The sequence below is a fragment of the Acidovorax sp. NCPPB 3576 genome (assembly GCF_028473605.1).
GTDB lineage: Bacteria > Pseudomonadota > Gammaproteobacteria > Burkholderiales > Burkholderiaceae_C > Paracidovorax.
In genome coordinates, this window is record NZ_CP097267.1 from 5,054,891 (window position 1) to 5,112,139 (window position 57,249).

47 protein-coding genes and 2 pseudogenes (2 of these 49 only partly in view) are annotated in these 57,249 nt (G+C 66.5%); 31 read left to right on the plus strand and 18 right to left on the minus strand.

Translation table 11 applies throughout. The features are described from left to right. The 3 genes from M5C98_RS23035 to M5C98_RS23045 form a co-directional block, all read left to right on the plus strand. Positions 1-112, plus strand: the 3' end of a protein-coding gene (locus M5C98_RS23035; protein WP_272549831.1) for a DoxX family protein. 332 nt of this gene lie to the left of the window's left edge; the window shows 112 of its 444 coding nt (coding positions 333-444); the start codon falls outside the window, past its left edge; its stop codon occupies positions 110-112. Positions 113-193: 81 nt separating this feature from the next. Then, positions 194-1,000, plus strand: coding sequence for a DODA-type extradiol aromatic ring-opening family dioxygenase (locus M5C98_RS23040; RefSeq protein WP_272549832.1), 807 nt, complete (start codon positions 194-196; stop codon positions 998-1,000). An 85-nt stretch (positions 1,001-1,085) separates the two neighbouring features. After that, the gene (locus tag M5C98_RS23045; RefSeq protein ID WP_272549833.1) at positions 1,086-1,772 is read left to right on the plus strand and encodes a hypothetical protein; all 687 of its coding nucleotides are present in this window, start codon (positions 1,086-1,088) and stop codon (positions 1,770-1,772) included. A 29-nt stretch (positions 1,773-1,801) separates the two neighbouring features. On the opposite strand, the gene M5C98_RS23050 is transcribed toward M5C98_RS23045, so the two are convergent. Beyond that, positions 1,802-2,263 (minus strand): PACE efflux transporter, encoded by a 462-nt coding sequence (locus M5C98_RS23050; protein WP_272553378.1) that lies wholly within the window; start codon positions 2,261-2,263, stop codon positions 1,802-1,804. Between the two features lie 147 nt (positions 2,264-2,410). On the opposite strand from M5C98_RS23050, the gene M5C98_RS23055 reads away from it, so the two are divergent. Next, the gene (locus M5C98_RS23055) at positions 2,411-3,358 is read left to right on the plus strand and encodes a LysR family transcriptional regulator (RefSeq protein WP_272549835.1); all 948 of its coding nucleotides are present in this window, start codon (positions 2,411-2,413) and stop codon (positions 3,356-3,358) included. 158 nt (positions 3,359-3,516) lie between these two features. Here the strand turns inward: M5C98_RS23055 and M5C98_RS23060 are convergent, their stop codons facing one another. Further along, positions 3,517-4,692, minus strand: coding sequence for an IS5 family transposase (locus tag M5C98_RS23060; RefSeq protein WP_272548362.1), 1,176 nt, complete (start codon positions 4,690-4,692; stop codon positions 3,517-3,519). Between the two features lie 137 nt (positions 4,693-4,829). Then, positions 4,830-5,648, minus strand: coding sequence for a fumarylacetoacetate hydrolase family protein (locus M5C98_RS23065; protein ID WP_272549836.1), 819 nt, complete (start codon positions 5,646-5,648; stop codon positions 4,830-4,832). A 121-nt stretch (positions 5,649-5,769) separates the two neighbouring features. On the opposite strand from M5C98_RS23065, the gene M5C98_RS23070 reads away from it, so the two are divergent. Then, complete coding sequence (locus M5C98_RS23070) at positions 5,770-6,666, plus strand: PPK2 family polyphosphate kinase (RefSeq protein ID WP_272549837.1); 897 nt, start codon at positions 5,770-5,772, stop codon at positions 6,664-6,666. 170 nt (positions 6,667-6,836) lie between these two features. Then, positions 6,837-8,138 carry a Glu/Leu/Phe/Val family dehydrogenase gene (locus M5C98_RS23075; protein WP_272549838.1) on the plus strand — a complete coding sequence of 434 codons (1,302 nt, stop codon included), beginning with the start codon at positions 6,837-6,839 and terminating at the stop codon, positions 8,136-8,138. A gap of 111 nt (positions 8,139-8,249) precedes the next feature. Here M5C98_RS23075 and M5C98_RS23080 read toward each other — a convergent pair whose 3' ends face one another. Next, complete coding sequence (locus M5C98_RS23080; protein WP_272549839.1) at positions 8,250-9,386, minus strand: hypothetical protein; 1,137 nt, start codon at positions 9,384-9,386, stop codon at positions 8,250-8,252. 255 nt (positions 9,387-9,641) lie between these two features. On the opposite strand from M5C98_RS23080, the gene M5C98_RS23085 reads away from it, so the two are divergent. Further along, positions 9,642-10,181: a GNAT family N-acetyltransferase gene (locus tag M5C98_RS23085; RefSeq protein ID WP_272549840.1), complete on the plus strand. Its 540-nt coding sequence runs from the start codon at positions 9,642-9,644 to the stop codon at positions 10,179-10,181. Positions 10,182-10,250: 69 nt separating this feature from the next. Here M5C98_RS23085 and M5C98_RS23090 read toward each other — a convergent pair whose 3' ends face one another. Next, positions 10,251-11,261 (minus strand): LysR family transcriptional regulator, encoded by a 1,011-nt coding sequence (locus M5C98_RS23090; RefSeq protein WP_272549842.1) that lies wholly within the window; start codon positions 11,259-11,261, stop codon positions 10,251-10,253. Between the two features lie 158 nt (positions 11,262-11,419). On the opposite strand from M5C98_RS23090, the pseudogene M5C98_RS23095 reads away from it, so the two are divergent. Beyond that, a pseudogene (locus M5C98_RS23095) lies at positions 11,420-12,351 on the plus strand (oxidoreductase). Between the two features lie 125 nt (positions 12,352-12,476). Here M5C98_RS23095 and M5C98_RS23100 read toward each other — a convergent pair. Further along, positions 12,477-12,623, minus strand: a pseudogene (locus M5C98_RS23100) (helicase C-terminal domain-containing protein); the annotation flags it as partial. Positions 12,624-13,137: 514 nt separating this feature from the next. On the opposite strand from M5C98_RS23100, the gene M5C98_RS23105 reads away from it, so the two are divergent. From M5C98_RS23105 to M5C98_RS23115, 3 genes are read left to right on the plus strand one after another with little or no spacing between them, the layout of a single operon-like run. Continuing rightward, positions 13,138-14,199: a SagB/ThcOx family dehydrogenase gene (locus M5C98_RS23105; protein WP_272549845.1), complete on the plus strand. Its 1,062-nt coding sequence runs from the start codon at positions 13,138-13,140 to the stop codon at positions 14,197-14,199. Positions 14,200-14,202: 3 nt separating this feature from the next. Continuing rightward, positions 14,203-15,804, plus strand: a complete 1,602-nt coding sequence (locus M5C98_RS23110; protein WP_272549847.1) for a carbamoyltransferase C-terminal domain-containing protein — start codon at positions 14,203-14,205, stop codon at positions 15,802-15,804. Next, positions 15,791-17,023, plus strand: coding sequence for an MFS transporter (locus M5C98_RS23115; RefSeq protein WP_272549848.1), 1,233 nt, complete (start codon positions 15,791-15,793; stop codon positions 17,021-17,023). Before M5C98_RS23110 ends, M5C98_RS23115 begins: the two co-directional genes overlap by 14 nt. Positions 17,024-17,213: 190 nt before the next feature. Here the strand turns inward: M5C98_RS23115 and M5C98_RS23120 are convergent, their stop codons facing one another. Both M5C98_RS23120 and M5C98_RS23125 read right to left on the minus strand, forming a co-directional pair. Continuing rightward, positions 17,214-19,580 carry an ATP-dependent DNA helicase gene (locus M5C98_RS23120; protein WP_272549849.1) on the minus strand — a complete coding sequence of 789 codons (2,367 nt, stop codon included), beginning with the start codon at positions 19,578-19,580 and terminating at the stop codon, positions 17,214-17,216. Next, positions 19,580-20,482 (minus strand): hypothetical protein, encoded by a 903-nt coding sequence (locus tag M5C98_RS23125; protein ID WP_272549850.1) that lies wholly within the window; start codon positions 20,480-20,482, stop codon positions 19,580-19,582. The genes M5C98_RS23120 and M5C98_RS23125 overlap by 1 nt, the downstream gene beginning before the upstream one ends. A gap of 193 nt (positions 20,483-20,675) precedes the next feature. Between M5C98_RS23125 and M5C98_RS23130 the strand changes: the two genes are divergently transcribed. After that, positions 20,676-21,908 carry a serine hydrolase gene (locus tag M5C98_RS23130; RefSeq protein ID WP_272549852.1) on the plus strand — a complete coding sequence of 411 codons (1,233 nt, stop codon included), beginning with the start codon at positions 20,676-20,678 and terminating at the stop codon, positions 21,906-21,908. Next, positions 21,790-22,980: a serine hydrolase gene (locus M5C98_RS23135; RefSeq protein ID WP_272549853.1), complete on the plus strand. Its 1,191-nt coding sequence runs from the start codon at positions 21,790-21,792 to the stop codon at positions 22,978-22,980. The genes M5C98_RS23130 and M5C98_RS23135 overlap by 119 nt, the downstream gene beginning before the upstream one ends. 100 nt (positions 22,981-23,080) lie before the next feature. Here M5C98_RS23135 and M5C98_RS23140 read toward each other — a convergent pair whose 3' ends face one another. Continuing rightward, positions 23,081-24,124: a hypothetical protein gene (locus M5C98_RS23140; protein ID WP_272549854.1), complete on the minus strand. Its 1,044-nt coding sequence runs from the start codon at positions 24,122-24,124 to the stop codon at positions 23,081-23,083. Between the two features lie 16 nt (positions 24,125-24,140). Continuing rightward, on the minus strand, positions 24,141-26,099 hold the full coding sequence (locus M5C98_RS23145; protein WP_272549856.1) for a RecQ family ATP-dependent DNA helicase: 1,959 nt from the start codon (positions 26,097-26,099) through the stop codon (positions 24,141-24,143). A gap of 280 nt (positions 26,100-26,379) precedes the next feature. On the opposite strand from M5C98_RS23145, the gene M5C98_RS23150 reads away from it, so the two are divergent. The 5 genes from M5C98_RS23150 to M5C98_RS23170 all read left to right on the plus strand — a co-directional run bounded on the left by M5C98_RS23150 (position 26,380) and on the right by M5C98_RS23170 (position 31,282). Then, positions 26,380-27,351: a Bug family tripartite tricarboxylate transporter substrate binding protein gene (locus M5C98_RS23150; RefSeq protein WP_272549857.1), complete on the plus strand. Its 972-nt coding sequence runs from the start codon at positions 26,380-26,382 to the stop codon at positions 27,349-27,351. A 171-nt stretch (positions 27,352-27,522) separates the two neighbouring features. Further along, on the plus strand, positions 27,523-28,776 hold the full coding sequence (locus M5C98_RS23155; protein WP_272549858.1) for a CaiB/BaiF CoA transferase family protein: 1,254 nt from the start codon (positions 27,523-27,525) through the stop codon (positions 28,774-28,776). Next, on the plus strand, positions 28,773-29,177 hold the full coding sequence (locus M5C98_RS23160; protein WP_272549859.1) for a cupin domain-containing protein: 405 nt from the start codon (positions 28,773-28,775) through the stop codon (positions 29,175-29,177). The genes M5C98_RS23155 and M5C98_RS23160 overlap by 4 nt, the downstream gene beginning before the upstream one ends. Next, positions 29,174-30,337, plus strand: coding sequence for an acyl-CoA dehydrogenase family protein (locus M5C98_RS23165; protein ID WP_272549860.1), 1,164 nt, complete (start codon positions 29,174-29,176; stop codon positions 30,335-30,337). Before M5C98_RS23160 ends, M5C98_RS23165 begins: the two co-directional genes overlap by 4 nt. Positions 30,338-30,388: 51 nt before the next feature. Continuing rightward, on the plus strand, positions 30,389-31,282 hold the full coding sequence (locus M5C98_RS23170) for a LysR family transcriptional regulator (protein ID WP_272549861.1): 894 nt from the start codon (positions 30,389-30,391) through the stop codon (positions 31,280-31,282). Between the two features lie 75 nt (positions 31,283-31,357). Here the strand turns inward: M5C98_RS23170 and M5C98_RS23175 are convergent, their stop codons facing one another. After that, on the minus strand, positions 31,358-32,194 hold the full coding sequence (locus M5C98_RS23175; protein WP_272549862.1) for a carbonic anhydrase: 837 nt from the start codon (positions 32,192-32,194) through the stop codon (positions 31,358-31,360). 156 nt (positions 32,195-32,350) lie between these two features. On the opposite strand from M5C98_RS23175, the gene M5C98_RS23180 reads away from it, so the two are divergent. The 7 genes from M5C98_RS23180 (at position 32,351) to M5C98_RS23210 (ending at position 40,849) form a co-directional block, all read left to right on the plus strand. Continuing rightward, on the plus strand, positions 32,351-33,415 hold the full coding sequence (locus tag M5C98_RS23180) for a homocysteine S-methyltransferase family protein (RefSeq protein ID WP_272549863.1): 1,065 nt from the start codon (positions 32,351-32,353) through the stop codon (positions 33,413-33,415). A 146-nt stretch (positions 33,416-33,561) separates the two neighbouring features. Then, positions 33,562-35,019, plus strand: coding sequence for a sensor histidine kinase (locus M5C98_RS23185; RefSeq protein WP_272549864.1), 1,458 nt, complete (start codon positions 33,562-33,564; stop codon positions 35,017-35,019). Next, entirely contained in the window at positions 35,004-36,392 is a 1,389-nt protein-coding gene (locus M5C98_RS23190) for a sigma-54-dependent transcriptional regulator (protein ID WP_272549865.1), read from the plus strand. Before M5C98_RS23185 ends, M5C98_RS23190 begins: the two co-directional genes overlap by 16 nt. A 151-nt stretch (positions 36,393-36,543) precedes the next feature. Continuing rightward, positions 36,544-37,239, plus strand: a complete 696-nt coding sequence (locus M5C98_RS23195; RefSeq protein ID WP_272549866.1) for a hypothetical protein — start codon at positions 36,544-36,546, stop codon at positions 37,237-37,239. Positions 37,240-37,303: 64 nt separating this feature from the next. Continuing rightward, positions 37,304-37,861, plus strand: coding sequence for a hypothetical protein (locus tag M5C98_RS23200; protein WP_272549867.1), 558 nt, complete (start codon positions 37,304-37,306; stop codon positions 37,859-37,861). 4 nt (positions 37,862-37,865) lie between these two features. Continuing rightward, positions 37,866-39,197 (plus strand): MFS transporter, encoded by a 1,332-nt coding sequence (locus M5C98_RS23205; RefSeq protein ID WP_272549868.1) that lies wholly within the window; start codon positions 37,866-37,868, stop codon positions 39,195-39,197. 182 nt (positions 39,198-39,379) lie between these two features. Then, the gene (locus M5C98_RS23210) at positions 39,380-40,849 is read left to right on the plus strand and encodes a methyl-accepting chemotaxis protein (protein ID WP_272549869.1); all 1,470 of its coding nucleotides are present in this window, start codon (positions 39,380-39,382) and stop codon (positions 40,847-40,849) included. Positions 40,850-40,891: 42 nt separating this feature from the next. Here M5C98_RS23210 and M5C98_RS23215 read toward each other — a convergent pair whose 3' ends face one another. The 4 genes from M5C98_RS23215 to M5C98_RS23230 form a co-directional block, all read right to left on the minus strand. Continuing rightward, entirely contained in the window at positions 40,892-41,215 is a 324-nt protein-coding gene (locus M5C98_RS23215; RefSeq protein WP_272549870.1) for a non-heme iron oxygenase ferredoxin subunit, read from the minus strand. 11 nt (positions 41,216-41,226) lie between these two features. Further along, positions 41,227-41,718: an aromatic-ring-hydroxylating dioxygenase subunit beta gene (locus M5C98_RS23220; RefSeq protein ID WP_272549872.1), complete on the minus strand. Its 492-nt coding sequence runs from the start codon at positions 41,716-41,718 to the stop codon at positions 41,227-41,229. 3 nt (positions 41,719-41,721) lie between these two features. Next, entirely contained in the window at positions 41,722-42,987 is a 1,266-nt protein-coding gene (locus M5C98_RS23225) for an aromatic ring-hydroxylating dioxygenase subunit alpha (protein ID WP_272549873.1), read from the minus strand. A gap of 83 nt (positions 42,988-43,070) precedes the next feature. Continuing rightward, the gene (locus M5C98_RS23230; RefSeq protein WP_272549876.1) at positions 43,071-44,063 is read right to left on the minus strand and encodes a 2Fe-2S iron-sulfur cluster-binding protein; all 993 of its coding nucleotides are present in this window, start codon (positions 44,061-44,063) and stop codon (positions 43,071-43,073) included. A gap of 113 nt (positions 44,064-44,176) precedes the next feature. Here M5C98_RS23230 and M5C98_RS23235 point away from each other — a divergent pair, with 113 nt between their 5' ends. The 6 genes from M5C98_RS23235 to M5C98_RS23260 all read left to right on the plus strand — a co-directional run bounded on the left by M5C98_RS23235 (position 44,177) and on the right by M5C98_RS23260 (position 54,342). After that, positions 44,177-45,088 carry a LysR family transcriptional regulator gene (locus M5C98_RS23235; protein ID WP_272549877.1) on the plus strand — a complete coding sequence of 304 codons (912 nt, stop codon included), beginning with the start codon at positions 44,177-44,179 and terminating at the stop codon, positions 45,086-45,088. A gap of 290 nt (positions 45,089-45,378) precedes the next feature. Further along, positions 45,379-46,764, plus strand: coding sequence for a DNA cytosine methyltransferase (locus M5C98_RS23240; protein ID WP_272549878.1), 1,386 nt, complete (start codon positions 45,379-45,381; stop codon positions 46,762-46,764). Continuing rightward, positions 46,761-48,695 carry a DUF262 domain-containing protein gene (locus tag M5C98_RS23245; RefSeq protein WP_272549879.1) on the plus strand — a complete coding sequence of 645 codons (1,935 nt, stop codon included), beginning with the start codon at positions 46,761-46,763 and terminating at the stop codon, positions 48,693-48,695. Before M5C98_RS23240 ends, M5C98_RS23245 begins: the two co-directional genes overlap by 4 nt. A gap of 266 nt (positions 48,696-48,961) precedes the next feature. Beyond that, the gene (locus tag M5C98_RS23250) at positions 48,962-51,514 is read left to right on the plus strand and encodes a Z1 domain-containing protein (protein WP_272549880.1); all 2,553 of its coding nucleotides are present in this window, start codon (positions 48,962-48,964) and stop codon (positions 51,512-51,514) included. After that, entirely contained in the window at positions 51,511-52,572 is a 1,062-nt protein-coding gene (locus M5C98_RS23255) for a PD-(D/E)XK motif protein (protein ID WP_272549881.1), read from the plus strand. The genes M5C98_RS23250 and M5C98_RS23255 overlap by 4 nt, the downstream gene beginning before the upstream one ends. 321 nt (positions 52,573-52,893) lie before the next feature. Next, positions 52,894-54,342 (plus strand): IS1182 family transposase, encoded by a 1,449-nt coding sequence (locus tag M5C98_RS23260; RefSeq protein ID WP_272549882.1) that lies wholly within the window; start codon positions 52,894-52,896, stop codon positions 54,340-54,342. Positions 54,343-54,931: 589 nt separating this feature from the next. On the opposite strand, the gene M5C98_RS23265 is transcribed toward M5C98_RS23260, so the two are convergent. The 3 genes from M5C98_RS23265 to M5C98_RS23275 form a co-directional block, all read right to left on the minus strand. Continuing rightward, positions 54,932-56,257 (minus strand): MFS transporter, encoded by a 1,326-nt coding sequence (locus M5C98_RS23265; protein ID WP_272549883.1) that lies wholly within the window; start codon positions 56,255-56,257, stop codon positions 54,932-54,934. 61 nt (positions 56,258-56,318) lie between these two features. Then, positions 56,319-56,963: a maleylacetoacetate isomerase gene (maiA, locus tag M5C98_RS23270; RefSeq protein ID WP_272553379.1), complete on the minus strand. Its 645-nt coding sequence runs from the start codon at positions 56,961-56,963 to the stop codon at positions 56,319-56,321. 16 nt (positions 56,964-56,979) lie between these two features. Continuing rightward, positions 56,980-57,249 carry the 3' portion of a fumarylacetoacetate hydrolase family protein gene (locus tag M5C98_RS23275; protein WP_272549884.1) on the minus strand. It continues 429 nt past the right edge of the window, so only the last 270 of its 699 coding nucleotides appear in the window; its start codon lies beyond the right edge, outside the window — the gene reads right to left on this strand; the stop codon is at positions 56,980-56,982.

The following is a 57,249-nucleotide window of genomic DNA, read 5'->3' on the forward strand; positions in this document are numbered from 1 at the left end:
CCGTGGCGAGGCCATGGTGGTGCCGCTCAACCTCTTGCTGCTGGCGCTGTGCGCCTTCGTGCTGTGGGGCCGCGCCCGGCGCGCGCCGGTCCGCCCGCGCGGTTCGGCTTGAAACCCCGCATGCCTTAGCCTTGGCAGACCTGCCTGTGCGCCCTCTGCCCGATCCGTGCCCCCTTTTTCACAAGGCCAGACCATGACTTCCTTGCCCACTTATTTCCTGTCCCACGGCGGCGGCCCCTGGCCCTATGTGCCCGAGATGCGCCGTGCGATGCAGGCGCTGGAGCGATCGCTCGAAGACATTCCGCGCCAGATCGAAACCCGCCCGCAGGCGGTGCTGGTGGTGTCCGGCCATTGGGAGGACGACGCCTTCGCGGTGATGTCGAACCCCCAGCCGCCCATGGTGTACGACTACTCCGGCTTTCCGCCCCACACGTACGAGGTGCAATACCGCGCCCCGGGTGCGCCGGCCCTGGCCGAGCGCATCGCCGGGCTCATCGAGGCTGCGGGGCTGCCGAGCCGGCTCGACGCCGAGCGGGGCTTCGACCACGGCACCTTTTCGCCGCTGGAGGTGATGTACCCGGCTGCCGACGTGCCGGTGCTGCAGGTGTCGCTGCAACGCGATCTGGACCCGGCCCAGCATCTGGCGCTCGGCCGTGCGCTGGCGCCGCTGCGCCATGAGAACGTGCTGATCGTCGGCAGCGGGCTGAGCTATCACAACCTGCGCCGCTTCGGCCAGGCCGGGCTGGCGCCATCGATGGCCTTCGACCGCTGGCTGCAGGACACGCTGGCGTACTCCGACCCGGCCACGCGGGTCGAGCGGCTGATCGCGTGGGAAGACGCGCCCTTCGCCCGCACCGCCCACCCGCGCGAAGACCACCTGATTCCGCTGATGGTGGCCGTGGGAGCCGCCGAGACCGAGCCTGCCCTGTGCGTGTACAACGAAGAGGGCGTGTACGGCGGGGTGACGGTATCGAGCTACCGGTTCGGCTCGGCGGTGTGAGGCAGCGCAGGGGCGGCGCGGCCACGGCCCACGGCTTTCAGCCGCTTCGGGCATCATGGTTTCTCCTCCACTGCCGGCCTGTCCCATGACGCTGTCCCACCGCCCCGCGTTTCTGCCTCCGCGCCCCAAGCGCGCCCCGGTTTCCCGGCTATCGCTCTTCGTGGCGGCCACGCTGCTGGTGGGCGCCGGCGCCGCCACCGCGCAGGCCCCCGCTTCGCCTTCGCCGACGGTGCGCCTGCGCGGCACGGTCGAGGCGGCCACCGCCACCACGCTCACCGTGAAAGAACGCGGCGGGCAGACGGTCGCGCTGGCCCTGCCGCCCACGCTGGTGGTGCAGGAGGTCTACCCGATCGCGCTGAAAGACATCCGGCCCGGCAGCTTCATCGGCACGGCCGCCCTGCCCCAGGCGGACGGCACGCAGCGCGCCATCGCGGTCACGGTGTTTCCCGAATCCGCCCGCGGCACCGGCGAGGGCCACCGTCCATTCGACCTGCAGCCGCAAAGCACCATGACCAACGCCACCGTGGCCGATGTGGCGGACGTGACCGATGCGGCCGACGCCGGCAAGGGCCGCACGCTGCGGCTCAAATACCAGGGTGGAGAGAAGACCGTCACCGTGCCGCCCGGCGCCCCGGTAGTGACCTTCCGCGCGGGCGACCGCAGCCTGCTGGTGCCCGGCGCCAGCGTGTCGCTCACCGCGCAGGAGGTGAACGGCCAGCCCACGGCGACGCGCATCAACGCCGGGCGCAACGGGTTCGCGCTGCCCTACTGACGCAACGAGCGAACGTTACTGACCAGACGCTACCGAGGGGTCTGCGCCGCGTTGCCGGCCGCGGCCCCGCCCGCCTGGGCCGAGGCCGGCAGGCCGAAGATGCGGTCGAAGCCCCAGTTGAAGACGAAGGTGTAGCAAAGGAAGAAGGCGATCAGCCCCAGGTCCATCACGAAGGCCTGCCACAGGCTGACCTCGAACCACCAGGCGAACAGCGGCACCAGCGTGAAGACCAGGCCGCCCTCGAACCCGATCGCGTGGGCGATGCGGCGCGCCGTGCTGCGCCCGCGCACGGGCTGGCGAGCCTCCCAGCGCTCGAACGCCCAGTTGAACACCAGGTTCCACACCACCGCGATGGCCGAGGCCGCCACGGCCACCACGCTGGAATGCCCCGGTCCCTGCCCGGTGAGCCAGGCCAGCGCCACCGTGGCGGCCGCGATGGCAATGAGTTCGTACAGCGTGACATACAGCACGCGGCGCGCAACGCCCTGCAAGCCCGTGGGGCGATGGGTGGAGGGCGCGCAAGCGGAAGAAGAACCGGCGATGGAAGCGTTGGGCAGTGACATGGCCGCGACTTTATGTGCACTGAGCTGATACATAAAGTCAGCTTGTTTCAGTTTTACTGATAGATACTGGCGCCCATGGCTTTTTCTTCCGACAGCGTGCAGGTCTTTCTGGCCGTGCTGGACCAGGGTTCTTTCTCGGCCGCGGCGCGGGCGCTGTCGCGCGTTCCCTCGGCCGTGAGCATGACCATCGCCCACCTCGAAGCCGAGCTGGCCGTGCCGCTGTTCGACCGCACCGGACGCGAGCCCCGCCCCACCGCCGCCGCCCGCGCGCTGGAGCCCCAGGCGCGGCTGCTGGCGGCGCAGCTCAAGCAGCTGAACGCGCAGGCGCTCGCACTCACCCAGGGGCTGGAGGAGCGCCTGACCCTGGCCATCGCCCCCGAGCTGCTGGCCGCCCATTGGCGCAGCCCACTGGCGGCGCTGGCCGAGGAGCACCCGCTGCTGCAGGTCGAGGTGCTGGCCGCGCCGCAGGCCGATGCGCTGGCGCTGCTGCACGCCGGGCGCGCGCAGCTGGCGCTGGTGTTCGAGCGGCCCAGCATGGACGGGCGCGAGGGCTTCCAGGAGGTGGGCAGCGAAACCCTGGTCGCCGTGATGGCGCCGGGCCACCCCGTGCTGGCCGCCGCGCAGGCCGCAGCCGCAGAGCGCGGCGCCCCCCCCGCCGCCGCCCTGCTGCGCGAGGAGCACCTGACCACCACGCGCCAGATCGTCGTGGCCAGCCGCGACCTGGCGCAGACCGATCCGCGCTTCGTGTTCGCGCGCCACCACTGGCGCACCGACAACCACCTGGCCGCGCTGGGCCTGATCGAGGCCGGCCTGGGCTGGGGCTGGCAGCCGCGCGCGCTGGTGCAGCCGCGCATCGCGGCGGGCTCGCTGGTGGAGATGCCGTTCGAGAACCTGAGCAACGGCGTCGCGCTGTGGGTGGACGTGGTGTGGTCCAAGGAGCGCCCGCTGGGCCTGGGCGCGCGGCGCTTCGTGGAGCTGATCGACGGGCAGGCCGCGCGGCCTTTGAACCAAAACAGGCCCTAGCGCATATTCCACTAGCAGGCTGAAGAAATACTCCCCAGATTCCAAGCCAGTCCTGGCCTGCGGTCGTCGGCGGGCTCGCTGGCTTTCACATCCCGGGATCCGAGCGGCCAATCAGGCGTTCTTGCGCATGTTGGGGCCACCTTTGCACCCGTTTTCCCTCAATGCACTGCCTGCGCACGCACCTGTCCCCATTGCCCCAGCGTGCGCATGCGCACCAGGTTGTAGCCCGCCATCGTCAGCACGAACATCTGGTCCACGCGCTTGATTCCTCGCACCATCACCTGCCTCATGCCGCCCACGGTCTTGGCCCAGCCAAAGCCTTGCTCGATGAGCTTTCTCTTTTGTTGCGATACCGCGTAGCCTTCGCTTTGCGCAATGGCTTCGGGCACGGCCGAGTTTCTGCCTGACTTGTTCTGGGCCACGTGGGGCGTGACGTTCATGGCCTGGCACGCTTCAATGAATTCGCATGCGTCATAGCCTTTGTCTGCCCCCAGCGTGATGGTTCGCATGGGATCGGCCTGCGCCTGCCTGGCGTCGTTGATCATGGCCTTGGCTGCTTCCCGTTCTGCGTAGCCATCGGCCAGCGTGACTACCGCATTGGCCACCAGCCCGTGGCGGTTGTCGCTCAGGGTGTGCCCCATGTAGCGCAGTTCGCTGGCGGTATTGCCTTTGCGGTACAGCCGGGCATCGGCATCGGTTGTGGATTCGTGGGTGTCGTTGCTGCGCCGCTGGCCCTTGAAGTTGCCGCCATCGCTGTTGGCTTTGGCATCTGCACCATGGCCATCATCTGTGTTGTCACTATTGCCATCACGACCATCACCGCTCGCGTCATCGTCGCCTTTGCGCGCGAAGCTCTTGTGGCCCGCCCAGGCCTGGATGAGCGTGCCGTCCACACTGAAGTGCTCGCCCGAGAGCCAGTGCTTCTTGTCGGCGATCTTGAGCACTTCGTTGAAGAACTCGATCACGGCGTCGTGCTCGATCAGGCGCTCACGATTCTTGGTGAACACGCTGGGTACCCAGACCTCGTCGTCCATGGACAGGCCTATGAACCAGCGAAACAAGAGGTTGTACTGCACCTGCTCCATCAACTGGCGCTCCGAGCGCACGCTGTACAGCACTTGCAGCAGCATGGCGCGCAGCAGCTTCTCGGGGGCGATGCTGGGGCGCCCGCCTTTGATGTCTGCTTCGTACATGCGCGAGAACAGGGCATCCATCTTGGCCAAGGCTGCGTTGACCATCTTGCGGATGGGACGCAGGGGATGCGAGGCTGGGACAAAGTCGTCGAGCTTGCGAACGGAAAACAGGCTCTCGGTGAAGGTGTCGGCGCCGCGCATGGGGTCAGGCAATGGAGATGGGAGGGACTGGTGAGCTTACCGGGGTTGGGTTGCCGGGCTGGCTGAGCGGGGGTATTTCTTCAGCCTGCTAGGGCGTATTGCTATTTATTTAATAGCGCTACACTCCGAGGCGCCGGCTACAGCTGCACGCTCGCGGCGCCGATGCCGTCGAACGCCACTTCCACCGCATCGCCCAGGCGGGCGTTCAGCCGGCCGGCCCAGTTGCCGGTGCTGACCACGGTGCCGGCCGGCAGGGTGCCGAAGTGCTGCGTGGCATGGCGCAGCCACGCGGCCAGCAGCCACGCGGGGTCGCCCAGCGAATGCGTGCCCTGGCGCTCCACCGCGTCCTGGCCCGTGATGCGCACTGTGAAGCGCTGCTGCGCCCAGTCGGGCGGCGCGCCGGCATCGAACGCCACCCAGTCGCCCAGCACCAGGGCGCCGTGCGACTGCTGGTCGGCCAGCGTGAGCAGCCCGGCCACCGCGCCGTCCTGGGCCCAGCGCGTTTCCACGATCTCGATCGACACGGCCATCGCATCGATCAGGTGCGCGCCCTCGCCGTCGGCCAATGCGGCAGCGGTGTCCGCATCCACTTCCTGGCCCAGCCGCAGGGCGATTTCCGCCTCGATGCCGCGCTGCGCCAGCGGCCAGGCCTGCGCGTGGGCCGGGTGCGTCCACACGCCGGCCTCGGGCAGCGGCGCGTGGGTGAGCACGGTGGCCCGGTCCGCGCCGCCGGACTTCCAGTACCGGGGCACCCCGGTGGACCACCAGCCCAGCGCATGCGCCACGGCGTTCTGCACGGCGTAGGCGGCGCCGGCATCCGGCAGGGCCGCCGCCAGCGGCTGCGCGTCGGCGGGCACGGCGGTGGCGCGGGCCTGCAGCAGGGCCTGGGCGACCGCGGCAATCCCGGCGACCGGGGTGGAGGAATCGGCGGAATTCACGGCGGGGTCAACGGGCATGGCTGGGCTTTCTCGTTCAGGGGGCAGGGCCGGATTGTGCGGCCCGGCGTCCGGCTGGGCAGCCGGGGCCGGCCCGCGCGACACTAGGGCCTTCGTCACCCCCACCCGACCAGGACACGCCATGGCAGCCAAAGCCCCCGCCGCTCTTACGCCCAACGAGATCACCCAGCGCCTGACGCAGTGGCAGCCGTCGCCCGCCGGCGCGGACAAGGCCGGCAAGGCCCAGGACGGCGGCCGGGCCGGCGCCGTGGACCTGGCCCGCTTCGACCCCGCGGCCAAGCCCTTCTCGCAGGGCGACAAGGCCAGCGACAAGGCGCGGGTCGAGGCCCTGGCCCTCGAACTCGATACCCTGCAGGACCTGCTGTACGCCGACAAGCGCTACAAGCTCCTGGTGGTCCTGCAAGGCACCGACACCTCCGGCAAGGACGGCACGGTGCGCGGGGTGTTCGGCCGCATGAGCGCCCTGGGCGTGCACGCCGTGGGCTGGAAGGCCCCCACCGACACCGAACGCGCCCACGACTACCTCTGGCGCATCCACCAGCAGGTGCCCGGCGCGGGCGAGCTGACCGTGTTCAACCGCAGCCACTACGAAGACGTGCTGGTGCCCGTGGTGAACGGCTGGATCACGCCCGAGCAGCACCGTCAGCGGCTGGCGCACATCAACGATTTCGAGCGCCTGCTGGCCGAAACCGGCACCGTGGTGGTGAAGTTCATGCTGCACATCAGCCGGGACGAGCAGCGCAAGCGCCTGCAGGAGCGCCTGGACGACCCCGCCAAGCACTGGAAGTTCGACATGGGCGACATCGCCGCGCGCAAGCAGTGGGACGACTACCAGCGCGCCTACGCCACCCTGCTGGGCGCCACGCACACGCCGTGGGCCCCGTGGACCATCGTGCCGGCCGACTCCAAGACCCACCGCAACCTGATGATCGCCACCGTGCTGCGCGAGGTGCTGGGCCGGCTGGACCTGCGCTACCCCGACGGCGATCCCGCGCTGGCGGGCTTCAAGGTGGAGTGAGCCGGTTTTTGCGTGCAATCCATCGGCCGGCCCTTGAAAAAAGGCGCCGCGACCCATTGCCAAAGTTATGCATAAGGCGCATAAACCCGTAACACTCCGGCCTTGGACAGTTGCCGGGGGCAGGCATAAGCTCCGGCGTCTGAACTGATCTCCTTCAAGGAAACCCCCTCATGTCGAACACCAACGACAACCGCACCCAGCACCAGCTGCCTTCCTACCTCCAGGCCGACGACCTCGGCCCGTGGGGCAACTACCTGCGGCAGGTGGACCGCGTCACCCCTTACCTGGGCAGCCTGGCGCGTTGGGTGGAAACGCTCAAGCGCCCCAAGCGCATCCTGATCGTGGACGTGCCGATCGAGCTGGACAACGGCACCATCGCCCACTTCGAGGGCTACCGCGTTCAGCACAACCTGAGCCGCGGTCCCGGCAAGGGCGGCGTGCGCTTCCACCAGGACGTCACGCTGTCCGAAGTGATGGCCCTGTCGGCCTGGATGTCGGTCAAGAACGCGGCGGTGAACGTGCCCTACGGCGGTGCCAAGGGCGGCATCCGCGTCGATCCCAAGAAGCTGTCGCGCGGCGAGCTGGAGCGCCTGACGCGCCGCTACACCAGCGAGATCGGCCTGCTCATCGGCCCCTCCAAGGACATCCCCGCCCCTGACGTGAACACCAACGGCCAGGTCATGGCCTGGATGATGGACACGTACTCCATGAACACCGGCGCCACCGCCACCGGCGTGGTCACCGGCAAGCCCGTGGACCTGGGCGGCTCGCTCGGCCGCGTCGAGGCCACCGGCCGCGGCGTGTACACCGTGGGCGTGGAAGCCGCCAAGCTGACGGGCCTGCCGCTGGAAGGCGCGCGCATCGCGGTGCAGGGCTTCGGCAACGTGGGCGGCATCGCCGGCAAGCTGTTCGCCGAAGCGGGCGCCAAGGTCGTGGCCGTGCAGGACCACACCGGCACCATCTTCCACCAGGGTGGCCTGGACGTGCCCGCCCTGCTGGAGCACGTCAAGAAGACGGGCGGCGTGGGCGGCTTCGCCGGCGCTGAAAACATGGCCAAGGAAGACTTCTGGGGCGTGGACTGCGAGATCCTCATCCCCGCCGCGCTGGAAGGCCAGATCACCAAGGACAACGCCGGCCAGATCAAGGCCAAGCTCGTGATCGAGGGCGCCAACGGCCCCACGACCACCGAGGCCGACGACATCCTGCACGACAAGGGCGTGCTGGTGCTGCCCGACGTGATCGCCAACGCCGGCGGCGTGACGGTGAGCTACTTCGAATGGGTGCAGGATTTCTCCAGCTTCTTCTGGAGCGAAGACGAGATCAACGCCCGCCTCGTGCGCATCATGCAAGAGGCCTTCGCCGGCATCTGGCACGTGGCGCAAGAACACAAAGTGAGCCTGCGCACGGCCACCTTCATCGTGGCGTGCCAGCGCATCCTGCACGCCCGCGAAATGCGCGGTCTGTACCCCTGACCCGCCCTTGCCCGCGGAGGGTCCGCCCGGCCTACCCGGCCGGCGCCCTTCCCTGGAATGGACCGCCAGCGCCCCACCGGGCCTGGCGGTTTTTTTATGCCCGTACGCCGGTCAGGGCGGCGGGCCGGAGCCCTGCGGCGCATCGCCCGCCGGTCGCGCCGCACCGGCCTCGAACACCCGCAGCGCCACGCAAAAGGGCTGCACGCAGGGCGCCCGGCCCGCATAGGGGCAGCCCGCCGTATCGCACGCCTCGCCCTGCCCGCTGCGCCCGGCCTCGTCGTCCTCGGGGCGCCAGCCGCTGGCCTGCAGCGCGGCCATCTGCAGCCAGGGGTCGGAGCGCTGCAGGGCCAGCATGTCGCGCCCATAGACCACGGCCGCCGCCTGGGCAAGCGGTGCAAAGTCCAGCGCCAGCAGCGCGCTGGTGCGGCTGGCCGCCGCGCCCTCGCCCGACTGCAGCACCAGCGCGAACAGCCCCGACTGCAGTGCCTGCGGGCGGCCAGCGAACACGAGCGGCGGCGAGGCTTCGCCGGGCACCGCCGGGCCGGCCCCTGCCGACGCTGGCGCCCCGCCTGCCGCGGCCGCCGACGGCTGTTGCTGCTGCAGCCACGCCGCCGGCACCCGCAGCGTGAGGGCATAGCCGCGCGGGCCATCGGCCGTTTCCACCACGCCCTGGCGCGCCAGCCAGGTCTGCAGGGGCGGCAGATCGTCCGCGGCGCCCTGCGCCAGGGCCGCGGGCCACGGCTGCGCCACGGCGACCTGCTGGGGCCGTCCCGTGGGCGCCGTGAGTTGCTGCAGCAGCGCGCCGAGCATCTGGCGCAGCGGGGCGCCGACGCCGCTGGTGGGCCAGGGCAGGCCCTGCACGGGGGCCGCACCGGAATTCGATGCGAGTGCCGGCGCACCCGAAAGCCCAGCGGCCGGGGCTGCCGTGGCGGGAGCGCCCGGCCCCGGAACGGCCACGCGGCCGGCGGATGCCGAGCCCGCCGGCCCGGTCGCCGCGCCCTCCAGGCTCTGGCGGGCCTGCGGAGAAATGCTGACGCGGTCGGCCGGCGCGGGCAGGGGCGGGCGCTGCGCCGTGGGGGGCAGGGGCAACGCGCCGGGCACCGGGGTGCCGCCATCGGCACCGCCCGCAGCGGGCACCCCCGAGGCATCGACGCCGAGCAGGGTGTTCTGCCGCTGCAGCGCCGCTTCGGCCAGCACGCGCGCCACCGGGGCGAGCGGAGCGCGGGGCGGATCGATGGAGGCGGACATGGCGTGGGGCGGGGTCAGGGTTGGGGGGTCGGTCGGCGGTGGGGCGGTGGGGCGGTGGGGCGGTGGGGCGGTGGGGCGGTGGGGCGGTGGGGCGATGCTTCGCGGAACTGTGCACCGATTCTGGCGGTTAGCCAACCCGCCGCCACCGCGCAGGTTGGTATAACGGAACGCATCCCCGCACCGGATCGTTCGCCCGCACTCGGAAGCCGCCGCGACAGCCCGGATCCATGCCATCCCCGGCCACCCGCTTGACCCATGCCCTCCTTGCCCCCCGACCTTGACGCCCTGCAGTTGCGCCCCCTCACCCCCGACGACGCCGCGCCGTTCGCCGCCCTGCGACTGCGCGGGCTTCGCGAATGCCCGCAGGCCTTCTCGTCCAGCTACGAGGAAGAGGCCGCCACGCCCCTGGCCGACTTCGAACGCCGCCTGCAGCCCGAGCCCGGCCGGGCCGTGCTGGGCGCGTTCGATGGCGGCACGCTCGTCGCCACCGTGGGCATCAAGCGCGAAGACATGCGCCAGCTCTCGCACAAGGCGTTCCTCTGGGGCATGTACGTGGCGCCCGAAGCGCGGCGCCGGTCCGTGGGGCGGCGCCTGCTGCGCCATGCCCTGGAATACGCCGCCGAGCCGCTGGGCGTGCGCCAGGTCAACCTGGGGGTGACCGCGTCGAACACGGCGGCGGTGGCGCTGTACCGGGCGCTGGGCTTCGTGGCATACGGCGTCGAGCGGGAGTACCTTTGCGTCGATGGCCAATACCACGACGAAACCCTGATGGCGTGCCGGCTGCGCCGCGGCTGACACGGGCGCTGCACGGACACACGCCGCGGCGATTCGCCGGCACCGTGGGTTCAGGGCCCGCCTTGCGCGTCACACCGAGCGGGCCGGCGCCCGGGCGGCGTCGGCTTTCCGGCTTTTCTTCAGCGTCTTCGCGTGCGCCGCGCTGGCCCCCGCCAACTCCTGCGGGCTCAGGCCGAGGGCGGGGTTGTCCGCCAGCATGTCCACCGCCAGGTCGATGAAGGCGCGCACCCGCGCCGGCTGGGCCGCGCGGCTGCCGTAATACACATACAGGCCCAGGTGGTGCGGGACCACATCGGTCAGCACCGGCACCAATTGGCCGCTGCGCACCAGCGGCGCGGCGGTGGTGCCCACCAACTGGCCGATCGCGTGGCCGCCCAGCACGGCGCGCGCCTCCAGCTCGATGTCGTTGACGCAGAACGCCGGCGCGATGGCATGGGCCACGATCTCGTCGCCCACACGAAACTCCCACGGCATGGGCTTGCCCGTGGCGGGATGGCGAAAACCGCTGCAGCGGTGCCCGGCCAGGTCTTCGATGCGCTGCGGCACACCATGGCGCGCCAGGTATTGCGGCGTGGCGCACACCACCAGTTGCAGCGCCATGAGGCGCCGCGCGACGACCCCGCCCTCGGGCGGGTAGCCGGAGCGAAAGCCCACATCCACCCGGTCCTCCACCCAGTTGCCGATGCGGTCGTCCAGCTGCACGTCGGGCTCCACTTGGGGATAGCGGCGGCAGAACGCGTCCACCACGGGCCAGATGACCTCCAGCATCATCGAACGCGGCGCGGTGATGCGCAGCGGCCCAGCGATCTCCTCGCGCCCGCGCCGCGCGCCATGCACCGCCCGCTGCAGGGTGGCAAGCCCCGGCTGCGCAGCCTCGAGAAACCGGCGGCCCTCCTCCGTCAGGCTGAGGCTGCGCGTGGTGCGGTGGAACAGCCGCACGCCCAGGTGCGCCTCCAGCTGTGCCAGCGCGAGGCTGGCCGCCTGCGGCGTGACGCCCTGCGCCGAGGCGGCCTGGCGCAGGCTGCCGAGTTCGGCGGCTTTCGCGAAGGTGGCGATTGCCCGCAGTTCGTTGATGGCCATGGCATTTTCCCCGTCGATTGGCAAGCATTGCTTGCGTATGAAGCGATCGATTATGGGCTAGTGCAATGGCAATGGCGTGCCTAAAGTTCCCTCCATGGCAGCCGGATCGCCCGGCCAGCCTGACCGCACAGCCCCCCATCGACCCCGAGGACCTTTCCATGACCGCCACCGCTTCCATTGCCCCTTCCATTGCCGCTTCCACGGCGTCTTCCACTTCCGCCGCGTCTTCTTCCCATCCCCGCGTCTGGCTGATCACCGGCGCCTCGCGTGGCATTGGCGCCCGCATCGCAGAGGCCGCGCTGGCCCGGGGCGATGCGGTGGTGGCCACCTCGCGCAGCGCGCAGTCCGTCAGCGAACGGCTGGGCCCCCACGACGGCCTGCTGGCCGTGGCCCTGGACTGGCCCTGGACGTGACCGACGAGGCGCAGGCCCGCCAGGCGGTGGGCGCCGCGCTGGAGCGCTTCGGCCGGATCGACGTGCTGGTAAACAACGCGGGCTACGGCCTGCTGGGCGCGGTGGAAGAGGCCACCGCCGACGAGGTGCGCAGCCTCTACGAAACCAACGTGTTCGGCTTGCTGAACGTGACCCGTGCCGTGCTGCCCACCCTGCGCGCGCAACGCGCCGGCCACGTGATCAACATCTCGTCGCTGGGTGGGGTGCAGTCGAGCGCGGGCTTCGGCGTGTATTGCTCGACCAAGTTCGCGGTCGAAGGCCTGACCGAAGCCCTGCACGCCGAACTGGCGCCGCTGGGCATCCACGCCACGGTGGTGGAGCCGGGCTACTTTCGCACCGAATTCCTCGACACGGCGTCGCTGGCGGTGTCGCCCCGCACCGTGGACGACTACGCCGCCAGCGCCGGCGCCGTGCGCGAGGCGGCGCGCCGCATCCACCGGAACCAGCCCGGCGACCCCGTGCGCCTGGCCCAGGCCATCCTGCAACTGGTGGACAGCCCCGCGCCGCCCCTGCGCCTGCCGCTGGGCACCGACACGCTGCAGACCATCGCCGACAAGCACGCGTTCGTACAGGCCGAAACCGAACAATGGCGCGCGCTGGCCGCGTCCACGGATTTTCCGAAGGACGGGGCGGCATGACCTCGCAGGCGCTGTCAAGGCGGGCAACTGCACGCCGGGCAGGGCTCGCTGATTGCTATTTATTTGATAGCAATACGCCCTAGATGAATATGCGGCGGATGCCGATTTGACTCCTATTTCTGTCCCTACCCCTGCACCGCCCACCACGCCGGCAGCAGGCGCTGCACCTCGGCCCGCGCGAAGCGGTCGTCGATGAGATGCACCACGCCCTCGTCGCTCGGCGAGCGGATCACGCGGCCGGCAGCCTGCCCCACCTTCTGCAGGCCGGGGGGCGTAGGGGACGTCTCAAAACCGGGATTCCAGCCACTCAGCGCTCTTATAAATCAAAGAATTACGACGCTCAAACTTGCAGATTTAACGTTTTGAAAGGCTCCCTAGCGATTTTTGAAAAGCGTGCAAGGCCATATCGCGCCCGATCATTCTCACGAAATGGTCAAGACCGCCGCTTAATTCTCAGTTTTATTCAAATATTAAAATATTTATCCACTCAACCACGCAAAAATAAGCAATATTAATCCCTTGAATTAATATTTATTATAAATCCACCGTTTCTGCCGTTACCATTTTTCACAGCAAATCGATGGCAATATTCACAGGTCGTAATAACGCGACGCAAGCAAGAAAGGTTCAATAGCATGAAGAAAATTCAAATCGAATCGCCACTCAAATGCCAATCCAATGATGCATACCGAGATCACGCGATCAAAAAGTAGATAGCCATTAAGGCTTGAGGCGAACCTACGGGTTCGCCTTTTTATTTTTTGCGTTATAGGAGGGAGTCATAACATGAAGTGGTTGCAACCATCTCATTTTCTAAAAATAGAAAGCGGAAAACTGATCTTCTGGGACTATGAAAAACATCAACAATTTGAATTGTCAATCGAACATCTTCAACGCTTAATTGAATTTTCAAAAGGCACGCAGCCACAAAAAACGCCCATAGACAAAGAAATCTCTGAAGCAGAAGTGTTAGTTAATTCTGAGCCTCACAAAAAATGGGCTTGGGACTGGCTATCCCATATTTTTCACTATGGCACTCAGCATCCACTGCCCCCTGACTCCGATGCATCAACAGAAAAATCCGATGAATATGCAGCCTCTTATCTGGAGTTCTGTGCATCTATTCGTCACTCGATGCCTGAAGTAGAAATCATAAAAGGCGGTAAAAGAATACCTTTGCCCGATTTTGACTCGGAAGAATTAGAAAATACAAGCTTATGGTCATCTTTGTCCAGCAGGCGCACCTGCAGAGATTTCGATGGGAAACCAGTTCCGATAAAAAAGATCGCAACCTTGCTCTACTGCGCTTTCGCCGAAGTTAACACCAAAACAGATCTGCCAGATTTATCGGTCTATGGCTACAAGCGAACCTCTCCCTCAGCAGGTGGCCTGCAATCCACTGAGCCATATTTATGGGCCATAAATATTGAGGGCCTTGCCCCGGGCATATATCACTATCTTTCGCAAAGACATGAACTGGAGTACATCGACGAGCTACCAAAAAAAAGCTTGGGCGCCTATTTATGCAATCAAAACTGGGCCAATGAAATGGCATTTGCCATCGTCATGACCTCCCGATTCGACAAAATGTGGTGGAAATATCCGCATTCGCGCGCCTACCGCCCGATGCTGATGGAAATAGGTCATTTTTCTCAAACACTTAATTTGGGAATCACCGCTCTAGGATTGAAGCCTTGGCTCACTGGTTATTTCCACGATAGAGAACTGGGGGAGGCCTTGGCTTGCTCGCCAGAGATAGAACATCCTATTTTGGTAGTAGGGGGAGGAACGGGAAGCGGAAATAGTGTGGACACGGCGACTCAGAAAATAATAAAGAAGGAGAGATAAAAAATGACTGCCAGCGACCTATGCATATTGGGGATCAAAACAGGGCACGATGGCTCAGTCGCGCTGATCCAAAATGGTGAACTGATATTTTCATTGGAATCCGAAAAAGACAATGGCCGCCGATACAGCGAGTTGATGGGCGATACTTTGCTAAAAATAATGTCGATGGGAAAAGCACTTCCTAACGTATTGGCCTACGGTGGATGGAGTGATGGCGCTGATCCAGAAGGGTCCGCCATTGAATCAGGATATACGGACACCAACGGTGTGATATCCAGACCGATGCAAATATGGGGTGAGAAAGCCACCTATTTCAGTTCAAGCCACGCTCGCTCACATTTAATGTGCGGCTACGGGCTATCCCCTTGGGAGCAGGGACGGGCATGCTACGTTCTGCTTTGGGAAGGCTACTTGGGCGCCTGGTACTTCATCAATGAAAAAGTCGAGATTAAAAAGATCTGCGATGTCATGACATATCCTGGGGTTAGATATGCATTTCTTTTCGGGCTAGCCGATCCTGATTTCAATCTGAAGCCTGGCTCAGTGAGACTCAGCGATGCAGGAAAACTGATGGCAATTGCCTCCTACGCTACGTCCGGGGACACGGACGAAGACGGAAAACAAGTCATCCGCCAAATTCTGTCGAGCGGCAATATCAAAGATATTATTAATAAAAATTCACTTAAAACAAGCAAATATTACAACTGCGGAGTAATGAACCCTGAGTTCGCAAACTTAGCGAAGACCATGTCAGACTCGATATATTCAAGATTCGAGGATTGTGCAAAATCTTTGATCCACCAATACGGCAGGCATCCATTAATTATTGTAGGCGGATGCGGATTGAACTGCGAATGGAACTCAAAATGGTCAGAAAGCCATCTATTCGAAGATGTTTTTATTCCTCCCTGTGCAAATGACAGCGGATCAGCAATCGGAACAGCGATTGACGCTCAATACTTTTTAACCGGCCATGCAAAACTAAAATGGAAAGTTTATTCAGGAGATTTACCGAATGAAGACACGAACGACTTTTCAGATTGGGACGTACAATCTTATTCCGCAAAGGAGGTAGCAAAATTTCTGGCCGAAGGGCTGATATTAGGATGGATGCGAGGTCAGTATGAAATGGGTCCAAGAGCACTGGGCGCACGATCCATCCTCGCATCCCCTTTAACTTCAGAGATGCTGAAAAAATTGAACGAAATAAAAAGAAGAGAAAATTACCGGCCAATTGCACCAATATGCTTAGATACAGAAATGGAGGAGCTTTTTGGATCAAGCCTCCCCAGTCCATATATGCTGCTCTTCAAAACGGTTAATTCCCGGAAGATTCCAGCAGTCACCCACGTCGACAACTCGGCCAGGCCCCAGTCGGTTTCCCAAGAGGGCAACCCTGAACTATTCCAACTGCTTGTAGAATTCAAGAAAAATACCGGGGTAGGCGCCTTATGCAACACTTCGCTGAATTTCAATGGCAGTGGCTTTCTGAATCGCTTAAGTGACTTAATGAAATTCTCGATAGAACACGGGTTAGATGGTTTTGTTTTCGAGGATCGTGTTTTCATGAAAAAGACGATTAAACACCAACATGGAAAAATATAAAAAAACCAATTTTTTGTCCATGCTGTGCATTCAGACACTTGCGGGCTTTTCCTCTTGGATAGATATTTTTCTGATATTTTCCGTTCCCGCATTTATTTGGAAATCATCTCCGTCTGAAATTGCTTTAGTAGCTGCTCTTTATGGTTTACCCAGTTTAGTCATAGGCCCTATTTTTGGAGCTTTTCTTGACCGAAATGATCCGCGGAAATTAATGCTACTGGGGGCGTTTTTACGCACCTTGCTAACTATTCTTATTGCATTTTCTTCATCATACGAAATATTTGCCATTCTCGTATTCCTGAAGGGCTTGGCCAATCTCATATATTGGCCATCAAGCACCATTTTCACAAACCAAGCAATTCAGAAGGGTTTGAGAGTCAGCTATTTTTCAACTTTAAGTGCACTTGACCAATTCGCTAAAGTCGTTACACCTATGTTGGCAGGCATTCTGGCGCTGAAGTTTCCGTCGCAGTTAATTTTCCTCGTCTCTGCTGCCTTAACAGGGTGCTGTTTCTTTCTTGTACTTAATTTCGCTCATGACTTGGATCTTCAAGGGAAGAAAGATGTTCGCGACGTAAAAAGCCTTATCGCCAATCTCATTGAAGGATTCAGATCGTTCAGCAAACTCCCTAACGCTTTACTGATGAGCATGAGCATGACGATCGGAATTTCGTTGAGCTTAGCCATCTATGATCCCCATTTGGCGTCTTTCATCAGTTCAAAAGGATTTGATGCAACTATTTTCTCAATAGTTGTGTCATCTACCGCTGCCGGTGCCATCGCGGCTGCTATAGCAGTGCGCTTGTTATTTAAAGACAAAACCGCCGGATTTCTAATGCGCTCTGGAGTTGTCATCTTCAATGTGGCAATATTTTCCTCCGCATCAATTATTGCCATTGCACCTATTTATCTAAATAAAGCAACATTCATCTGCCTGTGGTTTATCAACGGATTTGGTTATGAACTATTTACGATCGGCGCAAGTGTGAATATCCAAAATCTTTGTCCACAACATCTGCTGGGTCGCGTAAGCACGTCATTGAGGAGTGCATCAACTGCTGCCATCGTATTAGCCCCCTCTTTTGGAGCATTGCTTATTGCAGAAGGTGGACGCTCAATGCCATTCATTGCGTCGGCGGTTCTGTCTTTGCTGATATTAGGAATGGCGCTTCTTTGGCGAAAAGCTTCGACAGATGTGATTAGTGAATCCAATGTATGAGTGTTTTCCGCCTGACTCCTTGCGCCAAAGAACTTGCAGCCTGAGCCCCGGCTCAAATGAACTGACTAGCGTCAAATTCAAAATTTAAGCCAATACGGGGAAACCGGGACGGTAAAGGCCCCACTCATATTGCTATCAATTAAATAGCAATGCGCGCTAGATGAATATGCGGTGGAGCCCGATTTGACACCTACCCCTCCACCGCCCACCAAGCCGGCAGCAGCCGCTGCACCTCGGCCCGCGCGAAGCGGTCGTCGATGAGATGCACCACACCTTCGTCGCTGGGCGAACGGATCACGCGGCCGGCGGCCTGCACCACCTTCTGCAGGCCCGGGTAGAGGTAGGTGTAGTCGTAGCCCGCGCCGAACAGGGCATGCATGCGCTGGCGGATCTGCTCGTTCACCGGGTTCATCTGCGGCAGCCCGAGGGTGGACAGGAACGCGCCGATCAGGCGCCGCCCCGGCAGGTCGATGCCCTCGGAGAACGCGCCGCCCAGCACGGCGAAGCCGATGCCCTCGCCGCCCTCGGTGAAGCGCGCGAGAAAGTCGCGCTGCCCGGCCTCCTGCATGCGGCGCGACTGCAGCCAGTGCGGCACTTGCGGGTGGCGCAGCGCGAACGCCTCGGCCACCTGCTGCAGGTATTCGTAGCTGCTGAAGAACGCCAGGTAGTTGCCCGGCCGCTCGCCGAACTGCCGGGCCATCAGGTCGGCGATCGGCACGAGCGAGGCGGCCCGGTCCGGGTAGCGCGTGGAGATGTGCCGGGCCACGGCCACGCGCAGTTGCGCGGCCTGAAAGGGCGAGGCCACGTCCACGCCGGCATGGCCGGTCGGCAGGCCGAGCAGGTCGGTGTAGTAGCGGGCCGGCTGCAGCGTGGCGGAAAACAGCGTGCTGGTGTGCGCCGCCGCGAAGCGCGGCGCCAGGAACGGCGCCGGCACCACGTTGCGCAGGCAGACCACCGAGCTGCCGGGCACGCCGCCGGGGGCGCGGGTGACGTCCACCATCGAATGCGTGTCCAGGCACTCGGCCAGCCGCTGGGTGTGCAGCAGCTCCAGGTAGAAGGCCTGCAGGGCCGGGTCCATCTGCTCGGGGTGCTCCGCGAAATGGTCGGCCAGGGCGCTGCTGCATTGCTGCAGGGCGGCCAGCAGCGCGGCCGGGAAGGCCTCGTGCACGGCGTAGGCCTCAGGCTGCGCCTTGTCCAGCGCCACCCAGGCGCGGCGCACCTTGTCGAGCGCCTTCTTCACCGCCGGCACGCGGGCGGCGGTGTCCGAATGCCGCGCCTGGTAGAGCGAATCGGGCAGCAGCTCGGCCGTGTACATGCGGCGGCCGCGCTCCACGAGGTTGTGCGCCTCGTCCACCAGCACCGCCACGCGCCACTGGTTGGCCTGCGCCAGGCCGTGCAGCAGCGCGCCGGCATCGAAGTAGTAGTGGTAGTCGCCCACGACCACGTCGGCCCAGCGGGCGAGCTCCTGGCCCAGGTAGTAGGGGCACACCCCGTGGGCCAGGGCGGCATCGCGCACGTGGGCCTGGTCCAGCAGGGGCCGGTCGCCGCCGCCCGGGGGCGCCAGCGCCGCCGCGCGCGCGGCCGGCAGGCGGTCGTAGAAGCCCCGGGCCAGCGGGCACGACTCGCCGTGGCAGGCCTGCCCGGGATGCTCGCAGGCCTTGTCGCGCGCGATCAGCTCCAGCACGCGCAGCGGCAGGCGGCCGGCAGGCGCCGGGGCCTGGGCGCCATCGCCCCCCGGCGCAGCGGCCGGGTCCGCCAGCGGCTGCGCCGCGGCGATGCGGGCCAGCGCATCCAGCGCCACCTGCCGGCCCGAGGTCTTGGCGGTGAGGAAGAACACCTTGTCCAGCCGCTCGCCGGGCGCCGCCTTGAGCAGCGGGAACAGCGTGCCCACCGTCTTGCCGATGCCGGTGGGCGCCTGCGCCAGCAGGCAGCGTCCGGCAGTGGCGCTGCGGTACACGGCCTCGGCCAGGGGCCGCTGCCCGGTGCGAAAGCCTCCGAACGGAAACACCGCCGCGCGCAGCGCCGCATCGCGCGTGGCGCGGTGGGCCGCCTCCTGCTCGGCCCAGCCGAGAAAGCGCTCGCACTGCGCCTCGAAGTGGGCGCGCAGGGCGTCGGCCGTGCAGGGCTCGACCAGCACCGTCTCCTGCTGGCTGCCGATGTCGAAGTACACCAGGGCCACGTCAATCCGCGCGAGCTGCCGCGCCTGGCACAGCAGCCACCCATAGACCTTGGCCTGCGCCCAGTGCAGCGCGCGGTGCGACGCGGGCTGCCGGTCCAGCCGGCCCTTGAACGTCTTGACCTCGTCCAGCCGGCCCGCGGCGGGATCGAACCCGTCGGCCCGGCCCCGCACATGCAGGTGGCGGTGGTGGCCCTCCAGCGTGACCTCGCTCTCGTAGCCGGGGCCTGCGTCCATGCCCCGCCCGGCCATGCGCCGCTGGGCCACGGTGGCGTGGCCGGCGATGCCTTCGAGCGCGGTGGGCGCGGGGGTGAAGCGCAGGTCCAGATCGCCCTGCTTGGCCGTGAACTCGCACAGCTCGCGCACGGCCACGGTGTACATCAGGCCGCGCCCTCGCAGGGGTTCGGCGCCGGGCCAGGCAGGGGCATGTCGTCCGCCAGGCCGGCTGGGCCGGCCAGCCCCTCGCCCAGCAGCCCCTGCGCCGGCTCGCCCTCGCTGCGCAGCGGCGTGGCCTTGCACAGCGCCATCCACACGGCGAACGGCAGGCTGCAGCGCGCGTGGCGGGCGGGGCGCAGCAGCTCGAACCGGCCGTGGTCGATCTCGCCGTGCAGCACCCACACGCCGAACTGCTCGGGAATCTCCTCGGGCGCGGCCACGCCGGCCGGGAACACGTAGTAGCACTCCTCGCACAGCCACTGGTAGGCCTGCCGCTTGGCGCCGTGCCGCAGGTCGGACAGCAGGTCGGCGCGGCTGGCCTTCACCTCGTGCACCATGGGCTGCAGGTAGGCGGGCACGGTGGTGTTGCGCACCGAAAACAGATCGGGCCGCGCCATGCGCCAGACCTGGGGGGCGGCACGGGCCGGGGGCGCATCGGCCTCGTCGGCCCAGAGCCGCCCCGGTGCCGCAGCACGGCCCGCCACCGGCGCTGCGGCGGGCCCTTCGGCGACCAGGGCCACCTCCGGGGGCGCCGGCTCGATGGCGGCGCGCAGCGACAGCTCGCGCCAGACGATGCGGCCGGCGCCCAGCAGGTGTTCGGCAAAGCGCTGGGCCAGCCGGTCGTGCGCGCTCAGGGCCCGCAGGCCGCGCTGGCGGGCCTCGGCCAGCCACTGGATGCCCGCGTCCGTCAGGCGCAGCACCGCGTGGCCCTCGGGCGCGGTGTGCAGCGCGACCATGCGTGCGGCCAGCAGGTCGATCTCCAGCGCGTCCTGGCAGGGCCAGCCGGCCGAACGCCAGATATGCATCAGGCGGGTGCGGTGGGAACGGGTGAGCGTGGGCTCGGGCATGGTTGGGGGAGGGGGGTTGGGGGCTGGAGCGCAGCGTGAGGCGCCCGAAGGCACTGATTATAAAAACAGTGCCTCCGCCATGCCATGCGCTTGTGTCCCACACCCACGCCGCACGGGGTGTTACGCCGCCAGTCCAGGCGCCGGTGTACCTTGGCGGCTTCGCATTCCTTCCGGTTGTCCTCACAAGCCACGCATGCCCTCTACCGCCTTCGCACGCTTGCGCCCCATCGCCCTGGCCTGGGCCGCAGGGGCGGCACTGACCCTGCCGCCGCCCGCGCTCGCCACGCCGCCCGAGCCCTCGCCCCCGGCGACAACCCCTGCGCCGCCCTGGGCCAAGGCCCTGCAGCGCGAGCTGGACCGCGTCGCCGCGCACAGCAGCGCGGCCTTCGGCGTGCACGTGCGCGACCTGGACACGGGACAGGCGTTTTCCTTTCACGGCGACGAGCGCTGGTACCTGGCCTCGTCCATCAAGGTGCCGGTGGCCATCGCCGTGCTGCGCGGCGTGGAGCGCGGCGACTACACGCTGGACACGCCGCTCACCCTGCGCGCCACCGATTACGTGGACGGCGCCGGGCCCGCCAAGAACCAGCCGGTGGGCGCGGCGCTGAGCCTGCGCTGGCTGCTGGAGCAGATGATCGTGTACAGCGACAACACCGCCAGCGACATGCTGATCGACCTCGTCGGCCTGCGCGAGGTGAACGCGCTGGTGCAGTCGGTGGTGCCCGGCGGCTTCGAGCGCATCACGCACCTGGCGGACGTGCGCCGCCAGGCCTACGCCCAGCTCACGCCCGAGGCCGTGCACCTGTCGGGGCGCGACTTCATCGCGCTGCACCAGCAGCGCACCGATGCCGATGTGAAGGCCACCCTCGCCCGCCTGCTGCGGCTGCCGGCCGATGGCCTGCGGCCGCTGTCGGTGGGCGAGGCCTACGAGGCCTACTACGCCAGCGGGCTCAACTCCGGGCGGCTCGATTCGTACGCCGAACTGCTGGCGCAGCTGGTGGAAGGCAAGCTCCTGGAGCCGCGCCACACGGCCTACCTGCTGGGCGTCATGGAGCGCGTGAAGACGGGCCCGAACCGCATCAAGGCCGGACTACCCAGCCGTGCGCGCTTCGCCCACAAGACCGGCACGCAGCGCGCACGAACATGCGACTCGGGCCTCGTGACGGTGCCGCGCCTGCCGAAAGACAAGCGCATCATCGTGGTGGCCTGCACGCGCGGCGAACTGTCCACGGCCCGGTCCGACCGCACGCTCCGGCAGGTCGGCATTGCCCTCTGCCAGTCGGGCCTGTTGTCGGATGGAAAACCCCATGAAACTCCCTGCCAAACCGTGCCGAGCCGCGCCGCGGCCCCTTCCGGCACCGCGGGCCCGGCGGGCCACCCTGGCCCTGCTGGTCCTGACGCTGGCGTGGACGGCGACCCGCCCTGACACCGCCCACGCCGCGCCCGCCTGGGCCGACGCGCTGCGCCAGCAGGTGGACCGCATCGAGCAGGCCACGCCCGGCCAGCTGGGCCTGTATGTGAAGCGGCTGGACAACGGCGAGACCTTCGCGCATGCGGCCGACCGGCCCTGGTACCTGGCCTCGTCGGTCAAGCTGCCGGTGGCGATCGCCGTGCTGCAGGAGGCCGAGGCCGGCCGCCTGCGCCTGAACCAGGAACTGGTGCTGCAGGCGCGCGACAAGGTCGATGGCTCGGGCGCCGTGGTGTGGCAGCCCGAAGGCACGCGCCACAGCGTGCAGTCGCTGCTCCAGCGCATGCTGATGGAGAGCGACAACACGGCCGCCAACATGCTCATCCGCGCCGTGGGCGAAGACGCACTGAACCAGCGCGCGCAAGCCCTGCTGGGCGGCCGCGGCGTGGGCCGCATCACCGACTTCACCGAGGTGCGCTACCGGGTCTATGCCGAGGCCCACCCCGACGCGCGCCGGCTCTCCAACATGGACCTGGTGCGCATCGCAGGCGCCCCCGTGGGCCCCAGGCGCCTGCAGGCGCTGGCCCGCACGCTCGGCGTGGCGCCCTCCGCGCTGCGCGTGCAGACCCTGGACGAGGCCTATGACCGCTACTACCGCCAGAACACCAACACCGCCACGCTGGAGGGCTATGGCGCCATGCTGGAAAAGCTGGTGCGCGGCCAGCTCGTTTCGCCGGCGCACCAGCAGCTGCTCTACAAGGACCTGAAGTTCGACACCTACGACGCCTACCGCCTGGAGGCCGGCCTGCCGCGCACCGTGCGGTTCATCCACAAGACCGGCACGCAGCTGCACCGGGCCTGCCACATGGGCGTGATCGACCCGCAGGACAACGGCCGCAACGCCATCGTGGTGGCCGCCTGCGCCGAGGGACTGGACGAAATGAAAGAGGCCGGCAAGGCCTTCGAACAGGTGGGCCGCGCGATCACGCAGACGATGCTGCAGGACCGGATACCGGGCAAAGGGCGCGGCCTGCCGGGCGAGCCCCAAGGGGCATCAGGCAATAGCGCCAAGGGCTTGGGCCGCCTGTAGCCGAGCAGCCGCGCTCCATCGCTCGCCGCAATCCGCCGCAATCGCGTGGCAGGCAGCGAAGCCATCGTTGTTGCGATCAAACGGCTCTCGATGCAATGGCTCACGGGCTGGAAAATGAACGCGGCGCCAAGCGGCTGAGCGGGTGCTGTCGTGCTTGAAAGCCTGCTTGGCACGACTCCAGACGCGCCCTCTCGGCAGTGGCCTGTGCGGGTTCCGCCGCGAGAGCGATCAGCGCGTAGCGGTGCGGCACCAGGCCTTTGCCGGGCCAGGTATCCACGACGCCGTATCCCGCAAAACACGCAGAAGCGGCGCGCGCGGCACGGGCCGCACGAACGGTGCGGTACGAACCTGCAACCACCGCTTGCACTGCGGGAGCAAATGGTTCCTCGGAAAACTCCTGCCGCTTGGCACTCCATGCGAGCCGGTGGACAGACACCTTGTCGGCCGCATCGCCATCGGGAGAAAAGAACACAGCAAAGTGCGCGGGCGCGTGGCCTGGCGAAACCGTGACGTGGGAAACATAAGGGCCCTGCGGTTCGCTGCGCGACCATGCCATCTTCAACGTCCCATGAGATGCCACGTACAGCGCGTGGCGGCGCTTGGGGTGCTCGAACCCTGCCGTCTGCGTGACCAGCAAGGCGCGCGCACCGAAGGGCTTGCCGGGGTCCAGAGGCACGGCGCTGGCCGACACGGTGATCGTGCTTTCCGCCTCGCCAGTGACCCAGACCCGGGGCGCGGCGTTGGATGCCAGAAAAGGCCCGGCCCTCGACTGCAGAGCGGCCAACGGGTGCGCGGGCGCCGCGGAGGCCCGCCATCCCAGCACCGCAACGCCAGCGCGGCCTGCAACCCAGGCTGCATCTGCCACCTCGGCCCCGGACCACAGGCGAACCTCGAAAGGACAAGGCGCATCGTTGCAAGGGGAGAGGGAAAGTTCGTAGCCCTGCCGCACCGCTGCCCCTGGCTGGCCATTCACCGAAAAAGACTCCAGCACCTGCCGAGACGGAACGTCCTTCGCGGATGCCGCGCCCGATCCCCATGCCGCCAGCAAAACGCACGCCAGCATCCAAGCCGCATGGGCTGCCGACAGAGGGCCAGGTGACAGGCAGGCCATGCGCAGCAGCGATGGGCGGGAAACCACAGGCATCGTCAGGAAGGCGGCCTCAATGAGCGCCTTCACCCTGCCCGCAAACCCGCAGCACCTCGGCCCCGTACGCCTCCATCTTCTTCGCCCCCATGCCGCTGATGCCCTGCAGATCGTCCAGCGTGGACGGGTTGCGTTCGGCGATCGCGGCCAGCGTGGCGTCGTGGAAGATCACGTAGGCGGGCAGGTTGTGCTCGCGCGCGACCTCGGCGCGCCAGGCCTTGAGGTTGATGAAGCGCACCTGCGCGTCCGGCCCCAGGTTGGCTGCGGCAGCCGGGGGGGCGGTGCTGCGGCGCGTGCGCTTGGCCGGGGTGGCGGCCGTGGATTCGCGCAGCTGCACCAGCGTCTGGCCCTTGAGCACGGGGCGAGAACCGTCGGTGAGGCTGAGCGTGTCGAAGCTGTGGCCGCTCTCCAGCATCACCTTGTGCAGGCCCACGGCGCCGGTGGCCAGCAATTGGCGCAGCACGCCGCGCAACTGCGCCTCGGAGTAGTCCTTGCCCAGGCCGAAGGTGGAGAGCTTGTCGTGGCCGAACTGCCTGACCTTTTCGGTGTCCTTGCCGCGCACGATGTCCATGATGTGCCCGGTGCCGAAGGTCAGGCCGCTGGCCTCGTGCACGCGGTAGATGGTGGACAGCAGCTTGCGCGCCGCATCCGTGCCGTCCCACACCGCGGGCGGGCTGATGCAGTTGTCGCAGTTGCCGCATGTGGCCCCCACGCTCGGCACTTCGTGTGCTCGCTGCCCCCCAAGGGGGCTGCTCGCGCCCTGGGGCGGCCCGGCGGCGCTCGATGGCTCGCCATAGACTTCGCCGAAATAGCCCAGCAGGCGCACGCGCCGGCAATCGGTGGCCTCGGCCAGGGCCAGCAGCGCGTCGAGCTTGCCGCGCATGACCTGCTTGAATTCCTCGCCCGCCGGGCTTTCGTCGATCATGCGGCGCTGGTTCACCACGTCCTGCAGGCCGTAGGCCATCCAGGCGTCGGCCGGCAACCCGTCGCGGCCGGCGCGGCCGGTTTCCTGGTAGTAGCCCTCGATGTTCTTGGGCATGTCCACGTGCGCGACGAAGCGCACGTCGGGCTTGTCGATGCCCATGCCGAAGGCGATGGTGGCCACCATCACGATGCCCTCCTCGCGCAGGAAGCGGTCCTGGTTCTGCTGGCGCACCTCGGGCGGCAGGCCGGCGTGGTAGGGCAGCGATTTCAGGCCCGCATCCACCAGCGCGGCGGACATCTCTTCCACCCGCTTTCTCGACTGGCAATAGACCACGCCCGCGTCTTCGGGGTGTTCGCGCTCGATGAAGCGCAAAAGCTGCGCGAGCGGCTCCTTCTTTTCTTCGATGCGGTAGCGGATGTTGGGCCGGTCGAAGCTGCTGACGAAGTGCTGCGCGCCTTCGAGCTGCAACCGCTCGACGATGTCGGCCCGCGTGAGCGCATCGGCCGTGGCGGTGAGCGCGATGCGCGGCACGCCGGCATAGCGCTCGTGCAGCACGGTGAGCGCGCGGTACTCGGGACGGAAGTCGTGGCCCCACTGGCTCACGCAGTGCGCTTCGTCGATGGCGAACATCGACAGTTGCCCGCGCTGGTGCAGGCCGTCCAGCAGCTCCAGGAATCGCGGCGTGGTCAGCCGCTCGGGCGCGGCGTAGAGCATGGTGATGTCGCCGCGCGCCACGCGCTTTTCCAGCTCCTGCGTCTGCTGCCAGTCGAGCGTGGAATTGAGATAGGCCGCATCGACGCCCGCCTCGTGCAGCGCGCCCACCTGGTCGTGCATGAGCGCGATGAGCGGCGAGACGACGATGGCCACGCCCTGCCCCGCATCGCGCCGCACGATGGCCGGCACCTGGTAGCACAGCGACTTGCCGCCGCCCGTGGGCATCAGCACCAGGGCGTCGCCGCCGGCGATCACGTGCTCGACGATGGCCTGCTGGGGGCCGCGGAACTGGTCATAGCCAAAGACGTCGTGCAGAACGAAATGCGCGGGGGACAAAATCGAATACTCTCTTTTTGATAGCAAATCGCCCTAGTGGAATATGCGCCAGAGGCCGATTGGATAGGAATTCCCCGGCCCCGCCGCGCCGGGCGGCCCACCAGGAAAGGCGCTTATTGTGCGCCGGCCCCGCGCCCCCGCCATCGGCCGGTGGCCCCCAACGATTCGCAACGCGAATGGATCGCTCCGATTATTCAATTGGACGCGAATCGCTGCGCCGGACAAGATGCCTTCAGCCCCGGCACAGGGGCATGGCCTACCGACCCAGGAGACAAACGACATGAAGCACCTCATCCCGGCCCTGCTGGCAGCCTGCGGCCTGGCCGCCGCCGTGGCGCCCGCACGGGCCCAGCAGCCGCCGTACCCCAACGCCCCCATCACCCTGATCGTGCCGTTCGCGGCCGGCAGCGGCACGGACTCGGTCGCGCGCACCGTCGGGCAAAAGCTCGCGGAGCGCCTGAAGCAGCCCGTGCTGGTGGACAACAAGCCCGGCGCCAACGCGCAGGTGGCCGCGCAGATCGCGGCCAAGGCCAAGCCGGACGGCTACACGCTGTTCATGACCACCAACACGTCGCACTCGGCCAACCCGGCGCTCTACAGCCACCTGAAGTACGACCCCATCAAGGACTTCACGCCCGTGGCGCGGGTGGGCGAGCTGCCCTTCGCGCTGGCGGTGCACCCCGGCGTGCCGGCGAAGACGCTGGCCGAACTGATCGACTACGCGCGCGCCAACCCGGGCAAGCTGAGCTACGCCACGCCCAACAGCACCTCGCTGGTGGCGATGGAGAGCATCAAGCACATCGCCCAGGTCGATGTGCTGAGCATCCCCTACAAGTCCAGCCCCCAGGCCATGACGGACCTGGTGGGCGGGCAGGTGCAGGTCTACGTGGCCGACCTGGGTTCGGGCAAGAGCATGCTCACCAGCGACAAGGTGCGCACGCTGGGCATCACCACCACGCAGCCCTCGCCCCTGCTGCCGGGCGTGCCGCCGATCGGGCAGACGGTGAAGGGCTTCGACCTCACGTCGTGGAACGGCATCTTCGGGCCGGCCGGCATGCCGCCGGCCATCGTGAACCGCCTGAACACGGAGCTGCAGGCCGTGCTGGCCGAAAAGGACACGCAGGACAAGCTCGCGCAGATCGGCTTCCAGGTGTGGCCCAGCAAGACGCCGCAGGAATTCGCGACCTACGTGGCCGACCAGTTGGCCCACTGGCGCACGCTGATCCAGCAGGCCCGCATCCAGCCCGAATGAACGACATCCCCCTGAGCGGCGTTGCCGCTTCCCCCTTGCTCTCGCATCGCTGCGCGCTGCGGGAAGGGGGACGACGCCAGCGCGGCGGGGCGGCCCTTGCGCGGCGTCTGCTCGCGCGGGCCGCACCGGTGGCACCGGCCGCTGCCCCTGTCAGACGTTCTGGAGAATGGCATGACCGACAACACGCATAGCACTTCACCCACCGGCCCCCTGGCGGGCGTGCGGATCCTGGACCTGACCTCGGTCATCATGGGCCCGTTCGCCACGCAGATCCTCGCGCAGCTGGGCGCGGAGGTCATCAAGGTGGAGACGCCCGACGGCGACAACATGCGCCATGTGGGCCCCATGCGCCACCCCGGCATGGGCCACATCTTCCTGCATGCCAACGCGGGCAAGCGCAGCATCGCGCTGGACCTCAAGCACCCGGAGGGCCGCGAGGCCGCGCTGCGGCTGGCCGAGCGCTGCGACGTGTTGATCAGCAACGTGCGCCCGCAGGCCCTGGCGCGGCTGGGCCTGGACCCGGCCAGCGTGGCCGCGCGCAACCCGCGCCTGATCCACGTGAGCTGCTGCGGCTTCGACCAGGAAGGCCCCGACGCGGCCCGCCCCGCCTACGACGACCTGATCCAGGGCGCCACCGGCATCCCGTGGCTCATGCAGCGCTACGGCGCGCCCGAGCCGGCCTATGCGCCCACCACGCTGTCGGACCGGGTGACTGGGCTGCATGCGGTGTACGCGGTGACGGCGGCGCTCTATGCCCGCGAAAAGACGGGGCAGGGCCAGGCCATCGTCGTGCCCATGTTCGAGGCCATGGCGCAGTTCATCCTGGGCGACCACATGGCGGGCCTGACCTTCGAGCCGCCGCAGGGCGAGGCCGGCTACGCCCGGCTGCTGACCACGCACCGCAAGCCCTACGCGACGGCCGACGGCATGCTCTGTGTGCTGATCTACAACGACAAGCACTGGCGCAGCTTCTTCGCAGCCATCGGCGAGATCGGCGAGGCGCAGGGCCTCGCGCAGGACCCGCGCTTTGCCACGCACGGCGCCCGCGCGGCGAACATCGATGCCGTCTATGCCGAGGTGGCGCGCATCCTGCGCACCCGCACCACGGCCCAGTGGCAGGCGCTGCTGGATGCCGCCGACGTGCCGCACATGCCGATGAACTCGCCGGCCGACCTGCTCACCAACCCGCAGTTGCGCGCCACGGGCTTCCTGCACGACAGCGTGCACCCCACCGAGGGGCCCATGCACGCCATGGCCCATCCCACGCGCTGGTCGGCCACTCCGCCGCCCCGCACCCTGGCACCGGCGCCGCAACTGGGCCAGCACACCCGCGCCCTGCTGGCCGAGGCCGGCTACACCCCCACCCAGATCGACGCCCTGCTCGCGCAAAACGCCTGCCACGCCGCCACCGGAGAACCCGCATGAACCCCGCCACCACCCCCCCGCCCCGCTACCGCGTGCGCGCCGCCCAGGTGCCCAGCTACCAGCCCGCCAACCACCACCACACGCACAACCAGCGCCTGATCGGCCCCGAGACGGTGGGCGCGCAGCAGATGGAAGTGCTGCTGGGCACGCTGCACCAGGGCGGCGGCGCCCTGCCCCACGCCCATCCGGGCATCGAGCAGTCGTGCTACCTGCTCGAAGGCACGGCCCGCGCCGAAGTGGCGGGCGAAGCCTTCGACATGGTGCCGGGCGACATGTGCTTCTTTCCGGCCGACCAGATGCATGTCTTCACCGTGACCAGCGACACCCCCGTGAAGCTGCTGGTGATCTACAGCCCGCCCTACGGCGAGTCGCCCGACAAGGTGATCCGGCCCGCCCCATGAACTTCGACTTCTCTCCCGAACACGCCCAGATCCAGGACGCGATCGAGCGCGTGTGCGCCCCGTTCGATGCCGACTACTGGCTGCGCCGCGACCGCGAAGGCGGCTTTCCGGAGGACTTCCACCGCGCGCTGGCCGACGCCGGCTGGCTGGGCATCGCCATGCCCGAGGCCTATGGCGGCGCCGGCCTGGGGATCCGCGAGGCCGCGCTGATGATGCACACGATCTCGGCCACCGGCGCCGGCCTGTCGGGCGCATCGGCCGTGCACATGAACATCTTCGGCCTGCACCCGGTGGTGGTGTTCGGCACCGAGGAACAAAAGGCACGCTGGCTGCCGCCGCTGATCGCGGGCCGCGACAAGGCCTGCTTCGGCGTGACCGAACCCGACACCGGGCTGAACACGCTCCGGCTCAAGACCCGCGCGGTGCGGGAAGGCGACCACTACGTGGTGCACGGCCAGAAGGTCTGGATCAGCACCGCGCAGGTGGCCAGCAAGATCCTGCTGCTGGCGCGCACCACGCCGGTGGAGGAATGCCGCGGCACCGAGGGCCTGAGCCTGTTCTACACCGACCTGGACCGCCGCACGGTCGAGGTGCGCGAGATCGACAAGCTGGGCCGCAAATGCGTGGATTCGAACCAGGTGTTCATCGACGGCCTGCGCATTCCCGTGGAAGACCGCGTGGGCGAGGAAGGCCAGGGCTTCCAGTACATCCTGCACGGCCTGAACCCCGAGCGCATCCTGATCGCCAGCGAAGCCGTGGGACTGGGCCGCGCGGCGCTGGCGCGCGCCGCGGGCTATGCCAGGGAGCGCGAGGTGTTCGGCCGCCCCATTGGCCAGAACCAGGGCATCCAGCACCCGCTGGCGCTGTCGTGGATGGAGCTGGAGGCCGCGCACCTCATGGTGCAGAAAGCCGCATGGCTGTACGACCAGCACCTGCCATGCGCGGCCGAGGCCAACGCGGCCAAGTACCTGGCGGCCGAGGCCTGCTACCACGCCTGCGAGCGCGCCATCTTCACCCACGGCGGCATGGGCTACGCCAAGGAATACCACGTGGAGCGCTACCTGCGCGAGTCGTGGATCCCGCGCCTGGCGCCGGTGAGCCCGCAGCTCATCCTGTGCTTCATCGCCGAGAAGGTGCTGGGCCTGCCGAAATCCTATTGAACGCCGCAGGCCGCTTTCGGCGCTGCGGGCCGCGCTGGCATCATCGCCGCCATGAAACTGCACCTCCTGCGCTACTTCGCCGTGCTGGCCGAGGAACTGCACTTCGGCCGGGCCGCCGAGCGGCTGGCCATCACGCAGCCGCCGCTCAGCTCGGGCATCAAGGCGCTGGAGGACGAACTGGGCGTGCGGCTGTTCGAGCGCACGAGCAAGCAGGTGGCGCTCACGCCCGCCGGCCATGCCTACCTGGCCGAGGTGCGCGTGGCGCTCGACCGCGTGGCCCGCGCCGGCGAGACGGCCCGCGCCGTGGCCGCGGGGCAGCGCGGCCGGCTGGACATCGGCTTCACCGGCTCCATGGTGTACCGCGACATGCCCGCCATCGTGCGCGCCTTCGGCGAGCGCGCGCCGGGCATCGAGGTCAACCTGCGCGAGATGTCCTCGGGCGAGCAGCTCGAAGCCCTGCTGCACCGGCAGTTGCATGCCGGCTTCATCAACACCAGCGTGGTGCCCGACCGGCTGCGCAGCCTGCCGCTGGCCGAGGACCACTTCGTCTGCTGCCTGCCCGAAGGCCACGCCATGGCCGCGGCGGCGCAGGTGGACCTGCGCGCGCTGGCGGCCGAAACCTTCGTGATGTTCTCGCGCGATGTGGCGCCGGCCAACCACGACAACGTGATCGCGCTCTTTCACCGCGCCGGCATCCACCCGCACACGCGCCATGCCACGCGGCAGTGGCTCACCGTCGTCGCGCTGGTGGCACTGCGCATGGGCGTGGCGCTGGTGCCGGCCTCCATGGCGCAGGCGGCGGTCAAGGGCGTGCGTTTCGTGCCCATCGCCGATCTGCACCACCCCACGGTGGGCGTGCTGGCGTGGCATGAAGAGGCCGTTCCCCCGGCACTGCAGACGTTTCTGGACGTGGCGGCCACTGCGGCGTTGGGCCACCCGGCCTGACAAGCGCAGAAGGTGGCCGGCGGTGCGATGGCGGCGCTGGCCCTGCGATGGGCGCACACAGCCGCCGTCACGCCATCAGCGGCTCTTCAGCAGGAACCGGCGATGCAGCGGCTGCAACGGGCGCGCATTGAATGGATACACGCGCTCGAACGCATCGATCTGCGCGGCAGAGACCTGCAGCGGCGCATTCAGCACCACCCAGTCCACCGTTTCGGAGCAGGGCGGCGTGGTGAGCGATCCTTCGTAACGGAAGAAGCGGCGGTGCTTTTGAAGCGGAAGAAAGTCGCTGGCCTTGACCGACGCATTGGCCACGGCCTGGGTCTGGCCCTTGGCCTTGGGCATGGCGTCCAGCACCCGCTGGAACGCGGGGTTGGGCTTGCCGGTTTCGAAGAAGATGGCCAGCACGCCCAGTGTGCCGTCCGGGCCCTGGTGGACGATGTGGGCCTCCATCGGAAAGCGCCGGCCGTTCAGCAAATGCTCGCTGGGGTGATGGAAATGGATCTGCAGCGCAGCGTAGTCGCGGCCACCGGCACGCATCGTTCCGCCGCCGGGAAGGTCCAGCTGGATGGAATGCCCGGTGTTGCGCACCGCCATCGGCACCGGCCGGTAGTCCAGTCGCAAGGGGCCCAGATCGGCCGCCACCGCATGCTGAAGATCGACCGGGCTGTTCTGTTGCCCGCTGCCGCACAGCGCGTTTTCCTTGGCCAGGTCCGCCCAATGCTCGGCGCCTTCCGGGCCGGTGTAACCCCACTCATGCCCGTCGTGTTGCGCCGTCTCGTGCGACTCGACAGGGGCCGCGGCGGGAAGCTCGGGCGTCTGCGCTCCAGCGGCCGCGCTCCAGACGGTGGCAAGGCCCAGGCAAAGGGGCCGGATTCGGCGAAGGAACGAAGGCGGGGCGCGATGAAGGGGCATTTTCGATTCCATAAGCAATGAACCACAAGAGACCCATATTACCTTTTAATACATTTGCGCGTTGCAACCAGCGCGGAGGCATTCAAGGCATTCAAGGCATTCAAGGCATTCAAGGCGTGCGGCGGGCAGCGGTGCGGCGGTTCTTACAATTCACCCATGCAGCAGATTACCTACACCCGCGGCCAGCAGTTGCCTGAAATACTGACCCAACGCATCGCCATCCTCGACGGTGCCATGGGCACCATGATCCAGCGCTTCAAGCTGGGCGAGGCGCAGTACCGCGGCGAGGGCTACGCCGGGCCGGACGGCGCGGGCGAACGGTTCAAGGACTTCGCGCGCGATGTGAAGGGCAACAACGAACTGCTGAGCCTCACACGGCCCGACGTGATCCGCGACATCCACGAGCGGTATCTGGCCGCCGGCGCCGACCTGATCGAGACCAACACCTTCGGCGCGACGACCATCGCGCAGGAGGACTACAAGATGGCCGATCTCGCGCGCGAGATGAACCTGAAATCGGCGCAACTGGCCCGTGCCGCCTGCGACAAATACGCCACGCCCGACAAGCCCCGCTTCGTGGCCGGCGCCCTGGGCCCCACGCCCAAGACGGCCAGCATCAGCCCCGACGTGAACGACCCGGGCGCGCGCAACGTCGATTTCGAGCAACTGCGCGCGGCCTACTACGAGCAGACCGAAGCGCTGGTCGAGGGCGGCTCCGACGTGCTGCTGGTCGAGACCATCTTCGACACGCTGAACGCCAAGGCGGCCCTGTTCGCCATCGACGAATTCTTCGAAAACAGCGGCGAGCGCCTGCCGCTCATCATCAGCGGCACGGTGACCGACGCGTCGGGCCGCATTCTCTCGGGCCAGACGGTGACGGCCTTCTGGCACAGCGTGCGCCACGCCCGCCCGCTGGCCATCGGCCTGAACTGCGCTTTAGGCGCCACCTTGATGCGCCCCTACATCCAGGAGCTGAACCGGGTGGCGCAAGACACCTTCATCAGCTGCTACCCCAACGCGGGCCTGCCCAACCCGATGAGCGACACGGGGTTCGACGAGACCCCCGAGGTCACCAGCCGGCTGGTGCATGAATTCGCCGCCGAAGGGCTGGTGAACATCGTGGGCGGCTGCTGCGGCACCACGCCGGACCACATCGCGGCCATCGGCCGGGCCGTGGCCCCCGTGGCGACACGCAAGCTGTTCTACCCCGAAGCGGCCTGACAGCCCAAGAAGCATCGCGCGCGAAGGGTTTGGCACGGTCCATCGTTGAACACGGCAACGCCCGGCCGGGCAAGACACGCCGCTTTCCTACCGGATGAGCGGGCGTTCGCCCTTACGATCCGCCGTCCCCACTCCGATGGCGTGCCGTGCGGTCCTTGCGCATCCAACTGCTTCTTTTCTGGGCCTTTCTGCTGGCCGCCTGTGCCCTGGTCGCGGCCATCATCGTGGTGCTCTACCAGACGGGCTCGGGCGCCCAGGTGGCGTCCAGCCGGGCACGCGCCACGCAGGCCTGCGATGACATCGCCACGCGCTACGCCAAGTCAGTGCCCACGGTGCCGGCCGACACCCCCCAGACCGATCTGCTGCGCGTGCTGCTGCACGTGGTGCTGCTGGAAGCGCCGCAGGTGGAAGGCGGCGTGTGGCGCGCCGGCAGCGGCATGCTGGCCTATGCCTACCCCACCTATGAAGGCAGCGGCGTCAAGATCGACGTGCCGGCCGCCGAGCAGCCGCTCATCGTCGAATTGGCCAGGCAAGCCGGCAGCACCGGCCAGCCCGTCGTGAACCTGGTTCGCGGCAGCCGCGAGGTGCTAATCGTCGCGGCCTGCCACCTGGCCGCGCACCCCGGCACCGCGGTGTGGACCATGACGCGCGCCCACGCCGGCGCCATCGCCGCACAGGACACCCTGCGCACCGGCATCGCGGTGCTGGCGCTGCTGGTGGTGGCCTCGGGTGCCTGGCTGGGCTGGATGCTGCTGCGCGGCCTGCGCCAGGTGCGGCGCCTGGAAAGCGCGCTGGCCCAGGCCCAGGGCGACACCGTGCCGCACCTGGAGCGCACCGGCATCCGCGAGCTGGACCGCATCGTTGACAGCTTCAATGCCTTCGGCACCCGCCTGGAAGACGCACGCGCCCGGCTGAAGGCGGCCCTGGCCCAGCGCCACCGCGACCTGCGCCTGACCGCCCTGGGCCGCATGACGGCCTCGGTCGCGCACGAGATCCGCAACCCCATCGCCGCCATGCGCCTGAAGGCCGACAACGCCTTGGCCGCGCCGCCGGCCCGCCATGCCGACGCGCTGGCGTCCATCGTCACGCAGATCGACCGGCTGGAGGGCCTGGTGCAAAGCCTGCTGTCGCTGGTGCAGCCGCTCACCCTCAGCCCCCGCACCGTGCCGCTCGGCCCCTGGCTGCAGGAACGGCTGGACACCGCCCGCGCGGGTTCGCAAGCCCGCGGCGTGCGGCTGGCGCTGCGCGGCGAGGCCCCCGCCGACGCCGTGTTCGACCCCGTGCACACGGCACGCGCCATCGACAACCTGCTGGACAACGCCGTGCGCCATGCGCCGGCCGGCGGCGAAGCCGTGCTGTCGGCACAGGTGGATGCGGCGCGCACCCTGTTCACGCTGACGGTGGAGGACAACGGCCCCGGCGTGCCCGAAGACCTGCGGGCGCAACTGTTCGAGCCCTTCGCCACCGGCCGCGCCGACGGCAACGGCCTGGGCCTGGCCCTGGCGCGCGAAGTGGCCCTGGCCCACGGGGGCGAGCTGCATTACGTGCCGCGCGAAGGCGGCGGCGCCCGTTTCATCCTGGAGCTGCCATGGCGCGCCTCTTAGTCGTCGATGACGATGCGGCCTTCCGCGAATCGCTGGTCGAAACCCTGCAGAGCCTGGGCCACGAGGTGCACAGCGCCGATGGCGGGGCCGAGGCGCTGCGACAGGTGGAGGGCCACCGCTACAGCACCCTCTTCCTGGACCAGCGCATGCCCGGCATGGACGGGTTGCAAACGCTCGAGGCACTGGCCGCGCGCATGGCCCGGCTGCCGCCGGTGGTGGTGCTTACCGCCTACGCCAGCGGCTCGGGCACCATCGAGGCCATGCGCCTGGGGGCGTTCGACCACCTGACCAAGCCCGTGAGCCGCGCGGCGGTGGTGGAGGTGCTGGAGCGCGCCTTGCGCTCCGAAGCCGACGCCGGAGCCACGGCCGTCGCGCCCGCACCGCCGCCCGGTGCACAAGAAGACGGCGAACTCATCGGCATCAGCGAAGCCATGCGCGAGGTGCACAAGCGCATCGGCATGGCCGCCGCGAGCGATGCCCCGGTGCTGATCGAGGGCGAGACCGGCACCGGCAAGGAGCTGGTGGCGCGCGCACTGCACCGCCATTCCACGCGCGCGGCGGGGCCGTTTGTGGCGGTGAACTGCGCGGCGATTCCCAAAGAGCTGCTGGAAAGCGAGCTGTTCGGCCATGTGAAGGGCGCCTTCACCGGCGCCGCGGCCGAGCGGCCCGGCTGCTTCCGTGCCGCCGATGGCGGGGTGCTGCTGCTCGACGAAATCGGCGACATGGCGCCGGAGGTACAGGCCAAGCTGCTGCGCGCGCTGCAGGAGGGCGAAGTCACGCCGTTGGGCAGCCACCGGACCGTGAAGGTGAACGTGCGCGTGCTGGCGGCCACCCACCGCGACCTCGCGGCAGCCGTGCGCGAGGGGCGATTTCGCGAAGACCTGCGCTACCGGCTGGATGTGCTGCACATCGTGCTGCCGCCGCTGCGCGATCGCCTGGCCGACATCGTGCCGCTGGCCGAGCATTTCCTGCGCGGTGCCGCGGCGCCACAGCCCGCTAAACGCCTGTCTGCTGGCGCGGCGCGCGCGTTGCTGGACCACGCCTGGCCGGGCAACGTGCGCGAGCTGCGCAATGCCATGGAACGCTGCCACGCCCTGCAGCGCGGCCCGGTGGTGGGGGCCGCCGACCTGGGGCTGCAGCCCTCGCAGGCCGACCCCGATGACCACGGCAACGACGACCGCAGCGGGGCGGACGGCGCGTTGCCCGCTGCCTGGCTGGAGGGATCGCTGCCCCAGGCCATCGAGCGGCTGGAACGGCGCATGCTGGAACACGCGCTGCAGCAGGCCCAGGGCAACCGCTCGCTCGCGGCCCGGCGCCTGGGCATCCACCGCCAGTTGCTCTACAGCAAGCTCACGCAATACGGCATCGAATGACCGACCGCCTGTCGCGAAAGCGGACAACCTGTCGCCGTTCCACCCACTGCGCACACCCGCCATCGCACGCAAGTGGTTGATTCATAAGGAATCTAACCTTGGCACGCGTCTTGAGTGAGAAAGCGCATCCCCACTCGAAAGGATGACTTTCATGACGCTCCACCCCTTGCTCCGCACCGGCCTGATGGCCGCAGCCCTCGCCGCCGCCAGCGCCCACGCACAGCTGCCTCCACCCCCGCCCGGCGGGCCGGGCCCCCTGGCCCAGGCCCCCGCCGCCGAGCAGTCCGCGACCGCGAGCGGCCGGCTGCAGCGCTGGCTGCCCAACCCGAACGGCGAAGCGGATGGCCTGCTGCTGCAGGACGGCACGCAGATCGCCTTCCCGCCCCACCTGTCGGAGTCCCTCACCGCGTGGCTGCGCCCCGGCGACCCGGTGGAAGTGACCGGCTGGCACCGCCCCGATGCGCCCGTGCTGCGCGCCGAGACCTTCCAGTCGCAGGGCCGCACGGTGCAGGACACGCCGCCCACCCCCGGCCAGCGCCCCCCGCCGCCTCCGCGCGAGGCCCTGACGGCCCTGCAGGCCAACGGCCGCGTGGCTCAGGTGCTGTTCAACAGCCGCGGCGATGCGCATGGCCTGCTGCTGGAAGACGGTGTGGTCGTGCGCTTTCCGCCCCACATGGGCACGTCGGTCGCGGCGCTGCTCAAGCCCGGCGCCACCGTGGCGGTGCGCGGCTGGGGCACCCGCAACGCGCTGGGCACCGGCATGGAGGCCGCGCAAATGGGTGCCACGCCGGACACCCTGCAGGACATGCTGGGCGGCCCGATCGGCGCCCCGGCACTGCGCCCGTGAAGCCGCCGCCCGGCACGTTTTTTTCCGCACCGGCTTCTTCTTCCCTCACCCATTCGGAAACACCATGAGCAAACCCCAGGAAATGATCGACGTCTGGTCCCTCGAAGGCCAGTTCCAGCATGCCCTCTACAGCCCCCGCGGCGACGTCGAGGGCGTGATGATCGATGTGGATGGCGTTCCCGCGCAGTTCGTGTTCGGCAAGCACGACGACCGTGCGGCACGGTCCTTCGAGTCCCTGCGCGCCGGCCAGACGGTGGTCGTCAACGGCACCGTGGAGCCCCCGCCACCCCATGGCGAGGCCGCGCACGAGGTCTATGCGTTTGAGCGGCTGGTGTCCATCGACGGCCAGGCGTTCGCGCCGGACGACGCGCCGCGCGAGGTAAAAGGCCGCGTTGCGCGCATCCACCACGCGCGGCACGGCGAGCCCAACGGCGTGGTGCTGGACACGGGCGATTTCATCCACACGCGACCCGAAGGCTTTGCCCAGTTGCACCTGAAGCCGGGCGATGCGGTGACGGCCCACGGCCCCGCCAGGCCCTTGCGCGGCGGCACCGGCGGCCACGTGATCGAGGCGCACACCGTCAACGGCCACCCGGTACCGGGCAAGCCCGCCAAGCCGTGACGCGATGACCGCCGCGCACACCGCCCCTGGCGCGCTTTCCGCGCCCACCCCGGACGCACCGCCCCGAAGCGCCGCAGGCGCTGCGGCCGGCGCCTCCCTGACCGCCCTGGCCTGGATGGCGTTCTTCATGGCGGACGTGCGCGACGGGCTCGGTCCGTTCCTCGCCACCTACCTGCAAACCCAACGCATCGACCATACGATGATCGGCATCGTGCTGTCCGCCGGTGGGCTTGCCGCCATGGCGGCCACGCCGCTGGCCGGCGCCTTCGCGGACCGCACGCGCGCCAAGCGGGCGCTGGTGGCGGTCTGCGCGCTGACGGTGCTGGGCGCGAGTGCCGTCGCCTTCCTGACCCGGTCGCCCAGCGTGCTGGTGCTGTCGCAGGTACTCACCGGCGCCGCCGGCGCGGTGCTGGCAGCCGCACTGGCCGCGCTCACGCTCGGGCTGGCGCGCAGCGCCGGCCTGCGCCACCAGACCGGCCGCAACGAGGCCTACAGCCATGCCGGCAACATCGTGTCCGCACTGGGGGCCGCGGGCTTCGCGCACTGGATGGGCGCGCCCTGGATGCTCGTCGTCATGACCGCCATGGCCGTGGGTGCACTGGCGTGCCTGCGGGCGATCCGGCCCGGCGACATCGACCATGTGGCCGCGCGCGGCGCCGAAGCCGACGGTGCCAAGCCTGCCCCCTCCTCCCACCCCGAAGCCGTGGCACCCGAAGGTTTCCGCGCGTTTCTAGGCCACCGCGCGCTGTGGTGCTTCGGGCTGGCCTGCGCGCTCTTTCATCTGGGCAATGCGTCCATGCTGCCGCTGCTGAACCAGCGGCTTGCCGCCACAGTGCCTGACTCGTCCCCACTGCTCTGGACGGGTGTCGCCATCGTCGTCGCGCAGTTGACCATGGTGCCGGTGGCCCTGTGGGTGTCGCGCAGCCGGCGGTGGGACCTGCAGGTGTTCGTGTACATCGCCATCCTGGCGCTCCCGGTGCGCGGCGTCATCGCCTGGGCCATTCCCGATGCCTGGGCCAACATCCCGGTGCAGGTACTCGACGGGCTGGCCGCCGGCGCCTTGGGCGTGGCTACGCCGCTGATGGTGGAGCGCTACGTGCGCGGCAGCGGCCGCTACAACACCGCGCTGGGGCTGGTGATGACGCTGCAGGGCGTGGGCGCGGCGCTGAGCCCGGCCATCGCCAACAGCGTGGTGGGCGCACAAGGGCACTTCGGGCTGGCGTTTGCCGTGCTGGCAGGCTGCGCGGTGCTGGCCCTGCCGGCCTTCTGGCTGGCGCAGCGGGTGGCCACCCAGGGCGGCGCAGCACAGCCGAGGCCGCCGGCCATCCCTTCTTGAGGCGGCTGAAGCACCTGCCCCATTCGTCAATCCGCCCGTCTTTTCCGGTTGACGGCTTCCAAGCCCATGCGTTACAACATGTTTCCCGCCGCGCCTGACCACCGGGCCTGATCTATGAAGCGACCCCGAGCGTTGCCTGCCCCGCGGCCTGTCCCACCCAAAACTGCAGGGGAGTCATCCGCATGGCACGAGGCGACGGCATCCACGATATTTCCATGGGCGCGCACGACGCCCTGCACGCGATCGGCCGGCGGGCCGACGCCTTGCTTCTGGGCGTCGTCGCCCTGGGCTGGGGTGTCGCCCTCTGGGTCGGCGTGGTGCACGGCCGGCCCGGCACCGCTGCGCTGTGGGGTTTGGCGCTGACCGGAATGGCAGCGCTGGCCTACCTGCTGGCGCGCGGCACGCTGCTCAGCCGGCTGGCCATGGTGGCGGCCGGCATGGGCATGGTGGCGCTGCACATCCAGATCAGCCTGGGCGCGACGGAAATGCACTTCGGCGTGTTCGTGTTCCTGGCCTTCCTGCTGGCCTACCGCGACTGGCGGCCCATCGTCTTCGCAGCGGGGCTGATCGCGGTGCACCACATCGCGTTCGACCGGCTGCAACTGGCCGGGCTGCCCATCTACTGCCTGACCGAGCCCGACTTCGGCCGCATCCTGATCCACGCCAGCTTCGTGGTGGTGCAGACCGCCGTGGAAGTGGGCATCGCCCTGCGCACGCGGGCCGATGCGGTCGAGTCGGCCGAGCTGCAGCAGCTGTGCCGCCTGCAGGCGAACGGCCAGCTGTCGCTGGACGTGGGCCATGTCACCGTGCGCAGCGCGGCGGCGCAGGCGCTGCAAGGCGCGCTGCTGCGCCTCAACGGCGTGGTGGCCGACGTGCACCTGGCGGCGGCCGGCCTGGCATCGGCCTCCGGCGAGATCGCCTCCGGCAACCGCGACCTGAGCCAGCGCACCGAGCGCACCGCCTCGCACCTGCAGGAGGCCGCCGCGTCCATGGAGCAACTGGACGGCGTGGTGCGCCACAGCGTGCAGGAGGCCGTGGCCGCGCGCCGCCTGACGCAGGAGGCCACGCAGCTGGCCGAGCAGTGCGGCGGCGTGGTGACCGAAGTGGTGGCGACCATGGAGGGCATCCATTCCAGCGCCGGCCGCATTGCCGACATCGTGAGCGTGATCGACGGCATCGCTTTCCAGACGAACATCCTCGCGCTGAACGCCGCCGTGGAAGCCGCGCGCGCCGGCGAGCAGGGCCGGGGCTTCGCCGTGGTGGCCAGCGAGGTGCGGGCCCTGGCCGGGCGCAGCGCCGAAGCCGCGCGCGAGGTGCGCACGCTGATCGCCGCTTCGGTGGCGCAGGCCCAGCGCGGCAGCACGCTGGCGGCCGACGCGGGCCGCAACATGCAGAACGTGGTCGATTGCGCGCGGCGCGCCTCGCAGGTCGTGGTCACCATCAGCACGTCGGTCGAAGGCCAGTCCAGCGACCTGGGCCGAGTCAGCACGTCGGTCACCGAGCTCGACCACATGACCCAGCAGAACGCGGCGCTGGTCGAGCAGTCCTCCGCCGCGGCGGCCAGCCTGCTGGAGCATGCCGGCCGGCTCAAGAGCGTGGTGGAAGGGTTCCAGTTCCAGACGCCGCACGGCACGCTGGCGGCGCCCGCCTGAGACGGGGCGCCCGCCTGAGACGGGGGCGCATGCCGCCTCGCGTCATGCGAGCTTGAGGTACACCGTTCCCTGTTCCACGCGCACGGGGTAACTGCGCAGGCCCTGGGTGAGCGGCGCACACAGCGCGCTGCCGTCCCGCACGTCGAAGCGGCCCTGGTGCAGCGGGCACTCGATTTCGTGCCCCTCCAGGAAGCCGTCGCACAGCCGCGCATTACCGTGCGTGCACAGGTTATCAGTGGCGAACACCTCGCCTTCCACGGTGTAGAGCGCCACGTCGCGTCCTTCGACGGTCACGCCCACCACGTCGTCCTCGGGCAGGTCGGCGCGCGCGGCCGCCTCGGTCCATCCGGTGTCGATTGCTGGCATGGTGTGTCTCCTCAGATGGGATAGATGATGGAATTCGGGATCATTTCGCTGTCGTAGATGCATTCCTTGCGGGCGAAGCGCAGGCCTTCGGGCGTGCGCACCACCACGTCCAGGTAGCGCCCCACGTTGAACACCGTGGAGGGCTCCGAGAGCTTGGTGCGAAAGACGGCGTAGTTCGCCTCGCACGCCCAGCGGCCCTCACCGACCTGGCGCACGGTGGGCGCGCCGATCACGTGGCGCTGGTAATACGGGTCGTGGAACAGCGTCTCGCGGATGCCATAGACGCGGTCCTTGAGCATGCCCTGGCTGTCGAACGACAGCGTGGCCAGCGGCAGGCCGCGCTCGTGGTTCTCGCGCGGCTGCAGGCGGTAGAGGCAGTCTTCGGTGAAAAAGCCGGGCCACCGGTCCCACTGCGCCGCGTCGAGCGCGGCGGCGTAGTCGACATAGAGCTGCTGCAGGGCGAAGTAGTCGGCGAATTCGATCGCGGTGGATTGGGCGTCCATGGTTCAGTCCTCCTTTTCCATCACGTTGCGCCAGTACTCGTACATGCCGCGGATCAGCGTCTCGGTGACCATGTGGTCGGTGTCTCCCACCCCGTGGCCGCCCAACTCGACCAGCGCACGGTGAAAGGGCTTTTGCTCGAAGCCCTGCTGCGAGAACTCGATCACCTCGCCGTCGTCGGCCGAGACGAAGCCCGCCGGCCCGAACAGGTTGGCCTGGCGCAGACGGCGCTCGGTCATCTCGTCGGTGTCGTCCTCGAAGCCGAAGTGCGTCCATTCGAAGTCGAAGGCATCGTGGCCCACGGGCTGGATGTGGCGCGTGGAGACACTGTTGACCTGCTGCTGCAGGATCACGCTGGGAAACAGCGTGGTCATCACCGCCGTGGGCCCGCCCCACCAGGGCTCGGGCACGATGTCGAGAAAGCGCGGGTCTTCCAGCTGCATGCCGGCCTTGAAGCTGGAGACGTTGGACACGTCGGACTGCTTCTTGGCCTCGCCGCGCGTGGACACCATGGCCGCGTGGCGGTGGCGCGCATCCATCTTCAGCTCCGACTTGTTGTCGGCCCGCCAGAGCCCGAAGGTGACGAACCAGGTGTGCAGCAGGCCGGGGTGGTAGGGGTCCTTGATGTTCTCCTGCATCAGCTTCCAGTTGCCCGGAATGCGCTGGCGGTTGTACCCCAGGATCTTGAGCTTGCGGCCGTTGAACAGGCGGTCGAAGTAACCCAGGATCACCGGCCCGAGGAAATCCTCCAGCGACTCCACGCCGTGGTCGAACGAGGCAAAAACCACGCCGCCGCGCGTGGCCACCTTGAGCCGCGTCAGGCCATGTTCCTCCAGCTTGAAATCCGCCGGCATGCCGCCGTGGACCTTGCCGTCCTGCTTGACGCCACGCCGGAAGGGCACGCCCTGCAACGCGCCGTCGAGTTTGTAGTTCCACTGGTGGTAGGGGCAGACGAACTCCTTGCGGTTGCCATGGCGCTCCCGGCAAAACCGCATGCCGCGGTGCGCGCACACGTTCTCCACCACGTGCAGTTGCATGTCCTCGCCACGCACCAGGATCACCGAGCGTTCGCCGATCGCCGTGCGCTTGAAGTCGCCCGGGTTCGGCACCTCGGCCTCCAGGCCCACGTAGCACCAGTGGCTGCGGTAGAAGAACCGCTCCAGTTCGCGGCGGTAGATGTCCTCGCTGGTATAGGCCGCGAAGGGCACGCGGTGCGTGCCGGGGCTTTCCCAGGTCGGATGCAATGGGAAGACGGGATGGGGCGTATTCATGGCGTTGTCTCCTTGGGGCTTGTGATGGGGCGTTGCGAATCAAGAGAAGGAAGGGCGCGCAGGAAGGGGCACTGGCCCCTGCCTCACGGCGTGCTGGCGTAGAAGGCATCCGCGTAGAGATGCTCGGCGGCGACGCCACGCTGGCGCGCCAGCAGCGACACGGCCTCCACCATGGGCGGCGATCCGCACAGGTAGGCGCGCCAGCCTTCCAGGGTGGGCCAGTCCTGCGCGATCGCGTCGGTGACCAAGCCTGTGCGCTGGCCCGGCGCCGCATCGGCCGCGGCCACCACGGCATGCACCTGCAATTGCGGGTGGCGCTGCTGCAGATCTTTCAGCCAATGCAGGCCGTAGACATCGCGCGCCGATCGGGCGCCGGCATAGACGTGGATGGGGTTGGGCATGCCCGACTCCAGCGCACCACGCACGATGGAGAGGATCGGCGCCAGCCCCGTGCCGCCCGCCACGCAGAGCATGGGACCTTCGTACTTGCGGCGCAGGTAGGCCGAGCCCAGCGGCCCGCTCACGCGCACCGCATCGCCCACGGCCAGCACCTGGGCCACATGGGTGGACACCCGCCCGCCCTCGACCAGCCTCACGTGGAATTCGAGTTCGTCATCGTGCGGCAGCCCGGCCATCGAATACGGCCGCACCAGGCCCGGGCCGAACTGCAACTGCGCGTACTGCCCCGGCGAAAAGTCCAGCGGCTTGGCCGGCTTGAGGCGCAGGCGGCGGATGTCGTGCGTGAGCGTTTCCACCGCCGTCACCGTGGCCTTGAGCGTGCGGGCGGTGTGCACCACCACCTCGTCGGGCTCGGGGATCTCGATGGTGCAGGACTCGCTCAGCACCGTCTGGCAGGCCATCACGTACTGCCCCTCGCCGCCGCCCAGCGGCGGCATGCGCAGCGCCTGGCCCGCATCGATCACCTCGCCCGAAATCACCTTGCAGCGGCAGGTGCCGCAGCGCCCGGCCATGCAGCTGTAGGAAACGGGAATCTGGTGCTCGCGCAGCACTTCCAGCAGGTTGGCGCCCGGCGCCACGGGCAGCACGCGGCCCAGCGGCTCGATATGCAGTTCCATCGGGTTGTCTCACTCACTGTCGTTGTTATGGCCTCGATCATTCCCGTGATCCGATAATCAGCCAATAGAATGGCGTGAATACACCGCATCACCCTGATGAATAAAGGTGCCCCGTGGAACTGGAAGACATCGATCTGAATTTGCTGGTGGTCTTTCAGCAGCTGCTGGTGACGCGCAAGGTGTCGCAGGCCGCGGAAAACCTGGGCCTGACGCAACCGGCGGTGAGCAACGCGCTGGCGCGGCTGCGCCGCCTGCTGGGCGACGAGCTTTTCTTGCGCACGGCCCAGGGCATGCAGCCCACGCCCTATGCCGACCAGTTGGCGGAGTCGGTGTCGTACGCGCTGGCCATGATCCACGGCGCCCTCAACCACAAGCTGGGGTTCGATCCCGCCACCAGCCGGCGCGTGTTCAAGGTGGGCATGACGGACATCGGCGAGATCTACTTCTTGCCCCGCCTGCTGGAGCGGCTGGCCCAGGTCGCACCGGGCGTGCGCCTGACCACCGTGCGCAATTCAGCCACCGACCTGAAGGACGCCATGGAAGCCGGCAAGGTGGACCTGGCCGTGGGCCTGCTGCCGCAGCTCAAGGCCGGCTTCTTCCAGCGCCGGCTGTTCCGCCAGCCCTACGTGTGCCTGTTCCGCGAAGGCCACCCGCTGCACAAGCGCCGCAGCATAGCACTGGCGGATTTTTCCAAGGCGGAGCACGTGGTGGTCGTCTCCGAAGGCACGGGCCACGGCAAGGTAGACGAATTGCTGGAGCGCATGGGCGTGGCCCGCGACGTGCGGCTCACCGTGCCGCATTTCGTCGCCATCGGCCACATCCTGCAGGCCACGCAAATGGTCGCCACCGTGCCCGAGAAAATGGCCCAGAGCATGGCCGAGCCCTTCGGCCTGGCCTATGCGCCCCACCCGGCCAAGCTGCCGCAAGTGGCGATCAATCTGTTTTGGCATACGAAGTACCACCGGGATCCGGGGAACCAGTGGTTGCGGGGGGTGTTGGTGGAGATGTTTGCGGAAGGGGAGTGAGGTTGTGCATGGCACTTCCTCATGACTTAGCCACCACGTTTATGGACATATTGCTGTGGCGACGCTTGTCTACCTGGAGCAGAGCGGCGCAATGTCGCCTACAGGCTGAGAGCAGCCAGTCCCGTGCAGCCACTCTATAGCCGCTGTCGGTCCTACAGCGGCTTTGCACTAAGGCGGCCATCATGGCCCTGCCTCATTTCCGCGCACATCAAGAAGTGACACAATGGGACCGTTTGAACAAACCATGAGAAATCTCGCCCGATCAGGCGGGGACGGACGAGACCGAAGTGATGGGAACTAGTAGTGAGACCTTCCGTTTTGTCGACCTCTTCGCTGGGCTGGGTGGCTTCCACGTCGCCCTCGATGAGCTGAAGGGACGTGGTGTGTTCGCTGCTGAGTGGCAGCCCACGCTGAAGGCCCTCTACAAGGTCAACTTTGGTATCGACGCTTGGGGTGACCTTAACGAACTGAGCAGCGACGAAATCATTGCCCGAAGCGTGCCCGATCACCACGTCCTTACCGCCGGTTTCCCGTGTCAGCCCTTCTCGAAAGCAGGAGACCAACTGGGCTTCAAGGACACAAATCAGGGCAATCTCTTCTTCAAGGTGCACGACATCCTGCGCGTCAAGCGGCCGCTACATTTCATCCTGGAGAACGTGCCTAACATCCTCAAGCACGACAGCGGCCGCACCAAGACCACGATCATCCGCTTGCTGGAGGAGCTTGGTTACTCCGTAGACGTAGAGCACTTCTCGCCCCACGAGTTTGGCATTCCGCAGGTGCGAGACCGCGCCTACTTCGTAGGTTCACTCGGAGGTCTCGATCATTTTGAGTGGCCGGCGAAGCACAAGGATCCGACTGAAATCCACTGGGTACTGCGCAACGAAACGCATTCCAGGCGCGCCATCCCGGAACAGACGCTGCGAGCCATCGACATGTGGGGCGACTTCCTACGCCGCTCGCCGGCTGCGCTGAAGTTGCCTTCCTTCCCGATCTGGGCGATGGAGTTCGGGGCGACCTACCCCTATGAAAACGAAACTCCGTCAGGGGTTTGGGCTCGCAGACCTGTGTGGGGTCTTCGCCAGATGGGCTTCAAGGGCAGCTTCGGCCAATCCCTCGAGTGCACGATCGACGAACAAAGCACGAGGATACCGAGCCATGCCAACCGTACAGGCGACTTCCATTTCCCACAGTGGAAGCGAACTTTCATTAGGCAGAACCGTGAGTTCTACCAAGCCAACCGCTCCTGGATTGATCCCTGGCTAGTACGGTGGCGCCCTCAAGAGTTCCCCTCCAGCTTCCAGAAGATGGAGTGGAACGCACAGGGTGAAGAGCGCGACATCGACAACTTCGTGCTGCAGGTGCGTGCGTCTGGGCTGCGGGTCAAGCGTCCCACGACCTCCCCAAGTCTCATCGCTTTCACGGAGACCCAGGTGCCCATCCTCGGTGCTAACCTGACCGGTAAACGTCGCTACATGACTCCAGCCGAGTGCGCTGAACTTCAGTGTCTCGGCGGCATCCAGTTGCCGGCGTCCGACATCGATGCGTATAAGGCCCTCGGCAATGCAGTTAACGCCCACGTCGTCAAAGCGATCGCAGAACGATTGTTGTACGGGCTCATCCGGCCCACATCAAGCATCACCTCTGACATCGAACCTTTGAGGGCTACTGCATGACCGACCACATCGAACACGAAGACGATTTTGACGAGGAGGATCCGCGGATCCAATTGCTGGAGAGCCTTGCCGACGGGATGGCAACTCTTTCGGAGGCTTCAGACACGCCCGACGGGGTCAACCCAGTATCTTCAATGTTCAGCAGCGGTGACGTCGACTTTTCTTCTGACGCATGGATGAATCAACTGGCCGAGATCCAGGGTTGGCTGAGCCTCAGCAAGGATCTTCCGCTCACGGGAGGCAAATCCTTCCTTCAGGCGCTCATCGCTGAGTTCGAACTCGATCCCGCCGACTTGCTCGCCCCAGGGACAGCGTACCCGCCGCTGAGTCTCCGCGCGCTGGAACGTCTCAACGAGCGCGTGGATACCGCTGGGCGGTTGCAGATCGACTTTCTCGAAGATCTTGAGACCAAGGGCACCAGTCGTGCTTCGGCCACCCAGTCTTGGGCTGACGCGTGGGCGGAAATCGACGCGGGTGAGGGGGCGGTGAGTCCGGAACCGGTCACAGCAAAAGCCGACGTCTGGCCGATCTTCCAACTCACTAAGAAGCCGCCGAACCTAACGCCGTCCTACCAACGCGGGGACGTCTGGCGTAATGGTGACCGGCAGTCCCTAATAGAGTCCATCCTTCGGGGCGTCCCCCTGCCCTCCATCATCCTGCTCCGCAGCAAACCATCCATTCCGCACGAGGTCGTCGACGGCAAGCAGAGGCTCACGGCCATCCTCCGGTTCGTGGGCAAGCACCCTGTCGCCAAACAGAAAGTTGCGGAGGTCGCTGCCCGACACAGCGGCAAGAAGTTCAACAAACATGGACGGCTCGACGACCACGGCGACCAGAGCCTGGCTGATCTGTTCAACACCGACTATCCGGCCTTCCGTCTTGCGTGGAAGGCGCTAGAAGGTCACGCACTCAAAGCCGAGCATGAGAACGAGTACTACTTTCCGTTCAAGCTGCGCACAACCGGAGACGGCGGGCTGGTCGGTCGCAACCTTGAACCTCTCCGCGGCAAGTATTACACGCAAATCAAGCGCCACGAGATCAACGTCGCTAGCCAGCAACTCGACGTTGAGGAACTGTTCGAGGGCGTCGTGGAGTACAAGATCCCCGTTATTGAGTACACCCAGGCCTCTCAGGCTCAGATTCATGAGGTTTTCCGCCTTTACAACAAACAGGGCGTGCACCTGAACGCGGAAGAGATCCGTAACGCCGTCTACCATGAGGCCGAACTCACCCGCGCAACGCTCGCCGCGGCTGGCGACGCCGACCCAAACACTGATGTCGCCAAAATTGCCAAGTCGCTAGCCGGTGTCGCGAATCTTGGTCGCCTCGGCCAGGCACTGACACACTACGGCTTCGGCGACACGCGCTACAAGCGCACTAAGGTTCTGGCATGGGTCATCTCGGTCTTGGTGCATGACACGGCTGGAAGGGATCTGGCATCGACCAGCCGTAACATCGACCAATTGCTGATCGCGGTTCAGAAGAACCCGTCCCACCCGCTTGCCCAGTCCTCGACCTTGACCAGACTGTTCTCGCTGCTGCTGCACGCCGTAGAACTTCACTCATCGCACGATGAGTTGTGGTCCGAGCAGTTCATGGACGGTGGCAAGGGCGCTAAGTGGCAGGAGCTCCAGCTTGTGGGTTCCCTCGTGGGTCTTGCCATGGCCTTGGCGGCCTCGCCGGACGACATCAAGGACCGCATTGAGGCGCATGGTGATGCCATCCGCACAGCGAGCGAGAAATCGGCGGACTGGAGGCGGCCCGGTAAGACGCAGACCAGGACCCAGTGGGACTACATCGCCAAGATCAGCAAAAGTCTCCTCGAACTACTGGGCATTGACCCTGCTCAAGCTGCTCAAGCCGTACGTCAGCAGTTCGGGTCATCCGGGTACGATTCGTTGCAGCGGATGCTCATCAAGCCGGAGAGTTGAGAGCTGTGCCGGGAAGAGCCCCACTCGTCGAGCAGGTCTACTTCAATCCGCCCGCTCCCCAGCAGGCGGACTCATGGTGGGCACGCTACAAGGCCCAACTTACCGGCCTGACCGACACGGCGCGTGCCTCAGTTGAAGCAGACTCCCGCTACATTCTCCGGCGCGGAGTTCTGGCGACCGACACCACGAAGTCCGAAGAATGGTCCTCCCGCCGGTCACGCACCGGACTCGTCATGGGTTCGGTTCAGTCTGGCAAAACCGCTTCCATGCTGGGTGTCTCAGCCCTGGCCATCGACGGAGGCGTTGACATCATCATCGTACTCGCCGGGACTCGTCTCTCCTTGTGGCGCCAGACCTACGAGAGACTGGTGCAACAATTGGATTCGGGACAGGAGGACGCACAGAAGATCAAGCGCCGCCTGTTGTGCCCACCGCCAGGCATCGCACTGTCGGAGCAGACGCACTCGCTGGCAACCACCTATCGCCTGCCACCGGCTCAGGTTCGACAACGTCTGAGTCAGGGCAAGCCGGTGATCATCGTGGCGATGAAGCAGACCGATCATCTGCACGCCTTGGCAGCAAGCCTGCGCGCAAATGTCTTCAGCGTGGTTAGGGAGCTTGGTCGCACGGCCCAAATGCTTGTACTCGACGACGAGGCCGACGACGGCTCGATCCTCGATGCCGTTGTAGAGTCCTCGCAGGACCCCATCTACGGCAGGCTGAAGCAGATCCCGCGTGCGATTGCCAACCTTTGGGACCCTCCCCAGGGTTCTCCTGACAACCTGTTCTCGACCTATATCGCCTACACGGCGACACCCCAGGCGAATCTCCTTCAGGAGGACCACAACCCCCTGGCGCCGCGTGACTTCATGATTGCACTTCGCACTCCGCTCGATGTCGGCCATCCGGTAGACACTACGGACCCCGGCAACCTCAACGCACCTCGCTCATCTACGTACCCCGAGCCGGCTGGGATCCGCTCCTACTACACCGGCGGTGAGGTCTTCTACCGTCGTGCGGGGGTGGGCGGCCTGTGTGTGCCCACGACCAACTCCGCTCAACAGGACCTCGCCGATGCCGTTCGGGCCTTCCTGGTGGCGGGCGCCATCCGCCTGCACCGCTCCGGCAAGCTCGGCCCCGCCTCCGTCATTACAGCCCAGTTCGACACCGAGGACGAAGCCCTTGCCAGCGTGACTTCGCCTCACTCAATGCTCTATCACCCTTCAGCGGCAATTCTGGATCACTTCCGGGGCGCTGAAGACACCCTGCTCTGGGCGGGGATAGAGGACCGGGAGACGGCTCGGAAGCTTCTCGACGCACGCGAAGCCAGACTCCCCGACACCTTGGTAAACGACCTGCAGGCGGATCCCGCCCCGTGGGCGCAATGGCTCGACAAGTATGTTGCCTCCGCCCGAGCAATCGAGGACGAGTTCGACGTTCTGCCGCCGAAGAGCTTCCCGGACTGGCAGACCGTCGAAACCCTGCTTGTTAACGAGATGATCCCGGGAACTAGGGTCGCAGTGGTCAACAGCGACCCCAACGCTGATGACCGTCCTGCCTACGCGCCAAGCCAGGATCCGGGAACCGGCAAGTGGAGGGCCGCCCGAGACATCAGCACGATCTTTGTTTCAGGTAACGTCATGGCCCGGGGACTGACGCTGGAAGGGATGACCACGGCGTTGTTTCAGCGTTCGTCGGCTAACCCGCTGGCCGACACCCAAATGCAGATGCAGCGCTGGTTTGGGTACCGCGGGTCCTATATTGAACTGTGCCGCGTATTCGCCTCCAGCGACCAACTCGCCCTCTTCCGCGCGTACCACGATGTCGACGAAGCGGTTCGCGCCGCAATCACTGAACGCATGGTGAGCGGCGCCCCTGATCCAACTGTCTTGCAAGGCTTAAACTTCGAGGCCACTGGCAAGATCGCGGGCGTCGGCAACTTTCCCCTGTCTCCAGGAGCTCGCCCCTTCGTCACAGTCATAAATTGCGGTGGGCAGGCGGATCCCAATGCAGACGTCTTGGCGGACCTCTTCGCTCGTCCATCCAGCGATGTCACTGTCGCCAACGTGCTGCGAGGCCGTATCTTGAACGTGCCACTCGAACTTACCGAGGCCGCAGAACTTTTGGACCGCCTCACTTTCTCCGACTACCAGCCTGGACGCGAGGGTTTCCAGGCGGACATCTGGAACCGCGTCCAAGCCCGAGCACACGCAGTCGCGCCACTCCCAGATCCGCCGTTCTACCGCCCGCCCGTTAGGTACGGGAAGGGGGATGTGACCCGGCGTGCCTGCCCCTATGCCATCGCCGCCTATCTTCGACTCTGGTTGGCGAGCCTAACTCGCTCGATCACGGGGCTCTTTGTCACCGGCCACCCCGGCGACCTGTGGTCCTACGCCGACCTCGGTCGAAAGACCGTTGAGCAGCCACGGTTCTGGGTCGGCATTCGTTACGGAGATGGTGCCGCCGTATCCAACAGTTCGCTGGCACGTCTCCCGTTCAACATCTACGCAACCCGTAAAAGTGTGGCCGGAGGCGAACTCAAGACGACATGGGGAGCAAGCGACCCCAGCGCTGGCCCAAGCCAGTTTCGCGGCGACGTCTACTTCGACTACTACCACCGCAACCTTGCTGTTCCGATGAGCAGCGACACTGCTTGGCGACCCAGCGGCTCTGACGGTCAGATCCTCTTCTACGTCAACCAACATCCGGGCGACCTCTACCCCACGGTCGCAGTTGGAGTCTGTCTGCCTGCGGGAGGTCCTGAGCAGTTCGCAGCTACCCGTGCTGGGGTGGCCATAGTGAAAAGGAGCCTCCCATGACCAACTACGAAGAAGTTCTCGAGCAGATAAACGCCGTTCCAGCGGGTGTCACCGGAAATGACCGATCCATCACTTGGTTGACCGACGCGCAGGTGGTAGGTCTCGCCCGGAACCATCGCGGACACCTGGAACTGTTCCTTGCAGGCGACCAGCTGAAGCCCCGGACCAGCACAGTGAAGTCTGCGATTCACTACCACTCGTGGCACCGTGACACCCAGCCGCCGCTGAGCGCGAACCGCATCCTCTTACCCGCTTTTGGACACTTCGACCAGGTCGGTGCATTCATTGCCGCTGAACTACTGCGTGAGAAAGCTGACGCCAATCTGGAGCGCGCCTTTGCGGTCACTGAGCCCCTGATCGAACTCGCCATCAAGCGTCTGGAGATCTCCGAGAACGCCATCCTCGGACTCGTTGGGGAGTTGCTCCTTCTCGACGCTCTGTGCCGCCGCGCAGACGATGTCCACGTCGGGCTGCTCGCCCAGGGTTGGGATGGCTGGCGCCGATCCGCTAGGGACCTCACGTGGCAGGGCACTGGCGTCGAGATAAAGACCACAACTCGCAGCACCTCAAGTCACGCCATCCATGGTGTACACCAGATCGAGCCTGCTCCTGCGACTGATGACGCCCCTGGGGAAGCGCGCCTGCTCCTCGTAAGCGTCGGTCTGCGCCAGGCAGATCCCAACGTCCCTGCCTTGTCGATCCCATTCCTGGTGGAGAGCATCGTCGCGCGGCTCACCATGAGCGGAGCTAGTGGCTTGGTTGACGAGTTTCTTAAACGCGTAGCAATGTACGGCTCGGAGTCGGGTATCGGATATGAGCATGCAACTATGGCCAAAGAAGCTCCGTTTACGACCCCGTTTAGCGTGACCTTCGTCCGGGGCTACGATATGGCAGACCCGGCTGTCGAGGTGCTGCGGCGCGATGATGTGGTCGCACACCAGCATGTGGACGCCCAGTCGCTCACTTTTCGCGTGGACCTTCCTGCGACGATCAGCTTGGACAACCCCATCGCAGGTGCCCGACGCGTCGCGGAGGCGATCCTGGGCCTGCACAGTTAGGGACGCTCTGCACAACGCGCTGAAAGGTATTCCAGTGCCCGGTTATGTACCCCACCTACCCCTTCTCCTATGCAACGCTTAGCGCTTCTCTGGCGCTGGTCGTAGAGGCGTTGAGCGGCTACGGAGAGCCCGATCAAAGCGCGGGGCAATTAGTCGGAAGGACTCGGCTGACTCTTCGCGACGAACTGCTTGGCCCTCCAAACCCGTCTCCCGTAAGTTGGTTGCGATCGACTGTTCCCGCTGGAGGCTGTGTGAAAACCCTCTCGCGGCCTGCCGCATGGACCAGTAAAGTCTGTGGGCATCTTGAACACCGGGATCAATATGTCCAGATACATCGAGAGTCAGGACCGGCATCAGGTCACATTGCTGCCGGAGTGCCTGGATGACTTCATTGCACAGGACAACACGGCTCGAATCGTTGATGTCTTCATCAACGAGCTCGACCTGGTGGTCCTGGGGTTCCAAGGTGCAATGCCGGCTGCAACCGGCAGGCCCTCGTACCATCCCGCAGTGCTCCTGAAGCTTTACCTCTACGGCTACCTCAACCGCATCCAGTCCAGTCGCCGGCTGGAGCGTGAGTGCCAGCGCAACGTGGAACTGATGTGGCTGACCGGCCGACTCGCTCCCGACTTCAAGACGATTGCGGACTTCCGGCGCGACAACGGCAAGGGCATCCGCAATGTCTGCCGTCGCTTCGTGATGCTGTGCCGCGAATTGAAGCTGTTCACTGATTCCGTCGTGGCCATCGACGGCAGCAAGTTCAAGGCCGTCAATAGCCGGGAGCGCAACTTCACGCCCGGCAAGATCGAGCGCCGAGAACGCGAACTGGAGGAGAGCATCCAGCGTTACCTCGATGCCTTGGAGACGGCAGACCGGACGCAGCCTGTGGAGATGCAGGCCAAGACCGATCGGCTGCAAGGCAAGATCCAGAAGATGCGCCAACGCCTTCAAGGTCTGCAGGTGATCAAGGCTAAGTTGGAGACCATGCCGGATCGTCAAATCTCCCAGACAGATCCTGATGCGCGCGCCATGACCACCTACAGCGCCAAGGGCACGGCCATGGTGGGCTACAACGTGCAAGCTGCGGTAGACACCAAGAACCATCTCATCGTTGCCCACGAGGTCACGAACAATGGCAGTGACCGGGCGCAACTCAGCCCGATGGCCCTGGCGGCACGCGATGCGATGGGCAAACGCCGCTTGAAGGCCATCGCCGACCGTGGCTACTACAGCGGCCCTGGACTCAAGACTTGCGAGGATGCCGGCGTTGCCGCGCTTGTTCCAAAGCCCATGACATCCAATGCCAGATTCGAAGGCCGGTTCGATAAAACCGACTTCATCTATGTCGCTCGCGACGATGAGTACCAATGTCCTGCGGGCCAGCGAGCGATCCGCCGCTTCAGCCGAGAAGAAGCTGGATTGCAGATCAGCATCTACTGGTCTAGCGCCTGCCCCGCCTGCGCAATAAAAGCTCAATGCACAACGAGCCAGTACCGGCGCATCAGACGATGGGAACACGAGGAGGTCATGGATAAGGTTCAGCAACAGTTGGACCGGATGCCTCACGCCATGACGGTGCGCAAGAGCACCGTCGAGCATGTCTTCGGCACCCTCAAGCACTGGATGGGCTGGACGCACTTCCTGACCCGAGGCATTGAGAAAGTGGCCACCGAAATGAGCCTGAGCGTGTTGGCGTACAACTTCAAACGCGTGCTCCGCATTCTGGGCTTCGAAAACACAATGAAGGCAATGCGCCTTTCGGGTGCCTAGGAGCCCGAAATGGTCGCTGTAAGCGGGAATCGGTCGCCCGAGGGCATCTCAAAGACCACTCAGACGAAGCGCAGACTCGGCCAATTCGAGTAACCCACTGTGGGCCTCAAGTAGCGCTGCAGCGGGGCAAGTTCTCCGCGCGTTATCACACAGCCTCGCTGCCAAGCAGTCTTTCAAAAACGACTGCCGACCGCAACACGCTGTTTATAAGGCTCCTGAACGGCACATGAGACCCAAAAAACAAAAAGGCGCATAGGAGCCTCACCCCTATACGCCTTGTCCACCCGCTACGCGCTGCCACTCACGCGGTTGGCATGCAAGCCGCCGCAGGGCATAGGGGCCATGCGTGGCCAAGAACGCTTGGCGCTGGCCGGGCTCCACGTCCATGCGAGGAAGCAGTCGCAGCCCGCGCCGACTCGGTAGTCCGCCCGCTGCGCGGCAGGGGCGGGATCAGTGGTTCATGTGCGGATGCCGTATTCCATGGCTTGCCATTCGCCGATTCCCATCAACTGCATTGCTATGATTTTTTATTCCACAGTGCTTGATACATAAGCGCTACAGGCCGCTTTCGCTTGAATTAATGCCGAACTCACGCACCCCTGCGCACACGCCCGAGCAGCAGCACCGCCGCGGCCGCCAGCACCGCGGGCACGGCGGCTACCAGGATGATGGACGCGGGTGTCCAGGCCGCGGCCAGCAGGGCGCCGCCTGCCAGCGGCCCGACGATGGCGCCGATGCGGCCCACGCCCAGCGCCCAGCCCACGCCGGTGGCGCGGATGTGGGTGGGGTAGATGGCGGCGGCCAGCGCGTTGCAGCCGATCTGCGCGCCCACCACGCCGAAGCCCGAGAGCGCGGCGCCGGCCAGCAGGCCCGTGAGGTTCTGCCCGCTGAAGGCGATCAGCGCGATGAAGCCGGCCGAGGCGGCGTAGGCCGCGCCCAGCACGGTGTAGGCGCTGAAGCGGTCGATGAGCCGGCCCAGCGCGAGCGCGCCCACCACGCCGCCCAGGTTGAGCATGGCGGTGGAGAGAATGGCCTTTTCCAGCGGCAGGCCGGCGCTTTTGAGCAGCGTGGGCAGCCAGTTGACCAGGAAGTACATGACCAGCAGGTTCATGAAGAACGCCAGCCACAGCAGCACCGTGGTGGGCAGGCGGCCGTGGCGAAACAGTTCGAACACCGAGAAGCCCGCCTGCACGCCCGCGGCCTCGCCGCGCAGCCCGGCCATCACCGTGGCCGGGTCTTCGCCCGGGTAGGCGCTCTTGACGATGGGCTCGTAGCGCGCGGGCGCGGCGCCGCTGGCGGCCAGGTAGCGCAGCGATTCGGGCAGCAGCGCGGCCAGCACCGGCAGCAGCAGCAGGGGCAGCACGCCGCCCAGCACGAACACCGAGTGCCAGTCGAAATGCGCGATGAGCCAGCTGGAGATCAGCCCGCCCAGCGTGGAGCCCAGCGGAAAGCCGCAGAACATCACCGTGACCAGCGTGGCGCGCAGGCGCTGCGGCGCATATTCGCTGGTCAGGGCGATGATGTTGGGCATGGCCGCGCCCAGGCCCACGCCGGTGATGAAGCGATAGGCCAGCAGTTCGTTCATGCTGGTGGCCCAGGCCGTGAGCAACGCGAACAGGCCGAAGATGAAGGTGGACAGCAGGATGATCTTCTTGCGGCCCCAGCGGTCGGCGGCCGGGCTGAGCAGGAAGGCGCCGGCCATGAGGCCGAAGAGGCCGGCCGCGAAGATGGGCCCGAACTCCGAGGGCTTGAGCCCCCAGTCTTCCGCGATGCGCGGCGCCACGTAGGCGATGGATTGGGTATCGAAGCCGTCGAGCATGGCAACGATGGCGCACAGCAGCGTCACGCGCAGCTGCAGCGGCCCGAAGGCGGCGCGGTCTGCCGCCGGAATGCCGGCGGCCATGGATGGGGTCATTTTGTCTCTCTCCGTCTTGTAGGGATGGGGGTGGCTCATGGGCCGGGGACCACAGGAAAAATCAAGGCTGGTAGTCGGGCTGCTCCTGGGGTCGGGCCGCGATGAAGGCGGGGTGCCGTTCGGCGTGCGCGTACACGGCCATGGCACGCGCATGGGGTTGGAGGTCGCAACCCGCGCGCAGCGCGTTGGCCACCTGGGGCACCAGGCATACGTCGGCCAGCGTGGGCTGGTCGCCAAAGCACCAGGGGCCGCTTTCGTCACCGTGCCTGGCCAGCAGCCGCTCCACAGCCTCGAAGCCCTCGGCCGCCCAGTGGGCGTACCACGCGTCCTTCTGCGCCGCACTCAAGCCCAGCGGACCCTGCAGGTATTTCAGGATGCGCAGGTTGTTGACCGGGTGCATGTCGCAGGCGATCACGTTCGCCAGTTCCAGCACACGGGCACGCAGCCGGGGCTTCAGCGGGATCAGGCGCGGCTCGGGGTGGCGCTGGTCCAGGTAGTCGAGGATGGCCATCGACTGGCCCAGGGCGAAGTCGCCATCCACCAGCGTGGGGACGGCACGCGATGGATTGAGTGCCGCATAGCCCGGCGCGCGGTGCTCGCCGTTGCGGATGTTCACCCCGTGGTAGTCGGCGGGCAGCCCTTTGAGGGCCAGCGCGATGCGCACCCGGTACGAGGTGGAGCTGTTGAAGAAGCTGTAGAGCTGCACGGCGGGCTCCATGGCGTCAGACCACGTCCACCCGCAGCTCGCCCAGGCGTTCCACGCCCACGACCATGCGGTCGCCGCGCACCACCGGGCCCACGCCCTCGGGCGTGCCGGTGTAGATCAGGTCGCCCGCCTCCAGGCGGAACCAGGTAGAGAGGTCGGCGATGGTCTCGGCCACCGACCAGATCAGGTGCGACACATCGCTGCGCTGGCGGTCCGCGCCGTTCACGGTGAGCCAGATGCCGGCCTGCTCGAAGTGGCCCACGTCGCTCGCGCGGTGAATGGGACC

Bases quoted from the DNA above. Each gene is read 5' to 3' on its own strand.
- M5C98_RS23265 (WP_272549883.1), bottom strand. From the start codon at position 56,257: ATGACCCCATCCATGGCCGCCGGCATTCCGGCGGCAGACCGCGCCGCC.
- M5C98_RS23045 (WP_272549833.1), top strand. From the start codon at position 1,086: ATGACGCTGTCCCACCGCCCCGCGTTTCTGCCTCCGCGCCCCAAGCGC.
- M5C98_RS23155 (WP_272549858.1), top strand. From the start codon at position 27,523: ATGACCGACAACACGCATAGCACTTCACCCACCGGCCCCCTGGCGGGC.
- M5C98_RS23110 (WP_272549847.1), top strand. From the start codon at position 14,203: ATGACTGCCAGCGACCTATGCATATTGGGGATCAAAACAGGGCACGAT.
- M5C98_RS23255 (WP_272549881.1), top strand. From the start codon at position 51,511: ATGACCAACTACGAAGAAGTTCTCGAGCAGATAAACGCCGTTCCAGCG.
- M5C98_RS23160 (WP_272549859.1), top strand. From the start codon at position 28,773: ATGAACCCCGCCACCACCCCCCCGCCCCGCTACCGCGTGCGCGCCGCC.
- M5C98_RS23125 (WP_272549850.1), bottom strand. From the start codon at position 20,482: ATGCCCGAGCCCACGCTCACCCGTTCCCACCGCACCCGCCTGATGCAT.
- M5C98_RS23250 (WP_272549880.1), top strand. From the start codon at position 48,962: ATGCTGGGTGTCTCAGCCCTGGCCATCGACGGAGGCGTTGACATCATC.
- M5C98_RS23225 (WP_272549873.1), bottom strand. From the start codon at position 42,987: ATGAATACGCCCCATCCCGTCTTCCCATTGCATCCGACCTGGGAAAGC.
- M5C98_RS23195 (WP_272549866.1), top strand. From the start codon at position 36,544: ATGACGCTCCACCCCTTGCTCCGCACCGGCCTGATGGCCGCAGCCCTC.
- M5C98_RS23040 (WP_272549832.1), top strand. From the start codon at position 194: ATGACTTCCTTGCCCACTTATTTCCTGTCCCACGGCGGCGGCCCCTGG.
- M5C98_RS23085 (WP_272549840.1), top strand. From the start codon at position 9,642: ATGCCCTCCTTGCCCCCCGACCTTGACGCCCTGCAGTTGCGCCCCCTC.
- M5C98_RS23175 (WP_272549862.1), bottom strand. From the start codon at position 32,194: ATGCCCCTTCATCGCGCCCCGCCTTCGTTCCTTCGCCGAATCCGGCCC.
- M5C98_RS23180 (WP_272549863.1), top strand. From the start codon at position 32,351: ATGCAGCAGATTACCTACACCCGCGGCCAGCAGTTGCCTGAAATACTG.
- M5C98_RS23120 (WP_272549849.1), bottom strand. From the start codon at position 19,580: ATGTACACCGTGGCCGTGCGCGAGCTGTGCGAGTTCACGGCCAAGCAG.
- M5C98_RS23240 (WP_272549878.1), top strand. From the start codon at position 45,379: ATGGGAACTAGTAGTGAGACCTTCCGTTTTGTCGACCTCTTCGCTGGG.
- M5C98_RS23170 (WP_272549861.1), top strand. From the start codon at position 30,389: ATGAAACTGCACCTCCTGCGCTACTTCGCCGTGCTGGCCGAGGAACTG.
- M5C98_RS23065 (WP_272549836.1), bottom strand. From the start codon at position 5,648: ATGCCCGTTGACCCCGCCGTGAATTCCGCCGATTCCTCCACCCCGGTC.
- M5C98_RS23230 (WP_272549876.1), bottom strand. From the start codon at position 44,063: ATGGAACTGCATATCGAGCCGCTGGGCCGCGTGCTGCCCGTGGCGCCG.
- M5C98_RS23150 (WP_272549857.1), top strand. From the start codon at position 26,380: ATGAAGCACCTCATCCCGGCCCTGCTGGCAGCCTGCGGCCTGGCCGCC.
- M5C98_RS23075 (WP_272549838.1), top strand. From the start codon at position 6,837: ATGTCGAACACCAACGACAACCGCACCCAGCACCAGCTGCCTTCCTAC.
- M5C98_RS23115 (WP_272549848.1), top strand. From the start codon at position 15,791: ATGGAAAAATATAAAAAAACCAATTTTTTGTCCATGCTGTGCATTCAG.
- M5C98_RS23070 (WP_272549837.1), top strand. From the start codon at position 5,770: ATGGCAGCCAAAGCCCCCGCCGCTCTTACGCCCAACGAGATCACCCAG.
- M5C98_RS23140 (WP_272549854.1), bottom strand. From the start codon at position 24,124: ATGCCTGTGGTTTCCCGCCCATCGCTGCTGCGCATGGCCTGCCTGTCA.
- M5C98_RS23130 (WP_272549852.1), top strand. From the start codon at position 20,676: ATGCCCTCTACCGCCTTCGCACGCTTGCGCCCCATCGCCCTGGCCTGG.
- M5C98_RS23090 (WP_272549842.1), bottom strand. From the start codon at position 11,261: ATGGCCATCAACGAACTGCGGGCAATCGCCACCTTCGCGAAAGCCGCC.
- M5C98_RS23205 (WP_272549868.1), top strand. From the start codon at position 37,866: ATGACCGCCGCGCACACCGCCCCTGGCGCGCTTTCCGCGCCCACCCCG.
- M5C98_RS23245 (WP_272549879.1), top strand. From the start codon at position 46,761: ATGACCGACCACATCGAACACGAAGACGATTTTGACGAGGAGGATCCG.
- M5C98_RS23210 (WP_272549869.1), top strand. From the start codon at position 39,380: ATGGCACGAGGCGACGGCATCCACGATATTTCCATGGGCGCGCACGAC.
- M5C98_RS23135 (WP_272549853.1), top strand. From the start codon at position 21,790: ATGAAACTCCCTGCCAAACCGTGCCGAGCCGCGCCGCGGCCCCTTCCG.
- M5C98_RS23215 (WP_272549870.1), bottom strand. From the start codon at position 41,215: ATGCCAGCAATCGACACCGGATGGACCGAGGCGGCCGCGCGCGCCGAC.
- M5C98_RS23190 (WP_272549865.1), top strand. From the start codon at position 35,004: ATGGCGCGCCTCTTAGTCGTCGATGACGATGCGGCCTTCCGCGAATCG.
- M5C98_RS23055 (WP_272549835.1), top strand. From the start codon at position 2,411: ATGGCTTTTTCTTCCGACAGCGTGCAGGTCTTTCTGGCCGTGCTGGAC.
- M5C98_RS23220 (WP_272549872.1), bottom strand. From the start codon at position 41,718: ATGGACGCCCAATCCACCGCGATCGAATTCGCCGACTACTTCGCCCTG.
- M5C98_RS23105 (WP_272549845.1), top strand. From the start codon at position 13,138: ATGAAGTGGTTGCAACCATCTCATTTTCTAAAAATAGAAAGCGGAAAA.
- M5C98_RS23200 (WP_272549867.1), top strand. From the start codon at position 37,304: ATGAGCAAACCCCAGGAAATGATCGACGTCTGGTCCCTCGAAGGCCAG.
- M5C98_RS23080 (WP_272549839.1), bottom strand. From the start codon at position 9,386: ATGTCCGCCTCCATCGATCCGCCCCGCGCTCCGCTCGCCCCGGTGGCG.
- M5C98_RS23060 (WP_272548362.1), bottom strand. From the start codon at position 4,692: ATGCGCGGCGCCGACACCTTCACCGAGAGCCTGTTTTCCGTTCGCAAG.
- M5C98_RS23260 (WP_272549882.1), top strand. From the start codon at position 52,894: ATGTCCAGATACATCGAGAGTCAGGACCGGCATCAGGTCACATTGCTG.
- M5C98_RS23165 (WP_272549860.1), top strand. From the start codon at position 29,174: ATGAACTTCGACTTCTCTCCCGAACACGCCCAGATCCAGGACGCGATC.